The organism is Phyllobacterium sp. UNC302MFCol5.2 (genome assembly GCF_000686005.1).
In the GTDB taxonomy this organism is placed as follows: Bacteria; Pseudomonadota; Alphaproteobacteria; order Rhizobiales; family Rhizobiaceae; genus Phyllobacterium; species Phyllobacterium pellucidum.
Window position 1 is genome coordinate 115,344 of sequence record NZ_JMLL01000017.1, and the last position, 55,201, is coordinate 170,544.

Consider the following 55,201-nt stretch of genomic DNA (forward strand, 5'->3'; position numbering starts at 1 on the left):
CGCGTGCTCGCGAAATCGGCGATGCCTATGGGTTGCCGGTCGATCCCTATGCGCTTGTCGGCGACCTTTCCGTCGGTGAGCGGCAGCGAATCGAGATCATTCGCTGCCTGTTGCAAAACCCTGACCTTATCATTCTGGACGAACCGACATCGGTGCTGACACCACAGGAAGCAGACCTACTTTTCGTGACACTGGAACGGCTTCGCTCTGAAGGAAAATCCATTCTCTATATCAGCCACCGGCTGGAGGAGGTCCGGCGCCTGTGCGATCGGGCAACCGTTCTTCGGAACGGCAAAGTTGTGGGCCAATGCGACCCCCGGGCCGAGACAGCCGCTTCCCTGGCGCGGATGATGGTAGGCAGCGACATCCACGTCATCGAGCGTAGTCCGGTGCAAAAATCTGCTGAACAGAGCCTGCCGCTTGTCGAGGTCAACGGATTGTCGCAGCGGCCGCGCGGCCCCTTTTCGGTTTCGCTGCACGATATCCGCCTTGCCGTCCAGGCTGGCGAAATCCTCGGCATCGCAGGTGTCGCCGGAAACGGGCAGGGCGAATTGTTCGAGGCAATTTCCGGAGAGGTTCTGCAGGAGCGGCCGGACATAATCCGGCTTCGCGGCAAGGATGCTGGCAGAATCGGCATTTCGGCCCGGCGCAAGCTTGGTGCCGCTTTCGTGCCGGAAGAGCGCCTTGGCCATGGTGCTGTGCCAGATATGTCGCTGACCAACAATCTCCTTCTTTCGCGCCATGCGACGGATCGCAAGGTGTTTCTTGCCGGCGGCGCGCTCAAGCTCGTCGCAGAGTCCAGTCTTGCCTCGGCGGCTAAGCGCATCATAGGCCGCATGGACGTCCGCAAAAGCGCAGAAAACCCCGATGCGTCAGCGCTTTCTGGCGGAAACCTGCAGAAGTTCCTGATCGGCCGCGAGCTTGATCGCAACCCTTCGGTGATGATCGTCAACCAGCCGACATGGGGCGTGGACGCTGGCGCGGCCGCGCATATCCGCCAGGCGCTCGTCGACCTTGCCAGGAGCGGTTCGGCCGTGATTGTTATCAGCCAGGACCTCGATGAGCTTTTCGAAATCTCGGACCGCATCGCCGCGATGGTGCATGGCCGGCTTTCTGAATCCGTGCCTATCGAAGCCATGAACCGCGAACGCGTAGGGTTAATGATGGGCGGTGCCGAGCACGCCGCACCCCTGGCGAGTGCAGGGGCAGCATGATGCGGATAGAAATCGTCAGACGCCCGCAACACTCGGCGCTTTTCAGTGCGCTGTCGCCCTTCATCGCCCTGTTTCTCACGGTCATTGCTGGAGCAATTCTTTTCTCGTTGCTCGGCAAGAATCCATTTGCGGCGCTCTATTCCTATTTCGTCGAGCCGCTCACCGAGGTCTGGTCGATCCATGAATTATTGGTGAAAGCTGCGCCGCTTATCCTGATTGCCGTCGGCTTGTCGGTCTGCTTCCTCTCGAACAACTGGAACATCGGCGCCGAAGGTCAGCTGATCGCAGGCGGGATCGCGGGATCGATCCTCCCGGTAATGTTCCCGGATTTTCAAGGCTGGTACGTGCTGCCGTTGATGCTGCTATTCAGCATGGCGGGTGGAATGGCATATGCGACGATCCCGGCCTATCTCAAGGTACGATTCAATACCAACGAGATCCTGACGAGCCTCATGCTCGTCTATGTCGCGCAGCTGTTCCTCGACTGGCTTGTACGCGGTCCGTGGCGCAACCCGCAAGGCTACAACTTTCCCGAGACGGTGCAGTTTAACGACAGCGCTATCCTGCCGGCCATCTGGGCCGATTCCGGCCGAGCGCATTGGGGCTTCATTATTGCGCTGATCGCAGCTGTCGTCGTCTGGTTCATGCTATCACGCACGCTCAACGGCTTTGAGATCAAGGTGCTCGGCCGCAGTTCGCGGGCAGGGCGCTTTGCCGGTTTCAGCGCCGGCCGGCTTACCTTCTTTGCCTTCCTTGTATCCGGTGCGCTTGCCGGCCTCGCCGGCATTGCTGAAGTCTCCGGCGCCGTCGGCCAGTTGCGGACGACGATTACGCCCGGATATGGCTTCACCGCGATTATCGTTGCCTTCCTCGGACGGCTCAATCCGCTCGGCATCGTTGCCGCGGGGTTGGTCCTCGCACTCTCCTATCTTGGGGGCGAGGCGGCGCAGATCTCGCTTGGTATATCGGAAAAGTCAGCCCGCATTTTCCAGGGCATCATCCTTTTCTTCGTGTTGGCCAGCGACACGCTGATCTACTACCGCATAAGGTTCGTAACGCGTCTCGGCGACGCCGTGGCAAAGGGCGCCTGAGATGTCCATGTTCGAAGCCATTCTTCTAACGGTTGCGACTGCGGCGACGCCGCTCCTCATTGCCGCCCTTGGCGAACTCGTCGTCGAACGCTCCGGCGTACTTAACCTCGGCGTCGAAGGCATGATGATCATGGGCGCGGTCTGCGGCTTTGTGGTTGCCCAGACGACCGGATCCGCCTGGCTCGGCATGGGCGCGGCCATTTTGGCGGGCGCCGCCTTTTCCCTGCTCTTCGGGTTTCTTACGCTGACCCTTGTGACCAACCAGGTCGCGACCGGCCTCGCACTGACCCTGCTGGGCCTGGGCGCTTCGGCGATGATCGGCGAAAGCTTTGTCGGCCTGCCTGGGGTCAAGATGGAATCGCTCTATATTGCCGGGCTGACCGATATTCCCTATGTCGGCAAGTTCCTCTTCGGCCAGGATCCGATCTTCTATATCTCAATCCTTTTGACGATCGCCGTCGTCTGGTTCCTGTTCAGGACCCGCGCAGGCCTTACATTGCGTGCTGTCGGCGACAACCACGCCTCGGCGCATGCGCTTGGCGTTCCCGTTGTCCGCATCCGTTACCTGGCGGTTCTCTTCGGCGGCGCCTGTGCGGGGCTCGCCGGCGGCCAGCTGTCGCTGGTTTATGTGCCGCAATGGGTGGAGAACATGACGGCGGGGCGGGGCTGGATCGCGCTTGCGCTCGTTGTCTTTGCGTCGTGGCGGCCATGGCGGATTCTGGCGGGCGCCTATCTTTTTGGCGCGGTGAGCATCGGTCAGTTGCACGCGCAGGCGCTGGGTATCGGAATACCCTCCCAGTTCATGTCGTCGCTGCCTTACCTTGCGACAATCCTCGTGCTCGTGCTGATCTCCAGAAACAAGCGGCTGACGTTGATGAATACCCCGACTTCGCTCGGCAAACCCTTCGTACCGGACCGCTAGGGCGGCCTGAAACGAAACTCGATACGCATTAACAGAGAGGTGAACCTAAATGAAAAAATTGATGATGGCGCTGACTGTCGCCGCCAGCTTTGCATTGGCGGGTGCGGCGCACGCCGAGGACAAACTGAAAGTCGGATTCATCTATATCGGACCCCCCGGTGATTTCGGATGGACCTACCAGCACGACCAGGGCCGCAAGCAGCTGGAAAAGGAACTCGGCGACAAGGTCGAGACGACCTTCCTCGAAAACGTACCCGAAGGTGCGGATGCCGAGCGTGCCATCGAGCGCCTCGCACGCGCCGGCAATCAACTGATCTTCACGACATCGTTCGGCTACATGGATGCGACGAACAAGGTCGCGCAGAAATTCCCCAAGGTGAAATTCGAGCACGCGACCGGCTACAAGACCGCCGAGAATGTCGCTGTTTACAATTCTCGCTTCTATGAGGGGCGATATGTGCAAGGCGTGATCGCCGCGAAGATGTCGAAGACGGGCGTTGCCGGCTATATCGGCTCGTTCCCAATTCCGGAAGTCGTGCAGGGCATCAATTCGTTCATGCTTGGCGCACAGTCGGTCAATCCGAACTTCAAGATCAAGGTGATCTGGGCCAATTCCTGGTTCGATCCGGCCAAGGAGGCTGATGCCGCCAAGGCGCTAGTCGATCAGGGTGTCGACATCATCACCCAGCACACGGATTCGACCGCGCCCATGCAGGTTGCGTCGGAGCGCAAGATCAAGGCGTTTGGCCAGGCATCGGACATGATAAAGTTCGGACCGGAAACACAGCTGACGTCGATCGTCGATAATTGGGGCCCATATTACATCGAGCGCGCCAAGGCAGTCCTCGACGGCACCTGGAAGTCGCACAACGTTTTCGAAGGCATGCATGAGGGCCTCGTCGTCATGGCGCCCTACACCAATATGCCTGACGACGTGAAGAAGCTGGCCGAGGAAACCCAGGCGAAGATCACATCCGGCGAACTGAAGCCGTTCACTGGCCCGATCAAGAAGCAGGACGGCAGCGAATGGCTGAAGGCAGGTGAAACCGCCGACGACAAGTCCATTCTCAGCATGAATTTCTACGTTGCCGGCGTTGACGACCAGCTTCCGAAATGAGCCTTAAACGAAAAAAGAAAAGGGCGCCACTGGCGCCCTTTTTTGTGTCCGGCAAATTCTGGTTCAATCGACGTCGTTGGCCGAAGCAGCATTGAGCTGGCCGTAACGCTCGACGCCAATTGCGTTCAACAGATCGATCTGCGTTTCGAGGAAGTCGACATGACCTTCCTCATCCTTCAGGAGTTCGTCAAAAAGCTCCTTGGAGACATAGTCCCCGAGCTGATCGCAGATTTCGCGCGATTTCTTGTAGGATTTGACCGCATCATATTCGCCGGCAAGATCGGCTTCGAGCACTTCCTTGATGTTCTGGCCAATGCGCAGGGCGCCGATCGATTGTAGGTTGGGATGGCCTTCGAGGAAAATGATGCGCTGGATGATCTTGTCAGCGTGGTGCATTTCCTCGATGGATTCTTCACGCTCTTTCTTGGCCAGCTTGGTGTAACCCCAATCGTCAAGCAGGCGATAGTGAAGCCAATATTGATTCACGGCCCCCAGTTCGAGGAACAAAGCTTCGTTAAGCCGCTCGATGACCTTTATGTCGCCCTTCATGTCGTGAACTCCCGTATTGGTGACGCAATTCCCGAACACGGTCGATGAATGAAACTGCAACAGAATCATCCGAACCATGGCGGAGGTGATATTCTTCCGTCACCTTTATGATGGTTTCAACGACATTTGGGAAGCAGCCACAGCAGCGTCCCCGCTTCTTCATGGCATGGTAAACCTTTGCAGGAACAACGAGTTGCCACGGATCAGCGTCGAGAAGTTCAATGATAGTATTCTCGACTTCCTTCTGGGTAATGATATTGCAATGGCAAACTAGCATTTCGGGTCGACGCCGTATTCTTGAGAAGAAAGGGCCCCGGCCTTCGACACCAAACAGGTATCAAAGCTTAAATAAGCTATTGAAATAAAAGCGTTTTGTACGCAGAGACCTGAAAATACTGTCCCGAAAACGGGGGATACTATCGAACCAGACAATGGTTCCTCCAATCGCAAGGGTTCAAGGCCCAAACATCAAAGGTCATGCGTCACCGTAACGCTTGGTACATAAAACCGGCTATCGTGATAAGTGTCAAATCTATGTGGTGAGATTATGTCATGTTTTCAAGCAGTTAGAATAGTTCTAAACTAGACAAATAACCTAACCAATTCAATCAGGTTAAACCACCAGTGGTCATTTGCACCGCAAATTCCCCGCGAAATCCGGTTATGTGTCAAAACGTCTCATGCGCCTTAATGATAGGCTTCTTCTCTGTCGGAGGTCCGTCACAGCATGCCCCGCGAAACCAAAATCCGGGTCGGGCTCACGTAGAATTGGTCGATCGGGCGCACGACCGGTGCGCTCCCGCGTAAAGACGCAATGCTGGATGAAAAACCGTGCGGCTAGCTTGCCGCCGCCAGCCGCTTCTCGATGATGTCGATACCGAGGAGGGCGCGCACGTCGCGCTTGTCCACGATATCTTCGATCGTATATTGAGCGAGGACTTCGAAGAAAGCGTTGAGCGCCTTGCGCAGCGCGGAATTCAGGCCACAGCTGTCGATCAATGGGCAGTCGGCGCCATCATTGTCGAAGCATTCGGCCATAGAGAAATTCTCTTCGGTCACCCGAACCACGTCGAAGAGGGTGATGTCCTTCGCGGGTTTGCCGAGCTTCACGCCGCCATTGCGGCCGCGTACGGTCTCGATAAAACCATTCTCGACCAGCGGCTGGAGGATTTTGAAAAGAAAGAGTTCTGAGACTGTGTATGCTTGTGCGATCTCGCCGATCCGGCTCAGATTGCCCTCGTTGGCAGCACAATACATGAGAATGCGGATTGCGTAATTCGTCTGTCTTGTCAGGCGCATCGGATTACTTCTCTTTCAACCTGAGCCAGGGACCGGTGCTGAACTATCGCATAAAACCGACAGCTGGCAGCGTCACGGATTCAGGCATGCACTTTGAATCTGAGCCGCAGTTTAGAATTATTCTTGATAAAGTAAACGATAATATGAAGCCCGGTTTCATATTATGCGCGAACCGAGAATCGGGCGCGTTACCGTACGAGTACGACGACCGAGGCCGTGATCAGTGCCGTCGTGACGAGCAGCAACAATCCGTAAAGACGGGGCTTGTCGAACAGGACCGCAAAACCGGCGGACCATGCCACCACCGCGGCGCCCAAGGCATAAAGAAAACCTGCCTTGTGCGCCCAGGCAATATGAACAGCCATAAGGCCACCGATAATCAGGGCGCCAAACACAACCATGATGGCCAGAGCGTACTTCTCAAAATTGTCCATTCAAGGAACCCACTCTCAATACAAGCTCGAGACGGCCCGCTGGCGTCAAAACCGAACGTCCAGGCCGATAGCCAGACCTTCATAGACCGTTCGCACCCTCGAAGGCAATCGGATACGCTGACGGACGCGGAATGCAGCGAACATGTGTGCGATAGGCAACAAAAAAGGCCGGGAATTCCCGACCTTTCCGAACTCGCCTCGATACCAGTGCCAGTACATCCGTGGTCAAAAGCAGAAGCGAATTTCTGGGACTTAGATAGGTAAGCGAATGCCAATATACAAGGGCAAGCCAGCCCGCTTATTTCCAGCAGCCATTGTTCTGGCCGTTGAGATTGTGAGAATCGATATCAATCCCGGCAGCAAAGTCGTTCTTGGCAAGATATACCGCGGTTTCAGGCTTGAGGCGGATCTTGTTCCAGCCGGCGCAACTCGAATTGTGCGCGGGCGGCTGGCTCATCCAGCGCATGGCGCCGCAATTGGTTACCGCGAACGCGCAGGGCAAAAGGAGGGCCAGGCTCAGTTTCTTCATGTTTCGTACTTTCGACGCGTTGTCAGAGCGCGTGCAATCGAGAATGTCCGCGCCCTCATCGCATAATTTGAACGCGGCTGAAATTGGACCTTCGGGTGATGCGCGCGCTTCAACTTAGTCATCATTGCTGGCGTTGAGTTCTTGCGGCCTCAACCCCTCGGCAGCCCGCGCGGTAAGCGATTGTGCCAGGATCAAACGGCGCGATTTGAGAAGCGGTGCGTTCATTGCCTGCAGCTTGGGCATGCGCGGATTGTTCTCGTGCGCCGCAACCGCCGCCTCGTTTGCGTAAAGTTCGTTAACGATCACCCTGTTCGGGATCGGCGTTCCGTCGCGTTCGATCGGCTTGACCACTTCAAATCGCAAGCAACCCGTTTCCTCTTCGAGGGTCCTGCGGGCATGTTCACGCATAATCGCAGTAAATTCCTCTTCGCAGCCCTCATTGGTTTCGAATTCAACGATAATAGTAAGTGCAGTCATAAAATTGATCTCTCCCATGCATTTTGAGGCTAACAGCCGTTATTCAACAAATCCAGACGCAAGGCCAATGGAGCTGCATTAACCAACGGCTTTTCTGACGTCAGCGCCTTCTCGTGACGAAAAACAGGACGCCTCCGAAGATCATGGTCAACAGACCGATATAGAGCCAGCGCGTCTGCCCCACCATGAAGCTCCCGCCGAGGATGCTCAGTCCCTGCAGCGCCCAGATACCTCCCATGATCACAAGGAGAACCGAAACGATCGAAAGGGCGAACTTCATTGCGTTACATTCCTTTTCAAATGCTTAGGGGTGCCAAGTAGAACGACTTCGGAAAAAAAGCAGGAACTTTCCGCTGCCGCAACCCGTTGACCAACGTCCTCGCCGCACCACCACCAGGCATCAGCTAAAGAACTCGCTTGGTCATTGTGCACATTTCCAACCACACGAAACTCCAGTAAAAAGGAATTCCAGATGACAACATATCAGTCGGAGTCCGCGATGGTGAAGGTCATTTTGAACCGCCAGACCTGGGTTCTGGTTGCCGACGGAGAAAAGGCACTTTTTCTGCGCAACAAGAACGATATGAACAATGTTCAGCTTGGCATTATTCACCAGTTGAGCCAGGCCAATCCGGCTACACGCGAGCAGGGCACCGACAAGCCCGGGCGATTTTCCAGCGGACCCGGCCTTGGCCGTGCGGCGGTCGACGACACCGATTGGCATGAAATGGCGAAGAAACGCTTTGCCAAGGAAATCGCTGACACACTCTATGCCCACGCTCACAAGGGTGAGTTTGAGAAACTCGTCATCGTCGCGCCTCCGCTTATGCTCGGAGAGATGCGTCAGGAGTTCCACAAGGAAGTGTCGGACCGGGTGGTGGTCGAAATCCCCAAGACCCTGACGAACCATTCGACGACAGATATTCAGGCCATCGTAGAAGAGAATTAAGTATCTTGTCGTGGGGGGAGAGCGGCAGTGGAAGCAAGGTTTATACGCCTTCAATCCAGCTCTTCCTACACAAGCAAAACCCCTGCCTTGACGGTAGGGGTTTCGCGGGTTGAGGCTTGATTTGGCTCTAGCAAACTGGATTCTGGATAAAAATATCGCGCGTCGTTTCAGTGCGGCTCAGGCTCAAGGCACCGCTACACTCAACTTGTGGAGATGCTACCACAAGTATCGCGAATTTCAAGAAATAGATGCCGATAACGTTATTTCGATGAACGTTTTAGACGCTCTACTTCTTCTTCCAGATGTTTAATTCGTTCTTCCAAGGCATTGATTGCCTTAAAGACAGCAACGCCCATGCCTTTGAAATCACCGCTATGGATCGCGGCTTCGATCGCATGTCTGGCATTTTCAATCGACATCTCTACCTCCACTTGTGCCGGGGACGGTACATGCAGAAAGCCCAATCCTCAAGGGGCATGAGGATTGGGCCATTTTGGCTTGTGGGTTAGCCAAGGGCTGGTTTGGGGGAACCAGTACATTTAAAACGCGAGATCGCGAACTTGGTTCCGGAATTTTCTAAAAAATCTTCTAATCGGTTGCTGCGCTCAAGGGCGGGTAGTCGGTGTAGCCCCGTTCACCGGACGTATAGAAGGTGGATTTGTCTGCTGCACTAAGACCCGCGCTCAGTCGCCACCGTTCCGGCAGATCGGGGTTGGCAATGAAGGCCTCGCCCACGGCAACGAGATCAGCAGCGCCCGACGCCAGCACGTTTTCTGCGTCAGCGCGCCCATAGCCACCGGCAACAATGAGCGTTCCGCCGAATGTATCGCGAATGCCTTTCAATGTCCGCGGCTGGCCAATCGACTGCACTATCGGCTCGACGATGTGAAGGTAGGCCAGTCCGAGCGGATCGAGCAACGCGGCAATCCCGGCGAAATTGCCCACAGGATCGCTGTCGCTCATCCCCTGATAGGTATTTGTCGGGGATAGACGGACGCCAACGCGGGCGGCCGGCCAATGCATCTGGGTTGCAGCGATGATCTCGATGAGGAGGCGAGTCCGGTTACTGACCGAGCCGCCATAACGATCGGTCCGGATATTGCTGCTGTCGCGCAAGAACTGATCGATCAGATAGCCATTGGCGCCATGGATCTCGATACCATCGAAACCCGCTGATCGCGCCCGTCTTGCGGCGGCCGCAAACTCGGCGACGATCGTGCCTATTTCCGGGATTTCGAGCGCGTGCGGTGTGGCGTAAGGCTCGGGACCTGTCGACGTGTAGATAGTCCCGGATGCGGCGAGTGCCGATGGTCCCACCGGTTGCCTGCCGTCAAGCAATTGCGAAGGATGGGCCGTGCGTCCCATATGCGACAATTGGGCGAAGATCTTTCCGCCGGCGCCGTGAACGGCATCAGTCACCAGGCGCCAGCCGGATTCCTGGGCTGAATTGGTGAGCCCCGGCCTCGTCGGAACATCGATTGTGCTGAACGGATCGACTTCGATTGATTCCGAAATGATCAGTCCGGCGCCGGCACGCTGGCGATAATAAAGGGCGTTGAGTTCGCTGGGGATCTTGCCGTGCAGCGCGCGTCGGCGCGTCATCGGAGCCATGACGATGCGGTTCGAGAGGGAAAGGTCGCCGAACGTCATCGGCGCAAACAGGCATGGAGCAGACATTGTCACATCAGGAATGAATTAAAGAGGCAAGGAAAATTCGAACGGATGGTCAGGCCGGCAGCAGGTTGAACAGGATCGCCAGGTGAAAAGCGACTGCTGTTGCAAAAAGCAGGATACCGGGCGCTCGTTCCCGGACAAATCGGCGAGCGGGCCGGGCCAGGGTTGTGCGCTGGGCGAAGTCGATGGAGGCCATGAGGAACCGATTCTCCGTTTGGTCATGTGCCTATCTTGACGCATTGATTACACGATTAACACGATAGAGATTACGATTTGCGGCTGCCCTCCGGTAGGGTTTTGCGCCCCGGCTGTGTTCGGTAGGATTAAATTTCGTCTGAACCCTCCAAGTCAAAAGCGGATATCTCTACCAAGACAGTCGTCTAAAGCGTCTCACTAGATTGGATTTCTCCAAACTGTCGGGATAGGCAAAACAAAATCGCCAAATGGTTGTATCGGGCGCAAAGCAAAAGCTGGCTGCCCGGGTGCCTGGTGTGGTGCAATTGCGGCACGACCTTCATTCGCGATCCGCGACCAACCTATGATGAGGAAAGTATGTCCGTATTTTATTCGGGAGCGGGCGCGGCCCGCCGCGAGCTTTCCGTTGAACCAGACCTGTTCAAGGATTCCATGCGGCATCTCGCCGGTGCCGTGAGCGTCGTTACCGTCGGTCGCGGCGACGACCGAACCGGATTTACCGCAACATCGGTTTCATCGCTGGCGGTCGATCCCGCTTCGGTGATCGTCAGTCTCAATCGCGATTCGTCCTCCTGGCCGGTGCTGCAGCGCCACGGCACGTTTTGCGTGAACGTTCTAGCCCACGACCAACGCCACGTGGCCGAGAGTTTCTCCGGGCGCGGCGGGCGAAAGGGGATCGACCGCTACAAGGATGCCGAATGGCTGGAACTTTCGACGGGCACCTTGGCGCTCGCTCATGCCCTGACCGTGCTTGATTGCGAACTCGATGACGCGATCGAACGGCATTCGCATGGCATTTTGATCGGCAGGGTAAGAGCAATCACACTGCGCGCAAATGCCGAGCCGCTGCTCTACTGGCATGGCGCTTATCGTCAGATCGCGCCGCAGTCCCGGAAATGAGAGGCGTCACGTAACGATTGCGGTTATCGAACAGCCGATGAGCGCGACCGAGACAAAAAGAATAAGCCCGTAAAGGCGCGGCTGGTCGAAGATTACAGCAAAGCCAAGGAAGAAGGCGGAGCAGCCCGAAGCTAGTGCGAACAGGAAGGCCGGCTTATCGCCGGTCGCAATCGCGAACGCCATCAGGCCGGCTACGATCAACGCCCCGAAGACGATAAAGATCCAGGTTGCGAAGGTTTCGTAGCGGTCCATCTTCGGTGCTCCAGCATTCAACGGCATTCTGATCATTCCAATTACAACGAAACATGCTGTGTCAGTCAAATCAATCGATGGAGGCCAAAACGTGACCCATATGCTTTGGCGTTGCCCAATTGCGCCATATTTGTCACAGCGCGGCGCGAACTGAAACCTGCGGTTGTAGAGCATGCTGGTGAAATATAGGTTGCGTCTGGAGCATTCTTCCAAGGAGCCAGCATAGCAGTCAAGCTATGCCAGCTACTATTGTCAGGTGAGGGGAAGCATGAAGTTTCATGGTGTACGCACACGACTTCTCTGGCCCTCCATTATCTCACTTCCCACCATTCTATTATCGGGCCAATCGGCCCAAGCGGCTTGTGTCCTCGTCCCAAATCCCGGCAACAATACTTATACGTGCGACAGCGGTGTCGGCGGACCGCTGATCGATACGGGCGGCAACAACACCCTCATCATGCCGGCTCGCGGAACGGGGTTTATCAACGGTCCGGTCGTATTCGGCGCGGGCGCGGATTCGGTCTTCATCGAATCCGGCACCATACAGGGCAACCTCGACACCGGTGCAGGCAATGACACCGTCGAATTGAGGGGAGGCTTCGTCAACGGAACGATAACCCAGGGCGCCGGCGTCGATACGTTCAAAATGACCGGGGGCACAGTCCAGCGCGTCGAGCAAGGCAGCGAACTCGATACGGCAGTCGTCTCTGGCGGACGAATCATCGGGCAGTTTTTTGCCGGTGACTTTTTTACGATGACCGGAGGTCAGATCGGGGAGGTCAATCTCGAACAGGCCAACAATGAAATGCGCATGTCGGGGGGCACGATCGACCGGTTTGTGATCGCCGCGCAAGGGCGCGACCTTTTGATATTGTCAGGCGGTTCGATTGGTACCTTCGTAGACCTCGGCATTGGTGATAATCGCGTCTTTGTCTCGGGTGGATCGATCGGCAGCACGTTGACGACCGGGACGGGAAACGACCAGTTCACCTGGACCACAGCAGGCACGATCGGCGGTGCCATAAGCCTCGGCGGCGGCAATGACACTGGAACCCTGCAAAACCTGACTGACGCTGTGCTTTCCTCAACGCCGTTGCTGAACGGCGGTGCTGGCACCGATACGCTGACATTCGCTAGCACGACCGCGACCACATCCGCTCGCTATGTGAACTGGGAAAACGTGGCTCTAACTGCGGGCTCGGTATTCACGCTCGACAGCACGTTCATTCTTGGCGATAGCGGCACGGGCACCGGCAGTTTCTCGATAGATGACAGCAGTACGCTCCTTGCCGGTAACGGCGTCAATGCAGCGATCGCGCCTTTCGATGGTGTCCGGCCAGTTTCGCTCACCAATGCCGGCGTCATCGATCTCACCAATGGCACCAGCGGAGCAACGGATACCTTCACTGTCATCGGCAATTATACCGGCGGCGGCGGCGCCATTCGCCTGCAGACGGTCCTCGGGGACGACGCTTCGCCCGCGGACAAACTTGTCATTTCGGGCGGCGCAGCAAGCGGGACGACAGGGCTCGCCGTCACCAACCTCGATGGTCCGGGGGCGGCAACCCGGCAGGATGGTATCCTCGTCGTGCAGGCGATCAACGGTGCGACCACGGCCGGCACGGCGTTCGGCCTAAGCAATGCGGTGGCAGCCGGCGCCTTTGAATATGCGCTCTTTAGAGGTGGCGTTTCGGCAGGTTCGGATGAAAACTGGTACCTGCGCTCGGCGCTCATTCCCGGATCGGAACCACCGGCGCCGCCGATCGATCCCGATCCCGCCGTCGAAGAACCGGGAGAGGAAATCATCCTGCCGCCGGCACCGGGAGTTGAACCGCCCACGCCTGGCGCAACGCCCATCGTTGCCGATGATCCAACCGAGGCCATCCCGCTCTATCGTATCGAGGTTCCGACCTATTCGGTCGTCCCGCCGGCAGTGCGGGAAACCGCGCTCGCCACGCTCGGAACTTTCCACGAACGGCGCGGCGAACAGAGTATCGCTACGTCGAATTCGAATTTTTCCGCAGGTTGGGGCAGGGCTTTTGGCCAATCGACCGATCAAAGTTGGAACGGTACTGTCAATCCATCTGTCGACGGACATCTTTACGGTATTCAAGCCGGCCTCGATATCCTCGGCCATGAAAGCAATGGCGGACACTATGACATGGCCGGACTGTTCTTCGGCTATTCCAACTTCGATGCCGACATAAAGGGCGAAGCCGTCGGCTGGAAAAATCTCCAGGTCGGTTCGATGAATGTCGATACCACCAGCTTTGGCGGCTATTGGACTCATATTGGCCCGTCCGGCTGGTATGTCGACGCCGTGCTGATGGGCTCGTGGTTCAACGGGGATTCTACGTCGTCGCGCGATATTGGCGTTGATATCGACGGAACGGGCATCACGGCCTCGCTTGAGGGCGGCTATCCATTCGCGCTCACGCAGAGCTGGAATATCGAGCCGGAAGCGCAACTGATCTGGCAGCATTTGTCGCTCGACGATCAGTCCGATGCCTTTTCCGATGTATCGTTCGAAACCGACGATGGGTATATCGGCCGCGTCGGGTTCCGCCTGCAGGGCAAATACGAGACGGCCTCCGGCCTGTTTCAGCCCTATTTGAAGGCCAATCTCTGGCACAACTTCAGCGGGACAGATTCTGTTCTGTTCGGCGCGGATGCGATCAACACCGAGCTCGAATCAACGTCGCTCGAACTTGGCGCTGGCGTAACCCACGATTTCACCAAGAATGTCAGCGCCTTCGCTGTGGCCGATTACACTTTCGACGTCGATGGGCCACATCAAGAGATTGTCGAGGGCAATATCGGCCTGCGGGTAAAGTGGTAAGCCATTTCCGGCTTATCTAGGGTAGTGCTATTTCGCAAGGCCCTCTGAATAATAGCGCCGGCTCGCGTGTTCAAAGACATGTGGGAGGAACGGCCGACCGCCGCAAGGCGTTATAGCAGGTGACCCATCCCGCGCGTCAACTGCCTCAATTCCGATCAGAATTTGGCGCATTGTTTGAACAGAGGCGAGCGGCTTGGTTCGCCAAGAAAACGGGCTCTGCCGACATTCTGCCGGCAACCCTGAAGAGGGAGTACATAAAATGCGGACTATACTCGTAGCAATGGGAATACTTGCAGCCACGAGCCTGTCTGTCTTCGCTGCAGAACCGGTGAAGATGATGGATACAAAGATGGGGAAGGTTATGACGACCCCCAAGGGCATGACGCTTTATACGTTCGACAAGGATGCAAAGGGCAAATCCAACTGTGATGCGAAATGCCTGAAGAACTGGCCGGCTTTCCATGCCGATAGCGGCGCAAAGGCGGAAGGCGAGTGGTCGCTCGTCAAGGACGCCGACGGCAAGGAAATGTGGGCCTATGATGGCAAGCCGCTTTACATGTTTGCCAAGGACAAGAAGGCCGGCGATATGAGCGGCGAAGGCGTCGGCGGTGTTTGGCACGTCGCCAAATAAGATCAAATTCTTTGCAAATGAGAAAGGCGGCTCTGACGGGCCGCCTTTTGCTTTTCATGCTGTGATTGCAAGTGCATGGTAAACATGCTGATCTTCAACCTGGAGTATTGTTACGACAATCAGGAGGACAATCATGCACTTCAAGTCGTTGATCTACTCTCTTGCAGTTCTTTTCGCTCTTGCCACCAGTGTTTTCGCCGCGGAACGGTGGGAACAGCTTCCCGAGCCGCAACCGATGCCGAAGGCAGACAAGAGCGGCAAGGCCCCGGTAAACGGTATCGAGATGTATTATGCCGTTTACGGCAAGGGACCGCCCGTCCTGCTTATCCATGGTGGCCTCGGCTATGCCGATATCTGGGGTGCGCAAGTGGCCGATCTTTCCAAGGACCACATGGTCATCGTTGCTGAAAGCCGCGGACATGGGCGCTCGACGCGCACCGCCGATCCCTATAGCTACGATCTCATGGCTTCCGACTACGTCGCCCTTCTGGATTATCTCAAGGTCGACAAGGCGGCGATCGTCGGCTGGAGCGACGGCGGTATCATCGGTATCGATATCGCCATGAAGCATCCCGAGAAGCTGACGAAGGTCTTTGCCCAGGCGGCAAATACGAAGGTCGACGGTGTGAAGCCGGACGTCATGCAGAACAAAACGTTTGCCGGCTACATAGATCACGCGGGGCAGGTCTATAAGAAGATTTCGCCGACTCCGGACCAGTACGACGCCTTTGTCGAGCAGATTAGCGGAATGTGGGCGAGCCAGCCGAACTGGACCGACGACGATCTGAAAAAGATCAATACGCCCATTGCCATCGTGCTTGGCGATCATGACGAGGCGATCACCCGCGAGCATACCGATTACATGGCCAAGACCATACCTGGCGCGAAGCTGATCATTCTCGACAATGCCAGCCACTTCGCCATGGTGCAGGATCCGGAAGGCTACAACAAGGCCGTCCGCGATTTCATCGACAATTGATCAAGCGGTCTTCTGATCTTCGACCCCAAGCTCATCCGCCATTTGTCGGCGGATGAGGAATTTCTGGATCTTGCCGGTCACCGTTAGCGGAAACGCTTCAACGAAACGGACGTAGCGCGGCACCTTGTAATGCGCGATCTGTCCTTGGCAGAACATGCGGATTTCCTCCTCGGTTCCCGTCTCGCCGGCCTTCAGGACAATCCAGGCACATAGTTCCTCGCCGTATTTCAGGTCGGGAACACCGACGACGGTCACGTCCTTCACCTTTACGTGGCGGAAAAGGAATTCCTCGACCTCGCGAGGATAGATATTCTCGCCGCCACGAACCACCATGTCCTTCTGACGGCCGACTATGTTGCCGTAGCCTTCTTCGTCAATGGTCGCGAGATCGCCGGTGTGCATCCAGCCATCCGCATCAATGGCTTCAGCGGTTTTCTCCGCATCGTCCCAATAACCGATCATCACCGAGTAGCCCCGGGTGCAGAGCTCGCCAGGGGTGCCGCGCGGCACGGTGTGGCCGTCCGTGTCGATTACCTTGCATTCGAGATGCGGCTGGACACGCCCGATGGTCGAAACGCGGCGCGACACCGGGTCTTCGGCCGAACTCTGAAAGCTGACCGGGCTCGTTTCGGTCATGCCGTAGGCGATGGTGACGTCGCGCATGTGCATGCGCTCGATTACCTGTTTCATGATCTCGATCGGGCAGGGCGAACCTGCCATGCAACCGGTGCGCAAGGAGGAGAGGTCGAATTTGTCGAATTCCGGATGGCCGAGTTCGGCGATGAACATCGTCGGCACGCCGTAAAGCGCGGTGCAGCGCTCTGTCTCGACCGCCTGCAGCACGGCGAGCGCATCGAACCCGTCGGAAGGGTAGACCATGGTTGCGCCATGCGCGACGCAGCCAAGATTGGCCATGACCATGCCGAAGCAGTGATAAAGCGGTACCGGTATGCAGAGGCGGTCACCGGGCTGGAGACCGACGCTGCGGCCGACAAAGAACCCGTTGTTGAGAATATTGCGGTGGGAAAGCGTTGCGCCCTTTGGCAGACCTGTGGTTCCACTGGTGAACTGGATATTGACTGCGTCCTTCGGACTGATGGCCCTGTGCCGACGCTCCAGTTCGACGTGGTGTTCTCTTTCTGCAAATGCGGGCACGGCGTCGAATGCAAGCCAACCCGGACGCTTTCCTTCACCAATACTGATCACGTGCCGCAGATGGGGCAACTTTTTTGAAACGATCGCATGTCCCGCACGAATTTCAGGTGCAAGCGTTTCCACCATTTCCGCATATTCGCTGGACTTGAAACGCTCGGGGGCGACAAGCGCCTTGACGCCGACTTTGTTCAGCGTGAATTCGAGTTCCGACAGGCGGTAGGCGGGATTGACGTTGACGAGGATCAAGCCGGCTCGGGCGGCGGCAAACTGCGTCACGGTCCATTCGGCGCGGTTGGGAGACCAGATGCCAATTCGTTCGCCAGGCTCCATGCCAAGGGCGATCAGCCCAGCCGCAAATGCGTCCGCCCTTGCCTTGAGCTCACGATATGTCAAGCGAACGCCCTGATGTACGGCAACGAGAGCATCGACATCCCCCCAGCGCTCTGTAGCATCATCGAGCGCCTGCGATATGGTCTTGTCGAGAAGCGGCGGCTCGTTTGGGCCGCGCACGTGGCTTAAACGTGAATCGTCGCCCGTAAAGGCTGCAGCCGGGCTCATGACGTTTCCTCCCAGGGTCAACGGCACAGACCCGGTAGACTAGCCGAAAGCCGAGAAAATACCCACGCTGATTTTCGCTCAGGCGCTGATGGCGGTGCGTAGCTTTTCGGCAAGCCCGCTCAACTGATCGACAGGGTTGCGACCGACGAGCATGTAGCCATGGGCGGCATCGGCCCAGTAAACCACATTCATGCCGTAGCGCTTTTCGACCTGCGGCGCGAAGGCGCCGCGTGAAGACTTGACGATGCACAGTGCAAGCGGTCCGTGCTCCGGATCGAGAAAAGCAAGCTGACCAAGCGGCCTGCCGTCATATTGCAGAAGCTGCGCGCGCTTGAGCGGTATATCGGGAAGCGTCAAAGCGGAGGCAGGCAATTGAAGGCCGAGCCTGTCGCTTATCAACTGCAATTGCACTGTCTGCACGCCCGGATCGTTTGCGAGATCCGCCAGCGTATCGGCGGTATAGAGACTGAGGTATTCGGCGACGACCGAACGCCATTCCGAACCGTCTGCTTCCTCGTGATCGTCCTTGATCCGCAGATAGGCGCGATCGATCGCGACGCCGACAAAAACAGATGCAACTGCTGCAGCGAGCAAACCGCGGCGTGTCCAGTTTTGGCCCCTTGGCTCGGCGGCGTTGGGTAAGGGCAGGCGCGCAAGTATCGCTTCCAGATCGGAAGCAGGTGCGTTTTCCAACAGCGGAACGAACGCGTCGTAGAATGGCATCTCGCTGCGCGAAAGGAATTCATAGCGCGCAGCCACCTCAGGATCGCTCTCGACCAGGGCTCCGATACGCCGCCGTTCCTCGCCAGTAAGTTCGCCATCGAGGAAAGCAACCAATAGTTCGTCGGAGGGCATTTCAGGGTGCTTGTGTTCGCTCATCAACTGCCCCCTTTCGTCCGTCTGGCAACCGCGTCCTCGTCCATGTTCTCGGCAAGTTTCGCCCGAGCAGCAGCAAGGCGGCTCATGACCGTGCCAATCGGAACATCCAGCACATCTGCGACTTCGCGGTAGGAGAGGCCCTCGACATAGGCAAGAAACACGGCCGTTCTTTGCGCTTCGGGCAGGGCGTTGACCTTGCGCAAAACCTGATTGGCCATAACATGGGTTTCGGTATCCTGTTCACCGTCGAATGTCAGCGTCAGGTCTGCATCAACGAAGCCGTTGCCCATACGAATGCGGCGCGAGCGCACTTCGTTCAGCCAAATTGAATGCAGGATAGAAAACAACCAGCGGTCGAGGCGCGTGCCGCTGGTAAACTGGTTCGCCCGCTCAAGGGCACGCACGCATGTTGCCTGGACGAGATCGTCGGCCACGTCGCGCTGACGTGACAGCACGATCCCATAGCGCCAGAGCCGAGCGAGGTGCTGGCTCAAACTCGCCCTGATTTCGTGTTCGCTCGCGATGATTGCCTCCGCGCCAACTCGTTCTTTGCGAACGTCGGGCAGCGATGATGCGCCCGTGTCCGGGCGACTATAAGCATAAAGTTGAAGATGAGCGACAGGCACTTTGTGCTCCTTTGGTGAACCCGGCATGCCGCTCATGCTGTTTTCCTAAAGCCGCGCGTGATCGGGGTCAGATTTTAGAGGGCTTTTCGATTGCCTCGTGCAGGTCGCGATATTCTTCGCAACTTGTCCCGCAGATCGATTTGATCGTCGTCAACTGTTCCTTGGCGAGGTCGATCTGGCCCTTGATGACATAGGCTTCGCCGAGATATTCGCGAACTTTCGCGTATTTCGGATCGAGCGCGACCGACTTTTTGTACCAGGAGATGCCCTCATCGGTGCGGCCGAGCTTGCGTGTCGCATAGCCTCGATAGTTAAGCGCCTCCTTGGTGTTAGGATCCTTCAATGTATCGAGCATGTCGAGCGCTTCCTGGTAGCGGCCGGCCTTGGCCAGCGTATAGGCATATTCGGTGCGATCTTCGTCCGGAACATTGCTGGTGGTCTTATCGACGCATTTCTTCGACTTCTTTTCGTAAACCTTGCCCTTGGGACAGGTCGGCGTCGTTGCTGCATCGTCGCTGCCTCCGCCTCCCGCGGCGAGGCTTGCGCCAGGAAGCATCGCGATCGCAAGTCCGGCGCCAAGCAGGGCGGCAGGCACCTGCCGGTAGAGTATGTTGAAGATGTTGCTCATGAGATCAGTCTCCGCTGGAAGGGAACGTGCGACCTAAAGAACACTTTGAGAGGTGGTTTATTCGAAGCGCCCACGCAGTATTCGGCGAAACGCCGCTTTGCAATTCAATTTCAGAACCGCTCCGCTCGCGGGAATCGCTTGCTCCATTCGCGGCGAATTTTGATCGGATATACGTTCCGGGCGTTGTCGCGACCTTATAGATTAAGGAAAATCACAAGCTGCTCAACCTCACGAAAACACATGAACTGCAGAACGGCTGAACCCATGACCTCCGATATTGCCAGCGCCCCGCTCGTGCAATCATTGCTCGCAGGACTCGACATGCGTTCAAGCAAAGCGCGTGAGCAGGAGCGCGCACCGCGAAAAGGCGTATCTGCCGTCGAGCGTGCGAGCAAACATGTCGAAGCGGCAAGACGCGCTGCCGACGCGAGCCTGGAGCGGGCCAAGGCGGCACCCCGACCGCACGAGATCACCAATCCCGTCTTTGTCGCCTTGTTCGACGCGCATCAGCAGGACAGGGAAGCGCTCTTTGCCGCCATGCGCGCGCTCGACGCGGCACGGACAGCAGAGTCCGCCGACGATCTGGTTTGAGCGGCGGTGCTCTGCGCACGATTTTGTTACCGAAGCCTGGAGCGGATTTCAAAAAACCCTATGGCCTTTGCAGCCGCGCGCTAATATATCAATTCCGTTCCTGCGAGCCCCAGCGCGTCTTCCCAGCCGTTGAGCCGTCGCGGCGCAATCGGTCCCAATCGAAAGAGCTGTCTCAAAAATGTCGGATCAGACTTGTCATGTTGCTGCGACCTCTCAAGGCGCGCATCAGAGACCGGCGCCGAACTTCCGTATCATTGCGATGATCATTGCCAGTGCCATGTTCATGGAGCAACTCGATGCTACGGTGCTTGCAACGGCGCTGCCGACAATGGCGCGTGATTTCGGCGTCAGCGCGCCGGCGATGAGCATCGCGCTCACATCTTATCTTTTGAGCCTTGCCATTTTCATACCGGCGAGTGGCCGGGTTGCCGACCGGTTCGGATCCCGCACCGTTTTCCGCACGGCCATCGGCGTATTCATCCTGGGTTCTGTCCTTTGCGCCTTCGCGCCGAACCTCACTTTCCTCGTCTTTGCGAGACTGGTGCAGGGCCTTGGGGGCGCCATGATGATGCCGGTGGGCCGTCTGGTACTGATGCGCAGCGTCGAGCGCAAGAATCTCGTCCAGGCCATGTCGTGGTTGCTGGTACCGGCACTGATCGGCCCGATCCTCGGTCCGCCTGTTGGCGGCTTGATCGTGACCTACCTCGACTGGCGCTGGATTTTCTACATCAATGTCCCGATTGGCATACTGGGCTTCATCCTCGTCAGCCTGTTCATAGAGGACTTCAAGGGCGAAGCGCGGGCGCCCTTTGACTGGACGGGCCTGGTCCTTTCCGGCATATCGCTTGGCTCCCTGCTTTTCGGCTTCGAAATGGCAAGCCGCAGCGGCGAGGCCGGCCTTGCGGCGTCGCTGGTCGCAGTCGGCGCAATGGCCGGCATTGCCTATCTGCGTCATGCGCGGCGGCACCCGTCGCCCATTCTCGATTTTTCGTTGATGCGCATTCCAAGCTTCAGCGCCTCGGTGGTCGCGGGATCGCTGACCCGTATCACGCAGGGCGCGCAGCCGTTCCTGCTGCCGCTGATGTTGCAGCTTGGCTTCAACCTCTCCGCCGCATCGGCCGGCGCGATCGTCATCGCGACGGCACTCGGGTCGATGACGATGAAGGCGGTTGCACCAAAGATCCTGAGGCGGTTCGGCTTCCGCAACAGCCTCATAGTCAACGGCATAATCTCGACATTCGGCTATGCGCTGTGCGCGGCGTTCCGACCGGATTGGCCGCTGCCGCTGATCTTCGTCATTCTCTATTTCTGCGGCTTCTTCATGTCGTTTCAGTTCACGGCTTATAATACGGTCGCCTATGACGAGATCGGACGCGATCAGATGAGTTCGGCGACCAGTTTCTATACGACGTTCCAGCAGTTGATGCTGTCGCTGGGGATTTGTGTCGGCGCGCTTGCGCTGCACGGATCAATGCTTGCGCGCGACCACGATGTGCCGGAACTCGGCGACTTCTCGGTCGCTTTCATCATCGTCACGGCGATCTCCATCACCGCAACGGTCTGGAACATGCGGTTCTCAAATTCCGCGGGCGCCGATATCAGCGGGCATCAGGTAAAGACAACGCCGCGAAAGGCGTGATCTTCCGTCGTGATCATCCATCGATGGTGAGAGAAATGACGCTGTTGTGATGGGTCTTGCAGACGAAGGGCGTGTTGCCGTTGGCCTTGCCCTGGATCGTCATCCACATGCCCTTGCCGAAATTGGTGGTGACCGCGGAAGCAGCGGGCGGTGTGAGCCCCTTTTTCTGGAGCGCTGCGCTGCAGGCGGCAATTGATCGCGGCTTGTTGGCCGATTCACCCGGCATCGGTGCGCTGACGATGAAGGCGCAAACCGGGACGATAAAGATGAGATGGCTTTTCACGATTCCCTCCCCAAAGAATGTGATCAGTAGGGGAGCTTACGCTTATTGCGGGTGGACAACCATCCAGCCAAAATCTCTAGCTCGAATGAATGGGTCTTCTGGACGGGAGTGCAGATACCTCAGCTGCTCAGGCCGCTTCAGCCACCTGCACCAGACGGTACAGCTCGCGTTCGAGCGTCGCAATATCGGCAGCGTGTTGCGTGCGCCCGCCATGGTGGAGCAGGAAGACCGCGCCGCTTTTCTCAATGCAGCAAAGACCGTCAGCATAGACATAGCCTTCACCGTCGCACAGGCCTACAGCGAAAAGATCGTCGCAATAGTCCCGCGATTCTACGAACTCTTCGAAGCTCAGTTTCATTCCGGTCATCCTTCAAGACGCCAATGTCAGTGATCGGATTTTGAGCCGATTCGCCTGAAATGCCTAGAAGGCGACGCGTTTGACCCCAATATTTGCGCTTGCAGGGGCCGAAGTCGCTAGATGTGGAGCAAGCCCAGCGTTACGCCGAGGCTGACGCCGATTGTGAATACGGTGAAACAATTGAAAGCTGTCAGGCGCATGAGGTTTTTCCCCCGTCATTATTATTCGATCACCAATCATCCAACAGATCGGCCATGCTGACAATCGCCCTAAAAGGATGAAGCGGTGCGCGATGTGCCGCGTCGGGCTTCACGCCACGTCGGTTCGCCTGTAGTGGGCTGATTTGCAACCAAGACAGGGATGGGTATGGGGAAGCCCTGGCAACCCATCGAGATCATTGGGCCATTCTCTCAGGACGACAAGATCCGCGTGGGCTCGGGTACCGAAAGCTCCGCTATTTGTCCTTGCAGGATTTTTTCGACCTCGATTGCGATGCGCGCGGGATCGCTCAAGGTCACGGCCCGGAAGCGTCCGTTCTCGGCGTTGGCATCATCCGGCTGATCGATGGTCTCGACGATCGCGGAACCCAACCGCTCAGGATCGTGCTCGGCGATCAGGTACCCGTAGCGCCTGTCGGTAATCACTTCGCCGAGACCGCCGTGCATCACGGACGATACCACCGGGATGCCGTAGGTCATCGCCTCGACCGGCGTATTGCCGAAGGCATCCCAATCGGAATTGAACAGCAGGACATCCAGGCTGAGATAGAAGTCGCGCATATCCGCAATCCAGCCGAGCCAATGGATACGGTCGGCGATACCGAGTTCCTGCGCCAGAGCCTGCAGCTTCTCATTTTCGGGACCAGAACCCGCGATGGCGAAACGCACGTCGGGCCGCTTTACGGCAACGACCGCGGCGGTTCGCAAGAACACGTCAAACCGCTTGCGATCGATAAGCCAGCCGGCATTGCCGACGATTTTGGCTTGTGGCGGCAACCCGTACCGTCGCCGTGCGGCCGCCTTATCCTCCGCAGAAGCCTTTTCCGGCACCGCCAGCGGATTGCGGATCGTGCGGGTTATGGATTTGACAGAAGGGACGATGGTTTCAGCCTCGAGCCGTACAAAATCCGACGGGTAACTGATTGCATCGAAGCGGCGCTTTGCCAAACCATAGAAAAGCTTCCACTGCCAATCGGGACGCACCGAATGGTGGAAATGCATGGCGAGCAGGCGGCGACCGCGCGCAATGCCGCCCAGCGTCAGCATTGCCAGGAGATTGCTCCCCGTCATCATCAGGGCATCTGCCCGCTCGCCCCGCAGGATCCGGTAAAGCGTGGGCAGGCTGCGCCAACCCAGGGCGCCCCGATACTCCATCCCGACCGCCTCGATGCCTGACTTGTCCAAATGCTCCTTGAGGGCACCGAGCGGATTGAGCGATATGACTTTAATCTCGTGGCCGCGATCCTGAAGGCATTGCATCAGCCGCAGCGAGGCCTGCTCCATGCCACCGAGTTCAGTGCACTGAATGATATTGAGAATGCGCATATCCTTGCCTCGATCGGACGGCGCCCACATTGCGAGCACTATTTGTTAGAGGCGATGATCTTATTCCTCGGCAACAAATGAAAGTTATCCATCCGGATGAACTCCGCGAACCGTTCACTGGTTGTATAAAATAAGCAATCCGATGCGTAATCCTAATTGGGTACGGGACAGAATCGAAGAACAGGCGCCTAATATCGCCCAAAGCCGCAAAGGCAAAAGGGGGGCGAAGTCACTATGGTGCCAATTTCTGTTGCGCTGGTCGATGACCATCCGCTCATGCTTGCAGGCGTCGTCAATCTCTTCGAAACCAACTCAGAATTTTCGGTTGTGGCCAAGGGCGCGTCGGCCGATGACGCACTCCAGATCAGCCGGCAATTGCGTCCCGATGTCATGGTTCTCGACCTTTACATGCCGGGCAATGTCTTTGAAGTCATCAGCGAGATAGGCGCAAATCCGGGAGGCACCAAGGTTGTGGCGTTCACTGCGATGACTGGCAGCGACTATGCTGTGCGCGCGCTGCACGCCGGTGCAAAGGGCTACGTTCTCAAGGGCAGCAGCGCCGATGAGCTCATTGAGGGCGTGCGTGCCGCCCATTCGGGCGAAACCTACATTACGCCGGCTTTCGCAATCAAAGTCATCGAAGCACTGCGCATCGCCTCCCTGCGCAAGAGGGCTGCGGGACCGATCAAGCTCAGCATCCGTGAAGAACAGATCGTAAGCCTTCTGCTCCGGGGCCGTACCAATCGTGAGATCGCGATCGGGCTCGGCATAGGCGAAAAGACGGTCAAGAACTATATGACGATCCTCATGCAGAAGCTGCATGCGCGAAACCGTCTTGAAGTGCTGATCGCCGCGCAGAAACTAGAGGTCGCCAGCCGCGACGAGCGCGAATCCGTTTCGCGTCATTAGTCGAAGCGATTCCAATGCCTAGGCGCTGTTGCTTTCCAGGGGAACGGCGACAATAAGGCTGGTGCCTGCACCCGGTTCATGCACGATCCGCACCGTGCCGCCAAATGCCTCCACCCGGTTGCGAATGCCCTGAAGTCCGAGTGGATGCCGTCGCCCGGCTGAAGCAATTGGCTGGTCGGGGCTGGGGCCCTTGTCGCTAACAGTGACGGTGATGACGCTGCCATCGGCGCTCACTTCTACCCGCTGTCCGCGGGCTCCAGCATGGCGATAGGCGTTGTTGAGCCCCTCCTGCACGACCCGGTAAAGACATATTTTCAGCGGATGCGCGACCTTTTCCGGCAGATTCTCGTAATGTGCCGCGACAATTGACCCTGTCGCGTATTCGTGGCGTTGCGCTGCGAGCTTGAGCGCTGCTTCGATGGACAGGTTTTCAAGTTCCGGCAGCACGAGACCCGTCGAGAGCTCGCGCAGTTCACTGAGTACCTGGCTCGCAAGCCGCGACGGGTCGAGCTCATCCCGCTGGTTGCCTGCGCCCGACGTTTGCCCGAGGCGCAGGATCAGCAGGCTTAAGACCTGGACGGGACCATCATGCAGATCCGAACCGATACGATTGAGCAGAGTTTCGTTGGACTTTGATGCATCCATGCGCGCCTTGTCGGCGGTTCTGCGCAGTGCACGGTTCTGATCGGCAAGCGCTTGCGCGTTCTCCAACTGCGATTTCAAGGTTTCACGCTGCGTATTGATAATGCCGCTGGCGCGCCGCACGATCAGGTAAAGCAGGGCCATGATCGTCAAGGTCGTCGCCCCGACCAGTGCCCATGTGCTTCGCTGGACGCGCGATCGCTGGGCAATGAAATCCTCCGCTTCCTCGTATAGCTCTCCAACCGCGATCACATCATGGTTGCCGGGTCGGTAGATAGGTGCGTAGATTTCGATCAGCGGACGCGCCGTTTGCTCGTTGGCGATACCCTGATCGTCATGGTGCTCTTCGAGTTGAGCGACGACGGTTCCGGCGAACGCCCGTTCAATGTCCTCGGATGGCAGCCGTTTTCCCATAAGTGACTTGTCTGTGGTGTAGACAACAGTTCCGTCCTTGTCCCAGATTCTGAAGCCTTCCACTCGCTTCGCAAGATCCGTGCCGATTAGAAGGTCATCGAGTTCCTTCTGCTTTTCCGGAACGACCAGCGGCCTGCCATTTTCCTCGTCGACATGGCGGGCAAGGAATCCTTCCATGTAAAGGGCCCCCGATTCTGCCCGGCTCCGCAACTGGTTGGCCGCAATCTGGGAACTCAGCCATTCTCCAAGGATCGCCATGGATCCCAAGAGGATGAGCGCGGCTACGACGAGGAATTGCGATTTTAGATCAAGGCGTTGCCAGTACCGTACGAGCTTGCCGATACCGAACCGCCCACCCTCGTGGTTGAGGTCATAGGTCATGTTGGCGATAAGGCCAAAAGTCCCGAAACTCTCTTGACCAAGGTTTTTGTAATTGACCGGACCTTCCGAACTACCAAGTTCGCTCCCCCCACCACATCATCCGACTATCGAAACTCGTGTCGACGTTTTTGGTGAGTTTGTCCCGGAGATCCGGGTCTGGTCAAGAAAAACAAGTCGCGGGAGGGGGATGGCGCCTGCCTAAGTGCAGTCGCGGCAACAAAACACCGCGCATGAAAGCGGTCCAGGATGGCAATTATGTAACCTACATTCGTTCGGATCAGGTCTATTATCTTGCCGACGTCATCGTTCCGGCAGATGAACTGGAAAAGCTCGGTGACGGGAAGCTTCTGCCCGGCATGCCGGTCGAGGTCTTCGTTTCGACAGAAGAGCGCACGGCGCTGTCATTTCTTGCCAAGCCGCTCGCCGATCAGTTCAGCCGCGCGTTCAAGGGACAGTGATGTTTCTTGTTTTCAAGCAAGGTGTTAACGGCGTGTATTGAGGTTTGAACTTCGCTTGGTAGCGATCAATTCTGTCCTGCCCATGACGCATGCCGGGGTATTCCGCCGCCGTCTTGTGGATTGCTCGTGACACACCCGCTCAACGCCAATGCGAGGAACGCAACAATATAAAGTCGCATCGCTGCCTCCTGAAGTTTTGGATGATACGAGAATAAGCTCAAAAATCAGGAATGGTATGCGATCGCCTTCACCTTTGCTTGAGCGGAGGGTGATCTGGTTGAGGCCGCTACCCTTAAAGCTTGAGAGCGACGGAGTGGGATAGGCGATCGGCTCCAGCATTGCTCCGTGCGAGCCGACACGCGTATCGGTGGATTATATCGTTAAATAAATGGCTTAGATCGGATGCTATGGCGGAAGAGGTGAGATTCGAACTCACGGTACGGTTCCCCGCACGACGGTTTTCAAGACCGTTGCCTTAAACCACTCGGCCACTCTTCCAGCCTCAGCACAGCGAGCGAAACTATATAAAATTCGCCTCGAAGCATCGACGCGGCTTTTATAGCTCTTCGCATTGCCGCGTCAACGGTTGCGCCGCATCTTTTGCCGTGGACTTGTCCTACAGCGTGCCTTCAAAGTAGAGGAAGCGCAACGGTAACATAGTGGGAAGCCGCAGATGTCAGAACTCAAGATCCGCACCAGGGCCGTTGGGGCCACGGCAGTGCTCAAGGGCAAGGAACTGCCGGTTGTAACGTCCGAGACAGGCGGCGAAATCAACATCGTCACTTCTGTCTCGCAGCCGGGGTTCAATCCCCTTGATCTGCTTTACGCGTCACTCTCGGCATGCATCGCGCTCAGCGCGCGGATTGCGGCAAACAAGCTCGGTGTCTCGGAAAAGCTTGCGGGAGTGCGTGTCCATGTAACGGGCGAAAAGGCGCATGAGGAGCCATCCCGCGTTGCGTCGTTTAACATCGACATAGAGATTGATGGCGATCTCGACCCCGGCACGCGTCGCCAGATCGTCGGAAAAGCCGAGGAAATCTGCACTGTTTCCAACACGCTGCGTGGCGACGCGCAATTCGTAACGACCCTTCGCGACTGATCTTCAAGAGGCCGCGCTATCGCCGGCTGCGGCGTAGCGCGCAAGCTCGGGATCGAGATCCACATTGACGACATTGGTGAAAATGGTCGTCGCAATCATGATCCCCACAAAGGCGACGAGGTTGACGAGCGTGGCTTCATCATAGCTGGCAGCGAGCTTGTTCCACAATTCGTCCGCTACGGCATTGGAATTTACGACAATGGCCCTTCCGAAATCGATCAGCGCTTCTTCGCGGGCCGTCGGCACCACGGCTTCCAGTTCCAGTCCGGACTCGATCAAGGCCCGGCGAAAAAAGGTGGCGGGAACGCGCGCCTGGCTCGCTTCGGAAATCGCCAGCGACAGGAGCCATATTTCCCGGTCGCTCAAGGCCGGCCGCAGCAAATCGCGCAACGTGAACCACTCGGCATAAATGCGGTGGGCGACCGGAGAATGCAGCATTATGCGCTTCATGTTGGTCATCCGCCCGCGTAATTGCAGCTCACGGTCGTGTTCGGCGCGTGTTTCGGGGGAAGCGGCGGCATAGTCGATTGCAGATATGCGACTCATGGAAATATCCATATTTTTGATAGGCTTGCCGCACTATAGGGCCTGTTAAGGGCCTATCAACCTATCAGTGGCAATTTCATATTGGTGCATCCCGGATGGGCGTCGGGGTTTGCGTCAACGTTCTGATCTGCTATCGATACATTACCATTCCTGGGGACGGTCCGCGCGGCCGATGGTCAACATTGTCAAAAGCCAAAGCTTTTCAAGTTGTGGGGGTTGTTGCCGTGGGCGCTCTGATGACCGCCTGTGCTTCCCCTAAAGTGACAGTCGCACGCAAGCAGCACCCCAAGGAATATTTCGCCGAATCCGCCTATGGCGTGAAGGCGAGCCCGCGGGTCGTAACCGATCTGCGCCACATTCCGCGCGGCGGCGGCCGCAATCTTGTCGGCCAGCCCTACAAGGTTGCCGGCAAGTGGTACTATCCCAAGGAAGAGCCAGGCTATCGGCGCCAGGGCAAGGCGTCCTGGTACGGCTCTGCGTTTCATGGCCGCCTGACCGCCAATGGCGAAATTTACGACACGTCCCGGCTGACGGCGGCGCACCCGACAATGCCGCTGCCCAGCTATGCGCGCGTCACCAACCTTTCCAATGGCAGTTCTGTCATCGTCCGCGTCAATGATCGCGGACCCTATCATTCCGACCGCCTCATCGATCTTTCGCAGAAGGCCGCGATGGTGCTGGACTACCACGACACAGGCACCGCTAGCGTCAAGGTCGAATATGTTGGCCGTGCACCGCTCGAAGGCAATGATGACAGCTTCCTCATGGCTTCATATCACGCGCCTGGCGTCGATCCTTACGGCCAGCCGGCATCCGGAGTGATGATCGCCATGAACGGCGGCACGCCGACGCGGCGCGCGCCGATGCCGATACCCGGCATGCAGCCGCAACAGCCCGCCGGCATCCAGGTGGCCAGCCTTGGCAATCAGGCATTTTCGCTTGAGCAACAGGCGGCGCGGATCGACGGGGGCCAGCCGCAGCCTGTGCCGATGGCGGCAGCCATGAACTTCAGTATCGATATCGACCCGGTCTTGCCCTTGGTTGGGCCCTATATCGACGACAAGCCGACGATCCTTATCGGCTCGCTGAAGGGCGGCAAGGCGGGATCGCCATTCGTCAGTTCCTATGCCAGTGAGCGTATTGAAACCGCCAATGCGCCGATCGAGGCGACTACAGGCATTCTCTCCTCGTCGGCGATTTCCTCTTCATGGAAGAGCATGAACGGGGCGGTCGTCAGCAGATCATCCGGCGAATATGTCGAGATCGGCCTGTTTGCCAGCAAGAGCGCGGCCGGACGGATGGTCGCGGCCCTTTCGGCGTTCGGCAAAGTCGAGATGACCGAAGTCGCCAGCCCTGAAGGGCGCAGGATAGAGCTCATTGCCCGTGCCGATTCCGGAAAGAATACCGACCGGTTGCTCAAGGCCGCCTGGGCGGCCGGGGCAGGCGATGCATTTGTCGTTCGCGATGACGGGAACTGATTGCCGACGCCTTGTCGTCGCGTTGAAAGCGCCCATCCGTTCTATTGTCCTTGGCATTGCAGTGGTAATGGTCGCAGGCTTCGCTGCCGATGCGCAGGAGCAGCTATTTGACACCAAGGCCAAGCAGGCGTTGATGGTCGAAGACCAGACCGGTACGGTGCTCTATTCCAAAATGCCGGAGACTCTCATCGAGCCTGCAGCGCTCGCCAAACTGATGACGATGGAAGTCGTATTCCATGAGTTGCAGGCCGGGAGGATCAACCTTTCGACGCAGTATACGGTCAGCGAACACGCCTGGCGCACGGGTGGTGCACCATCGGGTGGGTCAACCATGTTCGCCAAGCTCAAATCGGCGGTCAGCGTCGGCGATCTCATACAGGGCGTTATCGTTCAGTCGGCCAATGATGGCTGCATTATCCTTGCCGAAGGCATTGCCGGCTCGGAGGAAAAATTCGCCGAAATGATGAATGCGCGGGCGAAGGAACTGGGGCTCAACAGCTCCACCTTCGTCAACTCCACGGGATTGCCGGATCTGAAGCAGCGCGTTTCGCTGACTGACCTCGTCGCGCTTGCCCGCCATATAAAGCGCAGCTATCCCGAATTCTATCACACCTATGCGCAGGACAATTTTACCTGGAACAATATCTTCCAGCGCAATCGCAACCCGCTGCTCCGCCTTGATATTGGTGCGGACGGCATGGGCACCGGCTACACCGAACAGTCGGGATACGGCATTGTCGGCGCCACGGAGCACGGCGGCCGGCGTTATGTCGTTGCCTTGAGCGGGCTTGCCAGCGACAAGGAGCGGGCCGAAGAGGCAAAGCGCATCTTCGAGTGGGCCTATCAGGCGTTCGAGGAAATCGATATCTTTGCTGCGGGCGAAACGATCGGGGAAGCGAGTGTCTTTGGCGGCACGAAGTCCAGCGTACCGCTGAAAGCAACCGAAAAAATCAGCCTGCTGGTTCCTGTTGCTAATCGCGACCGGCTGAAGGCGCATGTTGTCTACAAGGGACCGCTTGTGGCGCCCATAAAGGCGGGGGAAGAGGCGGGCGTGTTGCGCATCTGGATTGGCGACGAGCTTGTCCAGGAAACGCCCGTGTTCACGGCCGAGGCCGTGGAGACCGGCGATCTGAAGAAGCGCAGCATTGATGCGATGCTGGAGCTGACCACGGGCTGGACGAGGCAACTCAAGTTCTGAACACGCCTCGACCTTTTAATTTGCGGGCGCTAGAACCATCTTTAAAATGACTCTGCATCGAAAGACGGCGGCGGCGTGCAAGGACTATTCATTACATTCGAAGGCGGCGAGGGCGCTGGCAAATCAACGCAGATTGCGCGGCTGGCCGAACATCTGCGCGCAGGCGGCGATGACGTACTGGCGACGCGCGAGCCCGGCGGCTCACCCGGCGCCGAGGCACTGCGTCACGTCATCTTGAGCGGTGCGGCGGAGCCATTCGGGCCCGCGATGGAAGCGCTGCTTTTCGCTGCGGCCCGCAATGATCATGTGGAGCAGGTCATGCGTCCGGCGCTCCGGTCGGGCCGGATGGTGCTCTGCGACCGCTATATCGATTCGAGCCGGGTCTATCAGGGTGTGACGGGCGACCTCGACCCTGATCTCATGCACGCCATCGAGAAGGTGGCAATCAACGGGCTGGTGCCAGATCTTACGATCATTCTCGACCTGCCGGCGGAGGTCGGTCTCCAGCGCGCCAACGCGCGACGCGGCGAGGGCACCGCCGACCGCTTCGAGAAGGAAACGGTCGAAATGCATGCCAAGCGGCGCGATGCCTATCTCGCAATTGCCGATGCCGAACCCGAGCGCTGCAAGGTGATCGCCGGCGACCGGCCGGCAGGCGAGATTGCCCGCCAGATCGCCGAGCTTGTCGACGACCTCAAGGCAAGCCGGGGCATGAAAGCTGTCCGGACTGCCGAGGTGGCACGATGACCGACGCGATCCTCGACGTTCCGGCTACCCATGACACAATAGACGGTGTCCCGTCACCCTCTGCCAATTCTGCCCTGTTCGGACACGAGGTGATTAGATCGTTTCTGGCGCAGGCCTATCAATCCGGCCATATGCACCATGCTCTTCTCCTGGAGGGACCGCAGGGGGTCGGCAAGGCAACGCTTGCCTTCCATCTCGCCGGGCACATGCTCAGCAATCCGCAAGCTCACGCTGCGCCGCCGGCACTTGCCGAGCCGGATTTCACGGTTGCGCCTTACCGGCAGATTGCGAGCGGCACGCACCTTGCGCTCTTGCACATCACGCGGCCGGTCGATGCCAAGACGGGCAAGTTCAAGACCGGCATCACCATCGACGAGATCAGAAGGGTCACGCATTTCCTCAACCGGACATCGCATGACGGTTCCTGGCGCATTGTCATCGTCGATCCCGCAGATGACATGAACCGCAATGCCGCCAATGCCTTGTTGAAGACGCTGGAAGAGCCGCCGCAGCGAACACTCTTCGTTCTGATATCGCATTCATCCGGCCGTCTGCTGCCGACGATCCGATCGCGCTGCCAGTCGCTACGGTTTGAGCCGCTGGAGCGGAACGATCTGATATCGGCGCTAAGCGCAATTAAGCTCGATTCCGCGCAAGCCGGCGATGTCGAGACGCTCGTTGAGCAAGCCTATGGCAGCGTGCGCAAGGCGGCGTTGCTTCTGGCGTTCGGCGGCCTTGAAATTGCGGAGGCCGTGGAAGGCGTTCTCGCCAAGGCCGTATTCGATGTGCCGAAGGCGCATGCGCTGGCCTCGGCGCTATCGGCCCGCGAAGCTGAAATCCAGTACGATCTCTTTCTGGAAGGTCTCTTCGACCGGATCGCGCTCAAGGCACGTCTGGCGGCAGAGCAGGGCGATACCGCAAGGGCAAGCAGGTGGTCCAACCTCTGGAACGAGATGCAGAACGAGGCGAGGGACGCCGCTGCCTACAATCTCGACCGCAAGCAGACTGTGCTGATCTTCCTCGAGCGAATGCATCGCGCTCTTGCAGACGCCAGATAGGGCTTTGGTGGTCTGGCAATCGCGCCGGACATGAGTTATGTCAAAGCCTCCCAAGCTTCCGATACAAAGACGAAATCAGGTCAGCATGAGCCGCGAAAAATTCTATATAACCACTGCCATTTCCTACCCGAACGGGAGCCCGCATATCGGCCATGCCTATGAGCTGATTGCGACGGACGCGATTGCCCGTTTCAATCGCCACGATGGCAAGGATGTTCTCTTCCTCAGTGGCACCGACGAACATGGCATCAAAATGTTGCAGACGGCACGCAAGGAGGGGATTTCCCCGCGCGAACTCGCTGACAGAAATGCTAAGCTTTTCCGTGACATGGGAACGCTTCTCAATGCTTCCTATGATGACTTTATTCGCACCACAGAGGAGCGGCACTACGCTTCATCGCAGGCGATCTGGAAGAAGATGGTAGAGGCGGGGGACATCTACAAGGATTCTTATGCTGGCTGGTATTCCGTGCGCGACGAAGCCTATTATCAGGAAGAAGAGACGGAAGTGCGTGCGGACGATGTGCGCTATGGCCCGCAGGGAACGCCTGTCGAGTGGCTGGAGGAAGAGAGTTATTTCTTCCGCCTGTCCGCCTATCAGGATCGCCTGCTTCAGCTTTATGCCGACAATCCTGGTTTTATCGGACCGGAGGAACGCCGCAACGAGGTGATTTCCTTCGTCAAGTCGGGATTGAAGGACCTGTCGGTCTCGCGCACCACCTTCGATTGGGGAATCCCGGTTCCTGGCGACGAAAAGCACGTCATGTATGTGTGGGTTGATGCACTCACCAACTACATTACTGCGGCCGGCTACCCCGACACGAATGCCGAGCGCTGGCGCTATTGGCCGGCAGACGTTCACGTCATCGGCAAGGACATCATTCGTTTCCACGCCGTCTACTGGCCGGCGTTTCTGCTTTCTGCCGGAATCGAGCTGCCGAAACGGGTCTATGGACACGGCTTCGTCTTCAACCGCGGCGAGAAGATGTCGAAATCGGTCGGCAATGTCATCGATCCGATCTCGCTCGTCGAACATTATGGGCTCGACCAGTTGCGCTATTTCCTCCTGCGCGAGATCCCGTTCGGGCAGGACGGCAATTACAGCCATGAGGCCATCGTCAACCGGACCAATGCCGACCTTGCCAACGATCTCGGCAATCTCGCGCAGCGTTCGCTGTCGATGATCGCGAAGAATTGCGGCGCCAAGGTGCCGCAGCCCGGGGCGTTCAACGATGCGGATCAGGCGATCCTCAACCAGGCGTTGACAGCCCTCGACACGGCGCGAAAGGCAGTGTCTACGCAGGCGCTGCATCTCGCGCTTGGCGCAATCTTCGCTGTCGTGGCCGAGGCAAACCGCTACTTCGCCGGGCAGGAGCCATGGGCGCTCAAGAAGACCGATCCGGCGCGCATGGAAACAGTTCTCTATGTGACAGCCGAAGTCATCCGCCGCGTCGGCATTCTCTGTCTGCCGTTTATTCCAGGGTCCGCAGCCAAGTTGCTCGACATCCTGGCGATCCCGTCCGACAAGCGCAACTTCGCCGATCTGACTGGCGGCGAGCTCGTTGCGGGAGCTGACTTGCCGGCACCGCAGCCGATCTTTCCGCGCTACGTCGAAGCCGATAAAGAAGCCTGAGCGGACAGCGAATGACGATGCTTGTCGACAGTCACTGCCATCTCGACTTTGCCGATTTCGAGGAAGAACGGGATGCCATCGTCCAGCGGGCGCTTGATCACGGTATCAAGCGTCTGGTGACGATCGGCACGCGTGTCCGGCGCTTCGACACGATCCTTGCCATCGCCGAACGCTATGACAGTGTCTACGCTTCGGTTGGCACGCATCCGAACAACGCGCATGAGGAAGTCGACGTAACAGCCGACGAGCTGATCCGTCTGGCAGAGCATCCTAAGGTGGTGGCGATCGGCGAAGCGGGGCTCGACTACCATTATGACTACGCGCCACCGCAAACGCAGGCGCAGGGGCTGCGCACGCACATTCAAGCGGCGCGCGTCACACAGCTTCCACTGGTCATCCACGCGCGCAACGCCGATGACAATATGATTTCGATCCTCAAGGAAGAATCGGGGAAGGGGACCTTCCCTTTCATCCTGCACTGCTTTTCCTCTGGCGCAGAACTCGCCAAGGTCGGCGTCGATCTCGGCGGATATGTTTCCTTCTCAGGCATACTTACCTTCAAGAATTCGCCCGAGATACGTGACATAGCCCGTAATGTCCCGCGTGATCGCCTGCTGGTTGAGACCGACGCTCCCTATCTTGCGCCAGTGCCGCATCGCGGCAAGCGCAACGAGCCGAGTTTCGTCCGCCACACGGCAGCCGTCCTTGCTGAGACAATCGGCGTCAGCGAGGAAGAGATCGCCCGCCTGACGACTGAAAACGTGTTCCGGCTTTTCACCAAGATGCCAAGGCCCGCCGATGCCTGACCGCTTGCGCTTCACGATTCTCGGCTGCGGCTCTTCGCCGGGCGTGCCGCGCATCAATGGCGACTGGGGCAAATGCGATCCGGGCAATCCGAAGAACCGTCGCCGCCGCGCCTCAATTCTGGTCGAGCGCATTGCCGAAAATGGCGGTGTCACCACCGTTATCATCGACACCGGCCCGGATTTCCGCTCGCAGATGATCGATTTCGGTTCGGGCAAACTCGACGCCGTCGTCTATACACACCCTCACGCCGACCATATTCACGGGCTTGACGACCTGCGCACCTTTGTCATCGATCGCCGCGATCTCTTCGATATCTATGCGGATGCGCCAACCCTGAAGAGGCTCTATGACGCCTTCGGATATTGCTTCAAGACACCCGAAGGATCGAGCTATCCGCCGATATTGCGACCGCACGAGATTATCCATGACGAGAGTTTCGCGATCGAAGGTGCGGGCGGAGCGATACGCTTCCTGCCATTGCCGCAGATCCATGGAGACATTGTTTCGCTCGGCTTTCGCGTTGCCGATATTGCCTATTGCTCCGACGTGAGCGCCTTTCCTGCGGCGACGGCCTCTGCCTTGGCTGGCCTCGATACACTGGTGATCGACGCGCTGCAGTACCGGACGCATCCAAGCCATTTTTCTTTAGAAGAATCAATTGAATGGATTGATAAGCTCAAGCCGCGTCGAGCAATCCTGACCCACATGCATGTGCCGCTCGACTACGAGACGGTCATGCGCGAAACGCCCGATCATGTCGAACCCGCGTTCGATGGACTGACATTCGAGGTCAACCTATGAGCAAGAGCGTCGAACGTGTTCGCCAGGCAGCCCACGCCGCCGGCTTCGATATCGAGATTCGCGAGATGCCGGATTCGACCCATACGGCCGAAGACGCGGCTGTGCAATGCGGCGTGACCGTCGGCCAGATCGTCAAGTCGCTGATCTTTCAAGGCGCTGAGACCGCGAAGCTATATCTGTTTCTGGTGTCCGGTCCGCGGCAACTCGATCTCGGCAAGGCCGCGCGTTTGACGGGCGAAGCATTGCACCGTGCCGACCCGAAGCACGTGCGCAAGGAAACCGGCTTTGCTATTGGCGGCGTTGCACCCATCGGCCATCTCATCGACATTGCGGCTTATGCCGACGAGCATTTGATGCAGTACGATGTTGTCTGGGCGGCGGCAGGCGGTACCAATTTTGTGTTTCCCAGCGAACCCAAGGCTTTGGTAAGGGCTGCAAAGGCCCAAATTACGGATATTGCCGGCTGACTATATCTATATGTTAGTTCCATAATCTATCTTATGTGACTTTTGTATTGGGATTGTGGGTTCAGGTTTGAAGTGCGACACGTACCGAACCCTCCTCGTTTTCACGAGGATGCAATGCCCCGCAAGTCAAGGCATATGAAGTCCGGAGAAAAGTACTGAAGATGAAAAGCGACGAGCGTGAACTCCAATCTGCCAAAAAGTTCGATAGCTCGCGAGCGGACGAATATGAAACCCAGAGCCGGATAGCCCTGGCTGGCTATGAGGCGTGCCATGAACTTGCCGCTTGCATGTTGGCTGCTGCACTCGGACCTGGAGGCAACCGTCGCATCCTCATCGTTGGCGTGGGTGGCACTGCTCAGGAAGTAACCGCAGTTTCCAGAATTGAACCCACCTGGCGCTTCGTTGGCATTGACCCTTCGGAACCGATGCTTGCCCGCGCTGCACAGCGCCTTGAGGAGCAAGGCCTAAGCGAAAGAGCCGAACTGCATCTGGGCACATTGGACGGACTCTCGACAGATGCAACGTTTGATGCCGCCATGATGCTCGGGGTGCTGCATCACCTGCCCGGTGATGACGCAAAGAACGCGATACTCAAGGATATCGCAAATCGGATCGCGCCGGGTGCGCCTCTCATCCTTGCGTGCAACCGCTATGTTTATGCCAAGAAACCGCACTTGCTTGCTGCGTGGGGAGAACGCTGGCGGATGCATGGTGCGACCAGCGAGGACGTCAAGGTAAAGCTTGGCAAGATCCTGCAAGGCGCCGACCCACCTGCATCTGAAGATGAGGTGTTCAGCCTGCTTGCTAATGCGGGTTTTGAACGACCGGAAGGATTCTTTTCAAGCTTGTTTTGGGGTGCGTGGATCGCTTGGCGAAAAGCGCTTTAGAATGTGGTCGTCACCTACGAAATCACCTGTTGCGGCCCCGCTCCCATTGCGACGTGGCCCACAAGGTGTCCTTATCCAGATGTTGTGGACAAATTTCGCTTGCGATCCAATCCGTCATGTTCGGCAGCACTGACGTGGCCTATGCTCTATCCATGAAACCATCACGCGATATCTCCCGTCTCCTCGATATCATGCAGGCCCTGCGCACGCCTGTCACCGGCTGCCCATGGGATCTTGAACAGGATTTCAAATCCATCGCGCCTTATACACTCGAAGAAGCCTTCGAGGTGATCGATGCTATCGAACGCGACGATATCGACGATCTGCGCGAAGAACTGGGCGATCTCCTGCTTCAGGTTGTCTTTCATGCCCGCATGGCCGAGGAAATGCAGGCATTTGATTTCGGCGACGTGGTTCAGGCGATCACGCACAAGATGATCCGGCGGCATCCGCATGTGTTCGGCGAGGAAGCGGCGCGTGGCGCCGGCATGGCCAAGGGCATGTGGGACAAGATAAAGGCCGAGGAAAAGGCGGAGCGGCGCGAGCGCCGCGCGGCCCTCAATCTTAGCCTTGCCGAAAAGGAGGGTTTTCTCGACGATATTCCGCACGGCTTCCCCGCGCTGATGCGTGCGCTGAAGCTGCAGCAGCGCGCCGCCAAGGTCGGTTTTGACTGGTCGGAAGCGGCGCCCATCCTTGACAAGATCGAAGAGGAAATCGGCGAGCTGAAGCAAGCGATCGCCAGCGGCGAGCATAAGGATACCGAGGAGGAATACGGCGATCTTCTCTTTGCCATCGTCAATCTCGGCCGCCATCTCAAACTCGAGCCGGAGAGCGCGTTGCGCGGGACGAACGAGAAGTTTCGCAAGCGCTTTCACTACATTGAGCGCAAGCTCGCCGAACAGGATCAATCGCTTGGCGCGGCTACGCTCGAAGAGATGGAAGCGCTATGGCAGCAGGCGAAGAGCGAAAAGTAAGCGCCCTACCGCGCATTGAGGCCAAGCTTTTCCTCGAGCATCTGGTTTGAGGCTACCGTCATGTCCATGGTCAGCGCGATCGATCCGTCGTCGAGGTCCTTGCGCTTTACATTGCTGGAATGCTGGTAAATCCAGTCCATCAAGCGCAACTGGTCATGCTTGAGCGTGACTCTGACCCGGGAAAGTGTCCCGGAGATGCGGCCCTCGATCTCATGTAGCAGGGCGTCCACGCCCTCGCCTGTGATCGCCGAAATCGGGATCGGATGCTCGCTTCCGGAAACCGCGGCGCTCTGGCGCAATGCCGTCTCGCGGCCAGCCTCATCAAGCAGATCGATCTTGTTCCAGACCTCGATGATACGCTTGGAGTCGCCGCGTTCAATGCCAAGACTTTCCATGATCGCATGAACGTCTTCGGCCTGAGCGGCCGTGTTGGGGTCGGAGATATCGCGCACATGCAGGATAAGGTCCGCCTCCACCACCTCTTCGAGCGTGGCACGGAAGGCGGCTACCAGATGTGTCGGCAGGTTCGAGATGAAACCCACCGTATCGGAAAGGATGATCGTCTCGCCGTGCTCGAGGCGGATGCGGCGCAGCGTCGGGTCGAGCGTGGCGAACAGCATGTCCTCAGCTACCACGCCTGCTCCCGTGAGCCGGTTGAACAAGGTCGATTTGCCGGCATTGGTATAGCCGACGAGCGCCACGACCGGATGCGGCACCTTCTTGCGTTTGGCACGGTGCAACGTGCGCGTGCGGACAACCGTTTCGAGTTCACGCTTGATGCGCAGGATCTTTTCCTGCAAGGCACGCCTGTCGGCCTCGATCTGGGTTTCACCGGGACCACCGAGAAAGCCGCCGCCACCGCGCTGGCGTTCAAGGTGGGTCCAGCTGCGCACGAGCCGGCCCTTCTGGTAGGTCAGATGCGCAAGTTCGACCTGCAGCGCGCCTTCCTTCGTCTGCGCTCGGCGCCCGAAGATTTCGAGGATGAGCCCGGTCCGGTCGAGGACCTTGGCATTCCATGCCTTTTCGAGATTGCGCTGCTGTACGGGCGTCAAAGGATGATCGACGATCACGAGCTCCGCATGGGACGCTTCCACGATCTCGCCGATCGATTCCACCCTGCCCGTTCCAAGCAAGGTCGCCGGTCGGGGGTTGGGAACCTGGACGATATCGGAATGGACGATGTCGAGGTCGATGGCGCGCGCCAGTCCCGCCGCCTCTTCGAGACGGGCTTCGTCGCTGCGCTGGAACTCATGCTGGAAACTGCTGCGATTGCCCGCATCCTTGCCGCCATCGGCAAAGCGCTGCGGAAGGATCGGCACGATCACGATAGCGCGCGTCAGTTCCCTGGCCGTCTCACCGTTGTCGGTAATCGGGCTGGACTTCTTTGCGTTACGCCGGGTTTCTTTGGTCAAATTGGTTTCAGTCGCTCTCTTCAACTTCGAACATTTGCACGGGCTGGCTCGGCATTATAGTCGAGATCGCATGTTTGTAGACGAGCTGCGAATGGCCGTCACGGCGTAAAAGCACGCAGAAGTTGTCAAAAGAAGTGACAATGCCGGTCAGTTTTACACCATTGATGAGGAAAATTGTCAGAGAAATCTTTTGTTTTCTGACTGAATTCAGAAAAAGATCCTGAAGATTCTGCGATCGTTCAGCCATTGTTCTTGTCCTTTTATGCGATCAGCAAAGCGTCTCATACAACATTCGGCAGCAGGAGTGGAAATGAATCGACTCCTACGGGAGGTGAAAAAGTGCGTCTGTTAGTCCCCTCACTCTCCGGTTAACAGGCTGGCGTTCTTTCCGCAACGTCAAAAAACGCTTCCCGTAAGGAAAGTGTAGTCTCTCCAGGATGGCCATTTGCCACCGATTCGCCGTCAATCGCAACGATTGGCATGATTACAGTGGTCGCAGCCGTCATGAAAACCTCCTTGGCTTTCTTGGCTTCGTCCACTGAAAACCCCCGCTCCTCGATCTTCAGCCCCAGCTTTTTCGCCACATCAAAGATGGTCGTGCGGGTAATGCCGCGTAAGATGCCATTTTCGGCCGGCCGGGTCACGAGCGTACCGTCCTTGGTCACAATCCAGGCATTGGTCGCCGCGCCCTCCTTGACGGTGCCGTCGGGATCGATGAACCAGGCTTCCTGTGCACCCTCCTCCTTCGCCTGTTGGCGCGCAAGCACGTTGGGCAATAGACCGATCGACTTGATGTCCACGCGCTCCCAGCGATTTTCGGGCACGGTTATCACCTTGATTCCCTTGGCCGCTCGCGCCGCCGAGGCTTTCGGATCGGTGCGCTTTGCGGTGACGACGATGGACGAAGGCGTGCCCACAGCGGGAAACACATGATCGCGCCTGGCGACGCCGCGCGTGACCTGGAGGTAGACGAGCCCGTTATAAACGCGGTTGCGCCTTACCACCTCCTTGATCACGACGATGAGCGCCTTGCGGTCCATCGGCCAGGCGATGCGCAGTTCCGAGAGCGAACGATTGAGGCGATCGAGATGGCGGGTCATGTCCATGATATTGCCGCGCGCAATCTCGCACACTTCATAGACGCCGTCAGCGAACTGATAACCGCGGTCCTCGATATGAATTCCCGCTTCCGAATGCTGGACATACTGGCCGTTGACATAGGCAATGCGTGACATCTGCTTGCAACCTCAACCGAACGTGCCGAAGACGATGCGCATCGGATTGGGCAGGTCGACCCGCTTGCCGGTATCGGAAAGCGCACCCGTCGCAACATCGCGCTTGAAGATGGCAATGCCGCCGCCCTTCTGGTTGGCGACAAGCATAAACGCACCGCTCGGATCGATCGTAAAGTTGCGCGGGCCGATACCCTGCGACGGCGTCCAACCGATCAGCGACAACTCGCCGGAAGGTGCAACGGCATAACTGACGATGCTGTTGTGGCCGCGATTGGATCCGTACAGGAACTTGCCATCGCTGCTGATCGCAATTTCCGCACAGGTGTTCGTATCGGTAAAATCGTCCGGGAGGCTGGGCAGCGTCTGAAGGATCGAAAGCTCGCCATCGGTTGGATCGTAGTCCAAAGCGCTGACGGTGCAGTTCAGCTCGTTGATCACGTATGCAACCTTGCCGTTTGGATGAAACGTCAGATGGCGCGGGCCCGCACCGTCCAGAAACTGAACGAACGGCGCCGACGCGAGTGTCATCGCCTCACCTTGCTTCGGCAGATTGTAAGCGACGATCCGATCGAGGCCGAGATCGCAGACGAAGAGGTAGCGGTTGTCAGGACTTGCCACGGCACAATGGCCATGCTGGCGCTTGTCGGTGGCAATGATGGCGTGCTTGCCCTCGTGTGCCGCGGCGGCAAAGGCCGGCTCCAGCCCACCGTCTTCCCGTAGGGCGAAGGCCGCGACCGCATTGCCGGGTTGCTCGCCAAGATCGGCCACGGTGTAGTTGGAGGCAAAGATGGTCTCCCCCTGCTGATCAAAGCCAAGATGGCACGTCGTGTTGCCGAGCGTCGGCTGCATGTTGATGTAGGAAAGTGCTCCCGTCTCAGGGTCGATATCGAAGGCGACGGCCATGTTCTCGTTCCAGGCGGGGATCTCGACGGCGGCGTAGAGACGCTTGCGCTTCTCGTCGATGGCGAGATAGCCCGGATTGTCGATGGCGAGATATTCGCTGGCGAGGGTCAGTTCTCCAGTCGCGCTGTCAAAGCGATAGACGCTGATCCCGGTGCCCTGGCCGTTGCGATTTTGCGTTCCGACGAATGCGAATGTGTTTGGCATGGATGGTCTCACGAAGTGGGGGCTGTCAGATGGAGGATTTCTCCATCGTCGGGGATGATGAGTCTATGCTTATCAACCGACCGGCTGTTCGCATAGGCCCGAAGCTCTTCCCGCGATGTCGTCGCGTGGTCGAGCGCTTCCATGTGAACGGCAATGACCCTGGTATGGGGAGCCGCGATTTCGCACACGTCGCTGGTTTGTTCAGCATCCATGACGATGAATACGTCGTCCCATTTGGCGCCGCAGGAATGGGTGATGATGATATCTGGCTCAGCCGTCTCGATGGTCTCGCGCACCGGGGGATAGAGAATCGTATCGCCCGCCCAATAGATTGACGGCTCGCCCTCGCCCTCGATGGTAAAGCCCATCACTTTTCCCATCTTTTCGAGAACCGGACCCGATCCGTGGTTCCCCTCGCGGCGTTTCACGTAAATGCCGTCGATGGTCAGGTCATCATAGAGCGGTGTGACGTCGAGAAACCCGAACGACTTGATCGTGTCCTCGTCACCCGGCTGGCAAATAAGCGGCAGGTGCTTCGGTACGCGGTCCTGTGCGACCTTGTCGAAATGGTCGGCATGAAGATGCGACACGAGGACAAAATCGACACCTTCCAAAATCTCGTCCGTCGATGCCGGCAGTTCGACCATCGGATTTGGAGAGCGCCCGGTGAATGACGGCCTGCTGTGCTTTGGTCCAAAATCCGGATCGATCAATATGACCGAGCCGGCATAGTCGAGCTTGAGCGTGGCATTGCGAAAGAGCTGAAGTTTCATGATATCTGCCTTTCTGGGGGTCAGAAGAATTCGAGGCTGACGCGGAACATCTGTTCGACCTGTTTGACCGTCTCTGCCGTGGCAAAGAGAACGACGCGGTCACGCGGCTTGATCCGGGTACTGCTCTGCGGCTTGATGAGTTCACCGTTACGATAGATCGCGCCGATGCGTAGTCCGTCAGGCAGATCAAGTTCGCCAAGCGTCGCGCCAACCAGCGGCGACGTTTCAAGCGCTTCAGCTTCGATGATCTCGGCTTTGCCATTTTCGATGCTGTGCACTGCACGAATGCGGCCGCGCCGTACATGCTGGAGCACGCGGGAGATCGTGACGCTGCGCGGGCTGATTTGCGCGTCGATCCCAAGCGATTTCGCAATGTCGAGATAGTCGGGATTGTTGATGAGCACGAGGTTGGATTTGCACCCGAGACGCTTGGCCATGACACTGGCCAGCATGTTGACCTGGTCGTCATTCGTCAGCGCAACGATCAGATCCGCATCCTCGATTTCGGCCTCGCGCAATAGCTTCTGATCGAGGGCACTGCCGTGGAGGACGAGGGAGCGATGCAGATCATCTGCGATCGAATTGGCCCGGCGGAGGCTTGATTCGATAACCTTGACCTTCGTCCGTGGCTGGCGTTCCTCAATGGTCTGGGCCACGTAAAGGCCGATATTGCCGCCGCCCGCGATGACAATCCGCGTCGCTTCAGGCTCCTCATGGCCGAACAGGGCCAGCGTGCGCGTAATCTGCGCTGAAGGTGTCGCGACATAGGCGACATCGCCGGGCATCAATTGGTCGCTTGAATGCGCTACCGCCAGCTTGCCATCGTGGACCACTGCCATCACCGTGGCATTGAGATCGGGAAACATGCTGGTCAACTGCGCCAGCTGGGTATGGACGACCGGGCAATCCTCCAGGCATTCGATGGCCAGCACCGCGACCTTGTCATCGCAGAGGCGGACGACGTCGGTGACGCCCGGCAGCGCGATACGGCGCAGGACCATTTCCCCGACTTCGAGTTCAGGCGAAATGATGACGTCGATCGGCATGTATTCGCGTGAGAAAAGGTCCTGGTAGTGCGACTGCAGATAGGATTGAGCGCGGATACGCGCGATCTTGGTGGGGACGTTGAAGAGCGCATGGGCGACTTCGCAGGCGACGATGTTGACTTCATCAAACAGCGTTACCGCGATGATCATGTCGGCCTGATCCGCCCCGGCCTTTTCAAGCATGTCGGGATGCGCGCCATGCCCAACGAACCCGCGAACGTCGAGTGTGTCACCGACAATCTCGATGAGATCGGATGACATATCAATGACAGATACGTCATTGCCCTCGGCCGCTAGCCTCTCGGCAATGCCGTAGCCTACCTGTCCAGCGCCGCAGATGATGACGCGCATTTTGCGATTAGACCCCGAGGGATTTCAGCTTCCGGTGCAGTGCTGAGCGTTCCATACCAACGAACTCGGCGGTGCGCGAGATGTTTCCGCCAAAACGGTTGATCTGGGCGACGAGGTATTCCTTCTCGAAGCGTTCCCGCGCTTCGCGCAGCGGCAACGCCATGATGTGCTGATCGGACTCGGTCGGCGCCTTGGGCAAGGTATCGCCAATCTCCGCCGGCAAGAGATCCGCAGTGATCACCGCTTCCGGATCGTCGCCCCGGGCAAGGATGATCAGGCGCTCGATGTTATTGCGCAACTGGCGAATATTGCCGGGCCAGGAGTGCGACTGCAGCACCGCCATGGCGTCGGGGCCGATCTTGCGGGGCTTGATGCCGGCCTGGTCGGCGATCTGGGTCATGAAGAACTCGACGAGAGCCGGGATATCGTCGCGCCTGTCTGCAAGCGGCGGCACGATGACGGGAACAACGGCGAGACGATGGAACAGATCTTCGCGGAAACGCCCCTCGGCAATCATCGCCTCGAGGTTTTGGGCGGTGGATGAGATGATGCGGACATCGACCTTTATCCGCTTCGTGCCCCCTACCCGTTCGAACTGCTGATCGACAAGGACGCGCAGGATTTTGTTCTGCGTTTCGCGCGGCATGTCGGCGATTTCGTTGAGGTAGAGGATGCCGCCGTGGGCCTCTTCCAACGCGCCGACCTTGCGCTCGCCGCCATCGGATTCCGTCCCGAAAAGCTCGATTTCCATTCGCTCCGGGGTGATCGTCGCAGCATTGAGATTGACGAATGGTCCCTTGGACCGGATGGACAGCGCGTGTATCGCGCGTGCCGTCAATTCCTTGCCCGCGCCCGATGGACCCGTGATCATGATGCGACTGTTTGTCGGTGCGACACGCTCGATGGTCTGGCGCAAATGATTCATCGGCAGCGACGAGCCGAGCAGTTCGAAGCTCTCACTGGACCGCTTGCGCAGATCCGAAACTTCGCGCCGCAGCTTTGAGGTTTCGAGCGCCCGCTCGGCGACGAGGATCAGCCGGTCCGCCTTGAAAGGTTTCTCGATGAAGTCATAGGCGCCGCGACGGATCGCAGATACGGCGGTTTCGATATTGCCGTGCCCTGAAATCATCACCACCGGGATCTCTGGGTGGCGCTGCTTGATCTCGTCGAGCAGTGCGAGGCCGTCGAGACGGCTTCCCTGCATCCAGATATCCAGGAAGATCAGACGCGGAATTCGGTCGTCGATGGCAGTCAAGGCACTATCGGCGTCGGAGGCTACACGGGTTTCGTAGCCCTCGTCGCCAAGTATCCCTGCAACTAGTTCGCGGATGTCGATCTCATCATCGACGACAAGGATGTCAGATGCCATCTCAATTCACCTGCTTATTATTTGCGGCCTCGGTCGAAGCCTTTGCGGTAGGAAAAATCATTCGGATCATGGCGCCTCGCCCGGCGTAGAAATCGTCCGGCGCGTCATGCAGTTCGATCTGGCCACCGTGGTCCTCGACAATCTTCTTGACGATCGCAAGACCAAGCCCGGTCCCCTTCTGCCGAGTGGTCATATAGGGCTCGAGCAGGCGCTGGCGATGCTCGCGCGGGAGGCCTTTGCCATTGTCGAGGATCTCGACGATCAGTTGCTGGTCCTGACGTTTGGCACGTATCAGAATATGACCATCAGTTATGCCATCTTTTATTGCAGAATCAATGGATTCGGCAGCGTTCTTGATAACATTTCCGAAGGCCTGCCCAAGCAGCCGCCCGTCGAACTGACCGGACAGCGGCTCATCGCCGAAATGACGTTCGAAGCGAACATCACTGCGGCTGACCTCAACGAGAAAGGAGGCTTCACGCAAGGCTTCGCGCAGATCCATCGTCTTGATCTCCGGCTTCGGCATGCGGGCGAATGACGAGAATTCATCGACCATACGGCCGATATCGCCAACCTGGCGGATGATCGTTTCCGTGCATTGATCGAAGACTTCGCGGTCCTCTGTGATGACCTTGCCGAACCGGCGGCGCAGGCGTTCGGCCGATAGCTGAATGGGCGTCAGCGGGTTCTTGATTTCATGGGCGATGCGCCGGGCGACATCGGCCCAGGCCGAAGAACGCTGTGCCTCTACGAGATCGGTGATGTCATCGACGGTGACGACATAGGAGTGCTCGAGCGCTTCCGCGTCTTCCAGGGTAATCTGCACGTTGAACGTGCGGGCACTGCCGCGCCGCGACATGCTGACCTGTTCCCTGTAAACCGAGCGTCCGGTGGCATGCGCAACCTCGAAGACAAGGCCGATTTCGGGGACGAGCGCGGTAAGGTTCTTCCCAACCGTATCGACGGCGTCGAGTTCGAACATCGCCTCGGCGGATCTGTTGACAATGCCGATGACGCCATCGCCGTTGACGCTGATCACGCCCGCCGTCACGCCTGACAGCACAGCCTCGGAAAAGCGCCGGCGTTCGTCGATCTGATCCTTGGCCGTGACGAGTTCGCTGCGCTGAGTATTCAACTGCTCGACCATTGTATTGAAGGTTTGCGACAAGGAACCCACGTCGCCATCGGAGCGGCGTACCGGCACCGAAACATCGAGATTGCCTGTCGCGACGTTATCCGCCGCGCCAATCAGCAAACGGATCGGCCGTACAAGGCGATCGGCAACCGCAATACCCGTCCAGATCGCGGACAGGAGCAGCGTCAGCGTCAGGCCGAAATAGAGAAGCGCAAACAGAATCTGCGTTGTGATGCCCTTGCCGTCGTTCTTCTGTGCATCCTCGGCCCGCTGCTCCATGAGGCGGCTGGAACTCAAAATATCGGCATCGACGGGCCTTACCGCATAAAGGAAAAGGCCCGGAATTTCCCGCAGCTTGATGACGGCGCTCAGGAGATTGGTCTGTTCCGGCGGAATGAGAACGGGTTTGCCGTCGGCGGCGGTGTCGAGCACCGATCTGGCCACCGCAGGAATAGTCACCTCGGTCTTGATATCGGCACGGACCGCGATATCGCCGTTTGGCCGAATAAGCGCGGCGCCGATCAAGCCGCGCCCAAGCGCCTGCTGCGTCATCAGCCGGGTAAATCCGGTGCGGTCGAGGTTATAGAGCGTACGCATCCCGTCGAGGTCGTTCACCATTTCCAGCGTCGTACCCTGCAAATTGCGAGCACTTTCCTGGATATACGAGTTGGCGAGGCTTATGGATGAATTGACAATCGTCGTGGTTCGCATTTCAAACCAGCGGTCGAGGCCAAGATCGAGCGTGACGGACGCAACGATGGCAACGATCATGGCCGGCACGGCCGCCACCAGCGAAAAGAGCACCACCAGCCGCACATGCAGTCGGGAGGCAGCCTTTCCGCGGCTGCGCGCCTGGGCAATGCGGTAGATTTCACGGCCGATCAGGATCATCAATGCCAGAATCAAAACGGCATTGATGCTGGTGAGCAGCAGCGTGACCTCGCTGTTCGGATGAATCGGCGTCATATCGGTCAGGATCAGGAAGGTAACACCGGTGGTCAGCAGGGCCAAAATGACGGTTGCAATACCTGCATGCGAGTAAAACCGCTGGTTGCTGCCACTACGTGCAACTCCAGTCCCCGACGTCTGAAACAGATTGACCGAATTCGATAAGAGCATTGTTATGTGATTCCAACCACGTGGCAGTCATGCAACACATTGTGGCGGAAATGCAACGCTCTCCCGCGACATCGTGCAAAGTTTCGGATTGAAATCAGGTTTCCACAGGCTCAAATATGTTGTCGTCAGACACCAAAGTCAGAATTGGAAACTCGCGAAATCCCTCGGCCAAGGAGTAGTTGGCGCTCAGTTTGGTCTGAATCCCGGTCATCAAGTGCCGGAGGGTCACGCCACGTAATTGCGCTGGAAGCGCCAGCGACGTCTGCTCCCAGTCCGATAGCGGTAGGAATGGACTGCTGAACTGTTTCAGCATGGCAAAACACAGTCGCGGAACCGCAACGATTAGATATTGCCCTTCAAATTCCCGATAGAACGCGACGACGTGGTCCGCCAGATCGCCGTTTACATGCAGTGGGATATACTGGCCACGCAAGAACAGGTCGGCTCGTTGCTGGCGCAGCTGCAAATAGGCTTGCACCAAACGCAGCTTCACCGCGCCCGAATGCCAGTCTTCGAGCAGGACATTCAGTTGCGTCTGGCTGGCGTTGGCCAATGCCTTTCTCAGTTCACCGAAGTCGACAGGGTGCGAGCCGAATTGACCGGTGGGCGAAATGTCCCAGGTTTCGGAGCCAACGCGTATGACCGGAACACCCGGTACGGTAAGTTTCAAGACGGTTTGCGAAAGGGCGTTCAGCGCACCGGCAAGCCAGAACGGCCTTACCGTTTCGACAAAATCTCCCAGGAATTCCTCGTCGGCGAAAAGACGGTCGATATAGTGTGTTACAGCCTTGCCGTAGGGCTTGTCAGTGCCCGTCCAGAGGGACAACCAATCGGATTCGCGAATAGCGCTCGACATGAACTCCACGAGCTCATCGCGAACCAAGGCGAGACCAGCCTTGTCGTGCACGAGCAAGGAGGCAGGCCAGATGGCGGCAAGCGTTTGATAAAGCAGCCACTCAGCCTTGGCGTCCGGGACAACGGCATTCTCAATCGTGACGAGGTTGCCGGCCTGGCTCTGTCGCCAGCACTCGACGGCGGACGCCCACCGTTCAGGTGCTTCGGAGAGCGCGAGAAGCCTCATTCGTGCATCCTCACCGAACTTGGTGGCATAGCTGTAAGAGGTCGCCAGCATGCCAGAAGGCTCGGTCCTCGCCTTTTCATGCATGGAGTGATGAAAGGACCCGACGGGATCGGGTTTGACGTTTGATTTCAGGATAAGCTCATCAAGGGCGATGGGCCCCCGCGTATATTGGTAGGACTTCTCCAATGAACTCGCCGTCACCGCTGCCGCCAACTGCTGAAAGCGTCCGGAAAATGTCTCGGCGATCGCGGCGTTCACGGTTTTTTCCGGCGATTGCATGACCCCCAGCACAAAGCTCAAAACGTCGTTCTCTTCAGGGGTCTGGCCCTCTCTTTTCGAGACCTGGGCAGCAGTGGAACGCAGCGTCCGCGCATAGAACGGTGATATAGTTCCATTCTTGGAATATGCGCGAAAGACCGGGAGCGCCGTTGCAAGGTCGACAACGGCCCGGCTAAGCATCGTCGGCTCGCTTGGCGGCTGCAATTCCGTCAAAAGTTGCACCAGCTGGGCGAGATCATCGGCAAAGGCCGCGTGCAGAATGTTTGCTTTGACGTGGTTATGGTCGCCAGCAAATTCAGTTGTTGGATCAAGGTCCGACCAATGGCGTTGCAAAATCGACAGGCCTTGCGGGTCGATCAACAGATCTGTCACCGTCCCGATAAATTCATAGCCTGCCGTACCATTTACCTGCCATTCCGAGATGGCGCTTTCGCCCTTGAGAACTATCTTGTCGGCAATAAGGAACGCATCTTCACCAGCCCGTTGACGCAAAAGCCTCGTATAGAACTCCGGGTCAGCCAACATATCGATGTCGTTCACCCTGAAACCCCTCACCTGAGTCCTTTGCAGCAATGAAAGCGGTTCACGGTGAAAATCTTCGAACACATCAGGTTGCTCGTGGCGCAATCCAACCGTCAGGCTCGAATTGCCTGCGTTGCGCGCAGCTGGTGCTTCGTTTTCCACCAACCGCCAATTTTGCAAATCCAAGATCGCATCGCGCCACCCCGCGTCACCGGCAACATTGTTAAGATGCGCAGCCAGCTCGATAAGCGCGGCTGTGTCGGCCTCCTTGAGAATACGGGCGATTTCTCTGTGAAACTTAGTGGCTGCTTCGGGGGTGGCTTGGTCCGCCACCCCCATCAGCTCGGCCGCCAGTGCGGTTTCATTGCGATCGAGCACGGCGGCGTAAGAAGACGGTTCGAAGGGGTAAAAGACGCCTCCATAGCCAATGCCGATACTTGCAAGGCGCCGATTGAAGCAAATTGTGAGAAGGCGGGCCTCAATCTCCTCACCCATCGGCCGTTCAAGGACTGGCAACAGGACCGGTCCAGCCCAGTCTATGTCAAAATAGCCGGCATAGGTCGCCCTGCTTCCCCATTCGAGGACATCGAACCACCATGAGTTTTCGGACGACGCCGGCATCCGGCTGGGGTTGAGATCGATGATCAGAGCCAAGCCGGCCTCGGCGAGGCGGGAATTCAGTTTGGCAAACCCACTCTCTGCACCCAATTCCACATCCAGAACCGCAGGGCTGACGGTCGCCAGACCATGCTCACCGACCTGCACGCTTTGGAATGGCGAGGACATGCTGAGGGCATCCACTCCCAGGTCGCTCATATAGCCGGCCGCATCCGCAGCGTGCCTGAAGGTCGTCCCGTGGCGAAGTTGGATCCGATATGCTGATTTGGGTGTGTACATGCTTTCGCTCGACAGCTCTCGCAGATCAATGCCGGCTGTTGCTCATGGTCCCCATGCCGGGCTCTTTGCGCCACTTCGCGTGTGACGAAAGTTGCGCGCGTTGAACATTGGGCTCGACGGACCGCAGCGCCGCAACGTAGCGGCGCTGCCAAAGATCGGCATTGTTGGTCGAAATCTGATTGAGGAGGTTGCGATGACGGGCCTTGCGCTCATCCATAGGCATCGTCGCCGCCTTCTTGATGGCTTGCGCAACCTCGTTAACATCATATGGGTTGACGATGAGCGCATCGCCAAGCTCTTCGGCGGCGCCCGCAAACCGCGACAGAATGAGGATACCGGGATCCTCATCGTCCTGGGCGGCGATGTATTCCTTGGCGACGAGGTTCATGCCGTCGCGAAGCGGCGTGATAAGCCCGATCAGGCTACAGCGGAACAGGAGCGCCAGCCGCTCCCGTGATATGCTCTGATTGATATATTGGATTGGAGCCCAATTAATATCGGCGTGCTTGCCGTTCACCGCCCCGGAAAGCTGTTCGAGTTCTCCGCGGATGTCGGAATAAGCAGTGACGTCCTCGCGAGAGGGTGAGGCCACCTGCAAATATTCGGCATGTCCGCGATATTCCGGGGATGTATCGAGAAACTTTCGAAACGCCTTCATGCGCTGCGGCAGTCCTTTGGAATAATCGAGGCGATCGGCCGAAATGACCTGGAAGCGTTTGAGCAGACTACGCCGCTTCCGCTCTAGCTGGATCTCCTCGTCTGTTTCCTGCGCCATGGCAGCAAACTGATCGACGTCTATGCCGATCGGAAAGTGACCGATCTTGATTGTCCGGTCGTGCCACCTGATCCTGTCGGGGCTAAGGAACTTGACGTCCGAATTGCCTTTCAGATAGCGGCAGAAATTGTCTGCATCGTTCTGTGTCTGAAACCCGATCAAGTCGAACTGCAGCAGGCATTCACGCAGCCATTGGTGGCGTGGGATCGCTGAAAAAATATCCGAGGGGGGAAAGGGAATGTGCAAGAAGAAGCCAATCTTATGATTGCAACCCTTGGCGCGAAGTTCGGAAGCCAGAGGAATAAGATGGTAGTCATGCACCCAAACAAGATCGTCGTCGCGCAGATGGGGATGGAGAATGTCGGCAAACTTGCCGTTCACCCGGGCATAGGAGCGCGCAAACTCGGTTCGGTAATCCATGAGGTCGAGCCGATAGTGGAATGTTGGCCACAGTACCTTGTTGGCAAAGCCGAGATAGTAGTTGTTATGTTCCTCTTTTGTCAGAGGCATGGTCAGGGACGCGACATTATCATAGGTCTCGACCCGCGCATCCATTGAACGGGACTTGTCGACGATATCGCCGTTCCAGCCCATCCACATCCCGCCGCTGCTTTTCAGCGCATCGACAATTCCGACTGCAAGCCCCCCGCTCAGTGTTTTGCCTCCCAGATCGGCTGTCCGATTTGAGACAACAACAAGGCGTTCCATATCAATACCCCAGTTTCATGAGAGTAGGGCTAACTTCTCGACCCACGATTGGTTCCCGAAATATTTCGCAATGGAACGATCCGGGAACTAATCGGTTTGGTGAGAACAGCCAAAAATTCGAATGAAATGCTTCAGCGAAGGAACGGGTAATGTACGATGTCAGCGAGGTGCTCCCGGCAAAAATCGGCTCGTGGGCACTCTTCCTTGATGTCGATGGAACGTTGATCGACATTGCTGCGACGCCCGATAGTGTCGAGGTACCTCCTTCTCTTCCGCATGAAATCAGCCAGTTGGCGGCCCGGCTAGGCGGAGCATTGGCGCTGGTCAGCGGCCGCTCAATCGCATCAATTGACGCGCTGTTTACACCTTGCAGGTTTGCAGCGGCAGGATTGCACGGCGCTGAACTCAGAAGCACGCTCGACGGGTCCGTAGAGCGGACTCCCGTCAATGATGCCGATCTGGACGATGCGCGCCGGGAACTCGACGACCTCGTGCGGACGTGGCCAGGTATCATTATCGAAGATAAGGGGATCAGCCTCGCTGTCCATTACAGGCAGGCGGAAGCGGCGCATGGCGAAGTTGACCAGCGGGTTTCCGATCTTCTGACCGAGCTTGGCCCGAACTGGGTCCGGCAGGACGGAAAGATGGTTGTCGAAATTCGCCCGAGCGGCACGAGCAAGGGCGAAGCACTCATACGGCTGATGGCACACCCACCGTTTCAGGGTCGACTGCCCATTGCGATTGGCGATGACATCACCGATGAGGCGATGTTTGGCTATGTCAATGAGGTCGGCGGACGTTCGGTCAAGGTGGGAACGGGGGATAGCAAGGCCCAGTTCACCGTCGATACACCCGACTCCGTACGCAAATGGATTGCCAAAGTTTCAGCTTCAGTTTGAGCGCTTGATTTGAAATTCCCGGCGGATCGATGTGCGCCGGGAATTGGATGTCGCAGGCCTATTGCGGCGGTTGCTTTTAGAGGCGCAGTTGGTTGCCAGCCACTCAGTCGTAAAAAGCCTCAACAATCTTCCTTTTGCCGAGCAGGAAGGCGTCGGCCACGTGCCGCAGCGGCGATAGATCGACATCCGATTGCCCAGCCTTGATGATTTCGGCAAAGCGGCGGTAGAGCTGCGCATATTCCTGTTCAGGCTCGGCGAATGTGAGTTCGCCATTGATGGAAAGCTTCGCGCCGCCTTCCGAGAGCACCATTGTGCCAGCCTCGGTCTCGGCGACGATGTCCCACGTCTGCTTTCCGGTCTGCCGCCAGTCGAAAACCGCGTGGATCGGCAGATTGTCCGCGTCCTTGAACTGCAGGTCGGCAGCGATGGGTGCGTCGCAATTCTCAGGAAATTCAAGCGTAGAGCTGGTCAGAAATGCCGCGCGTGGGAGAATATGGGTCACGATCGACAGCGCATTGATTCCGGGGTCGAAAACGCCAAGTCCGCCCGCCTGCCAGATCCATGCCTGGTTGGGGTGCCAATGGCGCACGTCCTCTTTCCAGTTTACCTGAACGCTGGTGATCCTGGTTGCAGCAAGAAATGCCTTGGCCGCTTCTACGGCCGGAGCATAGCGCGAATGCCAGCTTGCAAATAAAGACAGGCGCTTCGCCGCAGCCGTGGCTTCAAGGTCTGCAACTTCCGAGAGAGTGGCGCCAGGCGGCTTTTCAAGGAACACATGCTTTCCTGCCGCGAGTGCCTTGTGCGCAGCCTCGTAGCGAAATTGCGGTGGCATGCACAGCGATACGGCGTCGATCGTCGGCACCGCGTCGAGCATGGCGTCGATCGTCTTATAGGCGTCGATACCCTCAACGGTGCCGTTGCGGCTTGCCGTGGCAACGAGCTTGAAATCGGGATTCCTGGCGATTGATGGAAGATGTTGGTCGTTGACGATCTTGCCAACGCCTACGATGGCGAGATTGATGGCGGACATGGTTTTCACTCGCGTTGGGGCATTCTGTTCTTCTCGGAAATCGAAGCTTCTCACTGCTTCGGTTTCCACCGTCATGGACCTTTTTTCATATAGGCTTGTCAATCCAAAACACGAATTGCGCAGGCAGGCCTCGGCGTGTCCGATTTGAAAAATTTCCATGCGTGTTTCGCAAACGCCAACTCAACGTGTAGTCTTGTATCGCTAGCAATGTTCAAACTCACCGGAGGAAGACATGCCTTATGTTGACGGTTTCCTGGTCGCAGTGCCTAAGGACAGAATCGAAGAATACAAGGAACTGGCCCGTAAAGCGGGCGATGTCTGGATGGAATATGGCGCGCTTTCCTATGTTGAATGCTTGGCCGACGATGTCCCTTACGGGGAACTTACCTCCTTCCCGCGTGCCGTTCAGGCCAAAGATGATGAAACGGTCGTATTTTCTTGGATTACCTATGAATCCCGCGAAAAGCGGGATGAGATCAATGCCAAGGTCATGGAGGACCCGCGCCTCAAGGGCGACATGGACAACATGCCTTTCGACGGCAAGCGCATGATCTACGGCGGCTTCGAATCATTTATGGAGCTTTGATCTTCGCCTTGAACGAGATGTGGCGCGTGGGGCCCTCGCCCCACGTTTCGAGGAAATGCCAGGGCA

At 57.7% G+C, this 55,201-nt stretch carries 57 protein-coding genes and 1 tRNA gene (1 of these 58 running past the window's edge); 26 read left to right on the forward strand and 32 right to left on the reverse strand.

Annotated elements, in window-relative coordinates:
* The 4 genes in view from BR48_RS0121825 to BR48_RS0121840 are tightly spaced (at most 49 nt apart) and all read left to right on the forward strand, a layout consistent with a single transcriptional unit that may run on beyond the window.
* Positions 1–1,214 carry the 3' portion of an ABC transporter ATP-binding protein gene (locus BR48_RS0121825; RefSeq protein WP_027233254.1) on the forward strand. Its footprint begins 370 nt before the window's first position, so 1,214 of the gene's 1,584 nt are visible here — the last part of the coding sequence; its start codon lies off the left edge, out of view; it ends in the stop codon at positions 1,212–1,214.
* Positions 1,214–2,305 carry an ABC transporter permease gene (locus tag BR48_RS25240; RefSeq protein WP_036815303.1) on the forward strand — a complete coding sequence of 364 codons (1,092 nt, stop codon included), beginning with the start codon at positions 1,214–1,216 and terminating at the stop codon, positions 2,303–2,305. Before BR48_RS0121825 ends, BR48_RS25240 begins: the two co-directional genes overlap by 1 nt.
* Before the next feature lies 1 nt (position 2,306).
* Entirely contained in the window at positions 2,307–3,227 is a 921-nt protein-coding gene (locus tag BR48_RS0121835; RefSeq protein WP_027233255.1) for an ABC transporter permease, read from the forward strand.
* A gap of 49 nt (positions 3,228–3,276) precedes the next feature.
* On the forward strand, positions 3,277–4,344 hold the full coding sequence (locus BR48_RS0121840; protein WP_027233256.1) for a BMP family ABC transporter substrate-binding protein: 1,068 nt from the start codon (positions 3,277–3,279) through the stop codon (positions 4,342–4,344).
* A gap of 63 nt (positions 4,345–4,407) precedes the next feature.
* Here BR48_RS0121840 and bfr read toward each other — a convergent pair whose 3' ends face one another.
* From bfr to BR48_RS0121875, 7 genes are all read right to left on the reverse strand, one after another.
* Complete coding sequence (bfr, locus tag BR48_RS0121845; RefSeq protein WP_027233257.1) at positions 4,408–4,893, reverse strand: bacterioferritin; 486 nt, start codon at positions 4,891–4,893, stop codon at positions 4,408–4,410.
* Positions 4,859–5,170, reverse strand: a complete 312-nt coding sequence (locus BR48_RS26505) for a (2Fe-2S)-binding protein (protein WP_081815984.1) — start codon at positions 5,168–5,170, stop codon at positions 4,859–4,861. The genes bfr and BR48_RS26505 overlap by 35 nt, the downstream gene beginning before the upstream one ends.
* A 560-nt stretch (positions 5,171–5,730) precedes the next feature.
* Positions 5,731–6,192, reverse strand: a complete 462-nt coding sequence (gene rirA / locus BR48_RS0121855; RefSeq protein ID WP_027233259.1) for an iron-responsive transcriptional regulator RirA — start codon at positions 6,190–6,192, stop codon at positions 5,731–5,733.
* A gap of 188 nt (positions 6,193–6,380) precedes the next feature.
* Positions 6,381–6,626 (reverse strand): hypothetical protein, encoded by a 246-nt coding sequence (locus BR48_RS0121860; RefSeq protein WP_027233260.1) that lies wholly within the window; start codon positions 6,624–6,626, stop codon positions 6,381–6,383.
* 298 nt (positions 6,627–6,924) lie between these two features.
* A complete protein-coding gene (locus BR48_RS25245) occupies positions 6,925–7,155 on the reverse strand; it encodes a hypothetical protein (protein ID WP_036815271.1) in 231 nt (76 codons plus the stop codon).
* Between the two features lie 114 nt (positions 7,156–7,269).
* Complete coding sequence (locus BR48_RS25610; protein ID WP_027233261.1) at positions 7,270–7,632, reverse strand: antibiotic biosynthesis monooxygenase; 363 nt, start codon at positions 7,630–7,632, stop codon at positions 7,270–7,272.
* Between the two features lie 100 nt (positions 7,633–7,732).
* Positions 7,733–7,912 (reverse strand): hypothetical protein, encoded by a 180-nt coding sequence (locus BR48_RS0121875; RefSeq protein ID WP_027233262.1) that lies wholly within the window; start codon positions 7,910–7,912, stop codon positions 7,733–7,735.
* 192 nt (positions 7,913–8,104) lie between these two features.
* Between BR48_RS0121875 and BR48_RS0121880 the strand changes: the two genes are divergently transcribed.
* A complete protein-coding gene (locus BR48_RS0121880) occupies positions 8,105–8,581 on the forward strand; it encodes a host attachment family protein (protein ID WP_228018319.1) in 477 nt (158 codons plus the stop codon).
* A gap of 260 nt (positions 8,582–8,841) precedes the next feature.
* On the opposite strand, the gene BR48_RS26385 is transcribed toward BR48_RS0121880, so the two are convergent.
* The 3 genes from BR48_RS26385 to BR48_RS26390 all read right to left on the reverse strand — a co-directional run bounded on the left by BR48_RS26385 (position 8,842) and on the right by BR48_RS26390 (position 10,451).
* A complete protein-coding gene (locus BR48_RS26385) occupies positions 8,842–9,000 on the reverse strand; it encodes a hypothetical protein (protein ID WP_153667455.1) in 159 nt (52 codons plus the stop codon).
* A gap of 169 nt (positions 9,001–9,169) precedes the next feature.
* Positions 9,170–10,258, reverse strand: coding sequence for an alkene reductase (locus BR48_RS0121890; protein ID WP_027233264.1), 1,089 nt, complete (start codon positions 10,256–10,258; stop codon positions 9,170–9,172).
* A 49-nt stretch (positions 10,259–10,307) separates the two neighbouring features.
* Positions 10,308–10,451 carry a hypothetical protein gene (locus BR48_RS26390; RefSeq protein ID WP_155810951.1) on the reverse strand — a complete coding sequence of 48 codons (144 nt, stop codon included), beginning with the start codon at positions 10,449–10,451 and terminating at the stop codon, positions 10,308–10,310.
* A gap of 431 nt (positions 10,452–10,882) precedes the next feature.
* Here BR48_RS26390 and BR48_RS0121900 point away from each other — a divergent pair, with 431 nt between their 5' ends.
* Complete coding sequence (locus tag BR48_RS0121900) at positions 10,883–11,350, forward strand: flavin reductase family protein (RefSeq protein WP_245273684.1); 468 nt, start codon at positions 10,883–10,885, stop codon at positions 11,348–11,350.
* A 6-nt stretch (positions 11,351–11,356) separates the two neighbouring features.
* On the opposite strand, the gene BR48_RS0121905 is transcribed toward BR48_RS0121900, so the two are convergent.
* Entirely contained in the window at positions 11,357–11,602 is a 246-nt protein-coding gene (locus tag BR48_RS0121905) for a hypothetical protein (protein WP_027233266.1), read from the reverse strand.
* Positions 11,603–11,870: 268 nt separating this feature from the next.
* Between BR48_RS0121905 and BR48_RS0121910 the strand changes: the two genes are divergently transcribed.
* The 3 genes from BR48_RS0121910 to BR48_RS0121920 all read left to right on the forward strand — a co-directional run bounded on the left by BR48_RS0121910 (position 11,871) and on the right by BR48_RS0121920 (position 16,051).
* On the forward strand, positions 11,871–14,441 hold the full coding sequence (locus BR48_RS0121910; protein WP_027233267.1) for an autotransporter outer membrane beta-barrel domain-containing protein: 2,571 nt from the start codon (positions 11,871–11,873) through the stop codon (positions 14,439–14,441).
* A gap of 259 nt (positions 14,442–14,700) precedes the next feature.
* The gene (locus tag BR48_RS0121915) at positions 14,701–15,072 is read left to right on the forward strand and encodes a hypothetical protein (protein WP_027233268.1); all 372 of its coding nucleotides are present in this window, start codon (positions 14,701–14,703) and stop codon (positions 15,070–15,072) included.
* Positions 15,073–15,205: 133 nt separating this feature from the next.
* Positions 15,206–16,051: an alpha/beta hydrolase gene (locus BR48_RS0121920; RefSeq protein ID WP_027233269.1), complete on the forward strand. Its 846-nt coding sequence runs from the start codon at positions 15,206–15,208 to the stop codon at positions 16,049–16,051.
* On the opposite strand, the gene BR48_RS0121925 is transcribed toward BR48_RS0121920, so the two are convergent.
* The 4 genes from BR48_RS0121925 to BR48_RS0121940 form a co-directional block, all read right to left on the reverse strand.
* Positions 16,052–17,764, reverse strand: coding sequence for an AMP-binding protein (locus BR48_RS0121925; protein ID WP_051615378.1), 1,713 nt, complete (start codon positions 17,762–17,764; stop codon positions 16,052–16,054). It abuts the gene before it with no gap.
* Between the two features lie 78 nt (positions 17,765–17,842).
* Positions 17,843–18,643, reverse strand: a complete 801-nt coding sequence (locus BR48_RS0121930) for a hypothetical protein (protein WP_051615379.1) — start codon at positions 18,641–18,643, stop codon at positions 17,843–17,845.
* Positions 18,643–19,296 carry an RNA polymerase sigma factor gene (locus BR48_RS25255; protein WP_051615397.1) on the reverse strand — a complete coding sequence of 218 codons (654 nt, stop codon included), beginning with the start codon at positions 19,294–19,296 and terminating at the stop codon, positions 18,643–18,645. Before BR48_RS25255 ends, BR48_RS0121930 begins: the two co-directional genes overlap by 1 nt.
* Before the next feature lie 40 nt (positions 19,297–19,336).
* Positions 19,337–19,825, reverse strand: a complete 489-nt coding sequence (locus BR48_RS0121940; RefSeq protein WP_139217680.1) for a tetratricopeptide repeat protein — start codon at positions 19,823–19,825, stop codon at positions 19,337–19,339.
* Between the two features lie 393 nt (positions 19,826–20,218).
* On the opposite strand from BR48_RS0121940, the gene BR48_RS25615 reads away from it, so the two are divergent.
* On the forward strand, positions 20,219–20,488 hold the full coding sequence (locus tag BR48_RS25615; RefSeq protein WP_155810952.1) for a hypothetical protein: 270 nt from the start codon (positions 20,219–20,221) through the stop codon (positions 20,486–20,488).
* A gap of 178 nt (positions 20,489–20,666) precedes the next feature.
* A complete protein-coding gene (locus tag BR48_RS0121950) occupies positions 20,667–22,127 on the forward strand; it encodes a DHA2 family efflux MFS transporter permease subunit (protein ID WP_027233273.1) in 1,461 nt (486 codons plus the stop codon).
* A 13-nt stretch (positions 22,128–22,140) separates the two neighbouring features.
* Here BR48_RS0121950 and BR48_RS0121955 read toward each other — a convergent pair whose 3' ends face one another.
* From BR48_RS0121955 to BR48_RS0121970, 3 genes are all read right to left on the reverse strand, one after another.
* Positions 22,141–22,410: a hypothetical protein gene (locus BR48_RS0121955; RefSeq protein WP_027233274.1), complete on the reverse strand. Its 270-nt coding sequence runs from the start codon at positions 22,408–22,410 to the stop codon at positions 22,141–22,143.
* Positions 22,411–22,537: 127 nt separating this feature from the next.
* On the reverse strand, positions 22,538–22,768 hold the full coding sequence (locus BR48_RS0121960) for a hypothetical protein (RefSeq protein WP_027233275.1): 231 nt from the start codon (positions 22,766–22,768) through the stop codon (positions 22,538–22,540).
* Between the two features lie 410 nt (positions 22,769–23,178).
* Positions 23,179–24,312 (reverse strand): glycosyltransferase, encoded by a 1,134-nt coding sequence (locus tag BR48_RS0121970; protein WP_197030382.1) that lies wholly within the window; start codon positions 24,310–24,312, stop codon positions 23,179–23,181.
* Positions 24,313–24,546: 234 nt separating this feature from the next.
* On the opposite strand from BR48_RS0121970, the gene BR48_RS0121975 reads away from it, so the two are divergent.
* Positions 24,547–25,221, forward strand: coding sequence for a response regulator transcription factor (locus BR48_RS0121975; RefSeq protein ID WP_027233277.1), 675 nt, complete (start codon positions 24,547–24,549; stop codon positions 25,219–25,221).
* A gap of 18 nt (positions 25,222–25,239) precedes the next feature.
* Here the strand turns inward: BR48_RS0121975 and BR48_RS0121980 are convergent, their stop codons facing one another.
* Positions 25,240–26,658 (reverse strand): ATP-binding protein, encoded by a 1,419-nt coding sequence (locus BR48_RS0121980; protein ID WP_027233278.1) that lies wholly within the window; start codon positions 26,656–26,658, stop codon positions 25,240–25,242.
* A 230-nt stretch (positions 26,659–26,888) separates the two neighbouring features.
* Between BR48_RS0121980 and BR48_RS0121985 the strand changes: the two genes are divergently transcribed.
* Positions 26,889–27,116, forward strand: coding sequence for an efflux RND transporter periplasmic adaptor subunit (locus BR48_RS0121985; RefSeq protein WP_027233279.1), 228 nt, complete (start codon positions 26,889–26,891; stop codon positions 27,114–27,116).
* A 408-nt stretch (positions 27,117–27,524) separates the two neighbouring features.
* Here the strand turns inward: BR48_RS0121985 and BR48_RS0121990 are convergent.
* Positions 27,525–27,614 (reverse strand) — tRNA-Ser (locus tag BR48_RS0121990).
* A 175-nt stretch (positions 27,615–27,789) separates the two neighbouring features.
* Between BR48_RS0121990 and BR48_RS0121995 the strand changes: the two genes are divergently transcribed.
* Entirely contained in the window at positions 27,790–28,215 is a 426-nt protein-coding gene (locus tag BR48_RS0121995) for an OsmC family protein (protein WP_027233280.1), read from the forward strand.
* Between the two features lie 3 nt (positions 28,216–28,218).
* On the opposite strand, the gene BR48_RS0122000 is transcribed toward BR48_RS0121995, so the two are convergent.
* On the reverse strand, positions 28,219–28,761 hold the full coding sequence (locus tag BR48_RS0122000) for a hypothetical protein (RefSeq protein ID WP_027233281.1): 543 nt from the start codon (positions 28,759–28,761) through the stop codon (positions 28,219–28,221).
* A 236-nt stretch (positions 28,762–28,997) separates the two neighbouring features.
* Between BR48_RS0122000 and BR48_RS26815 the strand changes: the two genes are divergently transcribed.
* The 10 genes from BR48_RS26815 (at position 28,998) to mazG (ending at position 38,811) form a co-directional block, all read left to right on the forward strand.
* Positions 28,998–30,239: a septal ring lytic transglycosylase RlpA family protein gene (locus BR48_RS26815; RefSeq protein ID WP_051615400.1), complete on the forward strand. Its 1,242-nt coding sequence runs from the start codon at positions 28,998–29,000 to the stop codon at positions 30,237–30,239.
* A 67-nt stretch (positions 30,240–30,306) separates the two neighbouring features.
* Positions 30,307–31,437, forward strand: coding sequence for a D-alanyl-D-alanine carboxypeptidase family protein (locus tag BR48_RS0122010; protein WP_036815277.1), 1,131 nt, complete (start codon positions 30,307–30,309; stop codon positions 31,435–31,437).
* 75 nt (positions 31,438–31,512) lie between these two features.
* Positions 31,513–32,184, forward strand: a complete 672-nt coding sequence (gene tmk, locus BR48_RS0122015; RefSeq protein WP_027233284.1) for a dTMP kinase — start codon at positions 31,513–31,515, stop codon at positions 32,182–32,184.
* Positions 32,181–33,242 carry a DNA polymerase III subunit delta' gene (locus BR48_RS0122020; RefSeq protein ID WP_027233285.1) on the forward strand — a complete coding sequence of 354 codons (1,062 nt, stop codon included), beginning with the start codon at positions 32,181–32,183 and terminating at the stop codon, positions 33,240–33,242. Before tmk ends, BR48_RS0122020 begins: the two co-directional genes overlap by 4 nt.
* Positions 33,243–33,327: 85 nt before the next feature.
* Entirely contained in the window at positions 33,328–34,875 is a 1,548-nt protein-coding gene (metG, locus tag BR48_RS0122025) for a methionine--tRNA ligase (RefSeq protein ID WP_027233286.1), read from the forward strand.
* Positions 34,876–34,892: 17 nt separating this feature from the next.
* Complete coding sequence (locus BR48_RS0122030) at positions 34,893–35,681, forward strand: TatD family hydrolase (protein ID WP_027233287.1); 789 nt, start codon at positions 34,893–34,895, stop codon at positions 35,679–35,681.
* A complete protein-coding gene (locus BR48_RS0122035; protein WP_027233288.1) occupies positions 35,674–36,483 on the forward strand; it encodes an MBL fold metallo-hydrolase in 810 nt (269 codons plus the stop codon). The genes BR48_RS0122030 and BR48_RS0122035 overlap by 8 nt, the downstream gene beginning before the upstream one ends.
* Positions 36,480–36,950, forward strand: coding sequence for a YbaK/EbsC family protein (locus BR48_RS0122040; RefSeq protein WP_027233289.1), 471 nt, complete (start codon positions 36,480–36,482; stop codon positions 36,948–36,950). Before BR48_RS0122035 ends, BR48_RS0122040 begins: the two co-directional genes overlap by 4 nt.
* A 161-nt stretch (positions 36,951–37,111) precedes the next feature.
* Positions 37,112–37,837 (forward strand): class I SAM-dependent methyltransferase, encoded by a 726-nt coding sequence (locus BR48_RS0122045; protein WP_027233290.1) that lies wholly within the window; start codon positions 37,112–37,114, stop codon positions 37,835–37,837.
* 152 nt (positions 37,838–37,989) lie between these two features.
* Positions 37,990–38,811 (forward strand): nucleoside triphosphate pyrophosphohydrolase, encoded by an 822-nt coding sequence (mazG, locus tag BR48_RS0122050; protein WP_027233291.1) that lies wholly within the window; start codon positions 37,990–37,992, stop codon positions 38,809–38,811.
* A gap of 5 nt (positions 38,812–38,816) precedes the next feature.
* On the opposite strand, the gene hflX is transcribed toward mazG, so the two are convergent.
* The 10 genes from hflX to BR48_RS25270 all read right to left on the reverse strand — a co-directional run bounded on the left by hflX (position 38,817) and on the right by BR48_RS25270 (position 52,620).
* The gene (gene hflX, locus BR48_RS0122055) at positions 38,817–40,181 is read right to left on the reverse strand and encodes a GTPase HflX (protein ID WP_027233292.1); all 1,365 of its coding nucleotides are present in this window, start codon (positions 40,179–40,181) and stop codon (positions 38,817–38,819) included.
* A 49-nt stretch (positions 40,182–40,230) separates the two neighbouring features.
* Positions 40,231–40,470, reverse strand: coding sequence for an RNA chaperone Hfq (gene hfq, locus BR48_RS0122060; protein WP_008129219.1), 240 nt, complete (start codon positions 40,468–40,470; stop codon positions 40,231–40,233).
* Between the two features lie 121 nt (positions 40,471–40,591).
* The gene (locus tag BR48_RS0122065; protein ID WP_027233293.1) at positions 40,592–41,458 is read right to left on the reverse strand and encodes a D-amino-acid transaminase; all 867 of its coding nucleotides are present in this window, start codon (positions 41,456–41,458) and stop codon (positions 40,592–40,594) included.
* Between the two features lie 12 nt (positions 41,459–41,470).
* Positions 41,471–42,565, reverse strand: a complete 1,095-nt coding sequence (locus BR48_RS25265; protein ID WP_051615381.1) for a lactonase family protein — start codon at positions 42,563–42,565, stop codon at positions 41,471–41,473.
* 8 nt (positions 42,566–42,573) lie between these two features.
* Positions 42,574–43,338 carry an MBL fold metallo-hydrolase gene (locus tag BR48_RS0122075; protein WP_027233294.1) on the reverse strand — a complete coding sequence of 255 codons (765 nt, stop codon included), beginning with the start codon at positions 43,336–43,338 and terminating at the stop codon, positions 42,574–42,576.
* Between the two features lie 20 nt (positions 43,339–43,358).
* On the reverse strand, positions 43,359–44,735 hold the full coding sequence (gene trkA, locus BR48_RS0122080; protein ID WP_027233295.1) for a Trk system potassium transporter TrkA: 1,377 nt from the start codon (positions 44,733–44,735) through the stop codon (positions 43,359–43,361).
* A 7-nt stretch (positions 44,736–44,742) separates the two neighbouring features.
* The gene (locus BR48_RS0122085) at positions 44,743–46,104 is read right to left on the reverse strand and encodes a sigma-54 dependent transcriptional regulator (RefSeq protein WP_027233296.1); all 1,362 of its coding nucleotides are present in this window, start codon (positions 46,102–46,104) and stop codon (positions 44,743–44,745) included.
* A gap of 1 nt (position 46,105) precedes the next feature.
* The gene (locus tag BR48_RS0122090; RefSeq protein WP_027233297.1) at positions 46,106–48,358 is read right to left on the reverse strand and encodes a PAS domain-containing sensor histidine kinase; all 2,253 of its coding nucleotides are present in this window, start codon (positions 48,356–48,358) and stop codon (positions 46,106–46,108) included.
* A gap of 94 nt (positions 48,359–48,452) precedes the next feature.
* Positions 48,453–51,137 (reverse strand): malto-oligosyltrehalose synthase, encoded by a 2,685-nt coding sequence (gene treY / locus BR48_RS0122095; RefSeq protein WP_027233298.1) that lies wholly within the window; start codon positions 51,135–51,137, stop codon positions 48,453–48,455.
* A 25-nt stretch (positions 51,138–51,162) separates the two neighbouring features.
* Positions 51,163–52,620 carry a trehalose-6-phosphate synthase gene (locus BR48_RS25270; protein WP_051615382.1) on the reverse strand — a complete coding sequence of 486 codons (1,458 nt, stop codon included), beginning with the start codon at positions 52,618–52,620 and terminating at the stop codon, positions 51,163–51,165.
* 149 nt (positions 52,621–52,769) lie between these two features.
* Between BR48_RS25270 and otsB the strand changes: the two genes are divergently transcribed.
* Positions 52,770–53,519: a trehalose-phosphatase gene (gene otsB, locus BR48_RS25275; RefSeq protein WP_051615383.1), complete on the forward strand. Its 750-nt coding sequence runs from the start codon at positions 52,770–52,772 to the stop codon at positions 53,517–53,519.
* 103 nt (positions 53,520–53,622) lie between these two features.
* Here the strand turns inward: otsB and BR48_RS0122110 are convergent, their stop codons facing one another.
* Complete coding sequence (locus tag BR48_RS0122110; protein ID WP_027233299.1) at positions 53,623–54,549, reverse strand: Gfo/Idh/MocA family oxidoreductase; 927 nt, start codon at positions 54,547–54,549, stop codon at positions 53,623–53,625.
* Positions 54,550–54,781: 232 nt separating this feature from the next.
* Here BR48_RS0122110 and BR48_RS0122115 point away from each other — a divergent pair, with 232 nt between their 5' ends.
* Complete coding sequence (locus BR48_RS0122115) at positions 54,782–55,135, forward strand: DUF1428 family protein (RefSeq protein ID WP_027233300.1); 354 nt, start codon at positions 54,782–54,784, stop codon at positions 55,133–55,135.
* Positions 55,136–55,201 lie beyond the last annotated feature (66 nt).

What these genes read in the sequence shown, in the direction of transcription:
- BR48_RS25240 (WP_036815303.1), top strand. Translation starts at nt 1,214, where the DNA reads ATGCGGATAGAAATCGTCAGACGCCCGCAACACTCGGCGCTTTTCAGT.
- BR48_RS0121835 (WP_027233255.1), top strand. Translation starts at nt 2,307, where the DNA reads ATGTCCATGTTCGAAGCCATTCTTCTAACGGTTGCGACTGCGGCGACG.
- BR48_RS0121840 (WP_027233256.1), top strand. Translation starts at nt 3,277, where the DNA reads ATGAAAAAATTGATGATGGCGCTGACTGTCGCCGCCAGCTTTGCATTG.
- bfr (WP_027233257.1), bottom strand. Translation starts at nt 4,893, where the DNA reads ATGAAGGGCGACATAAAGGTCATCGAGCGGCTTAACGAAGCTTTGTTC.
- BR48_RS26505 (WP_081815984.1), bottom strand. Translation starts at nt 5,170, where the DNA reads ATGCTAGTTTGCCATTGCAATATCATTACCCAGAAGGAAGTCGAGAAT.
- rirA (WP_027233259.1), bottom strand. Translation starts at nt 6,192, where the DNA reads ATGCGCCTGACAAGACAGACGAATTACGCAATCCGCATTCTCATGTAT.
- BR48_RS0121860 (WP_027233260.1), bottom strand. Translation starts at nt 6,626, where the DNA reads ATGGACAATTTTGAGAAGTACGCTCTGGCCATCATGGTTGTGTTTGGC.
- BR48_RS25245 (WP_036815271.1), bottom strand. Translation starts at nt 7,155, where the DNA reads ATGAAGAAACTGAGCCTGGCCCTCCTTTTGCCCTGCGCGTTCGCGGTA.
- BR48_RS25610 (WP_027233261.1), bottom strand. Translation starts at nt 7,632, where the DNA reads ATGACTGCACTTACTATTATCGTTGAATTCGAAACCAATGAGGGCTGC.
- BR48_RS0121875 (WP_027233262.1), bottom strand. Translation starts at nt 7,912, where the DNA reads ATGAAGTTCGCCCTTTCGATCGTTTCGGTTCTCCTTGTGATCATGGGA.
- BR48_RS0121880 (WP_228018319.1), top strand. Translation starts at nt 8,105, where the DNA reads ATGACAACATATCAGTCGGAGTCCGCGATGGTGAAGGTCATTTTGAAC.
- BR48_RS26385 (WP_153667455.1), bottom strand. Translation starts at nt 9,000, where the DNA reads ATGTCGATTGAAAATGCCAGACATGCGATCGAAGCCGCGATCCATAGC.
- BR48_RS0121890 (WP_027233264.1), bottom strand. Translation starts at nt 10,258, where the DNA reads ATGTCTGCTCCATGCCTGTTTGCGCCGATGACGTTCGGCGACCTTTCC.
- BR48_RS26390 (WP_155810951.1), bottom strand. Translation starts at nt 10,451, where the DNA reads ATGGCCTCCATCGACTTCGCCCAGCGCACAACCCTGGCCCGGCCCGCT.
- BR48_RS0121900 (WP_245273684.1), top strand. Translation starts at nt 10,883, where the DNA reads ATGCGGCATCTCGCCGGTGCCGTGAGCGTCGTTACCGTCGGTCGCGGC.
- BR48_RS0121905 (WP_027233266.1), bottom strand. Translation starts at nt 11,602, where the DNA reads ATGGACCGCTACGAAACCTTCGCAACCTGGATCTTTATCGTCTTCGGG.
- BR48_RS0121910 (WP_027233267.1), top strand. Translation starts at nt 11,871, where the DNA reads ATGAAGTTTCATGGTGTACGCACACGACTTCTCTGGCCCTCCATTATC.
- BR48_RS0121915 (WP_027233268.1), top strand. Translation starts at nt 14,701, where the DNA reads ATGCGGACTATACTCGTAGCAATGGGAATACTTGCAGCCACGAGCCTG.
- BR48_RS0121920 (WP_027233269.1), top strand. Translation starts at nt 15,206, where the DNA reads ATGCACTTCAAGTCGTTGATCTACTCTCTTGCAGTTCTTTTCGCTCTT.
- BR48_RS0121925 (WP_051615378.1), bottom strand. Translation starts at nt 17,764, where the DNA reads ATGAGCCCGGCTGCAGCCTTTACGGGCGACGATTCACGTTTAAGCCAC.
- BR48_RS0121930 (WP_051615379.1), bottom strand. Translation starts at nt 18,643, where the DNA reads ATGAGCGAACACAAGCACCCTGAAATGCCCTCCGACGAACTATTGGTT.
- BR48_RS25255 (WP_051615397.1), bottom strand. Translation starts at nt 19,296, where the DNA reads ATGCCGGGTTCACCAAAGGAGCACAAAGTGCCTGTCGCTCATCTTCAA.
- BR48_RS0121940 (WP_139217680.1), bottom strand. Translation starts at nt 19,825, where the DNA reads ATGCTTCCTGGCGCAAGCCTCGCCGCGGGAGGCGGAGGCAGCGACGAT.
- BR48_RS25615 (WP_155810952.1), top strand. Translation starts at nt 20,219, where the DNA reads ATGCGTTCAAGCAAAGCGCGTGAGCAGGAGCGCGCACCGCGAAAAGGC.
- BR48_RS0121950 (WP_027233273.1), top strand. Translation starts at nt 20,667, where the DNA reads ATGTCGGATCAGACTTGTCATGTTGCTGCGACCTCTCAAGGCGCGCAT.
- BR48_RS0121960 (WP_027233275.1), bottom strand. Translation starts at nt 22,768, where the DNA reads ATGAAACTGAGCTTCGAAGAGTTCGTAGAATCGCGGGACTATTGCGAC.
- BR48_RS0121970 (WP_197030382.1), bottom strand. Translation starts at nt 24,312, where the DNA reads ATGCGCATTCTCAATATCATTCAGTGCACTGAACTCGGTGGCATGGAG.
- BR48_RS0121975 (WP_027233277.1), top strand. Translation starts at nt 24,547, where the DNA reads ATGGTGCCAATTTCTGTTGCGCTGGTCGATGACCATCCGCTCATGCTT.
- BR48_RS0121980 (WP_027233278.1), bottom strand. Translation starts at nt 26,658, where the DNA reads ATGACCTATGACCTCAACCACGAGGGTGGGCGGTTCGGTATCGGCAAG.
- BR48_RS0121985 (WP_027233279.1), top strand. Translation starts at nt 26,889, where the DNA reads ATGAAAGCGGTCCAGGATGGCAATTATGTAACCTACATTCGTTCGGAT.
- BR48_RS0121995 (WP_027233280.1), top strand. Translation starts at nt 27,790, where the DNA reads ATGTCAGAACTCAAGATCCGCACCAGGGCCGTTGGGGCCACGGCAGTG.
- BR48_RS0122000 (WP_027233281.1), bottom strand. Translation starts at nt 28,761, where the DNA reads ATGAGTCGCATATCTGCAATCGACTATGCCGCCGCTTCCCCCGAAACA.
- BR48_RS26815 (WP_051615400.1), top strand. Translation starts at nt 28,998, where the DNA reads ATGACCGCCTGTGCTTCCCCTAAAGTGACAGTCGCACGCAAGCAGCAC.
- BR48_RS0122010 (WP_036815277.1), top strand. Translation starts at nt 30,307, where the DNA reads ATGGTCGCAGGCTTCGCTGCCGATGCGCAGGAGCAGCTATTTGACACC.
- BR48_RS0122020 (WP_027233285.1), top strand. Translation starts at nt 32,181, where the DNA reads ATGACCGACGCGATCCTCGACGTTCCGGCTACCCATGACACAATAGAC.
- metG (WP_027233286.1), top strand. Translation starts at nt 33,328, where the DNA reads ATGAGCCGCGAAAAATTCTATATAACCACTGCCATTTCCTACCCGAAC.
- BR48_RS0122030 (WP_027233287.1), top strand. Translation starts at nt 34,893, where the DNA reads ATGCTTGTCGACAGTCACTGCCATCTCGACTTTGCCGATTTCGAGGAA.
- BR48_RS0122035 (WP_027233288.1), top strand. Translation starts at nt 35,674, where the DNA reads ATGCCTGACCGCTTGCGCTTCACGATTCTCGGCTGCGGCTCTTCGCCG.
- BR48_RS0122040 (WP_027233289.1), top strand. Translation starts at nt 36,480, where the DNA reads ATGAGCAAGAGCGTCGAACGTGTTCGCCAGGCAGCCCACGCCGCCGGC.
- BR48_RS0122045 (WP_027233290.1), top strand. Translation starts at nt 37,112, where the DNA reads ATGAAAAGCGACGAGCGTGAACTCCAATCTGCCAAAAAGTTCGATAGC.
- mazG (WP_027233291.1), top strand. Translation starts at nt 37,990, where the DNA reads ATGAAACCATCACGCGATATCTCCCGTCTCCTCGATATCATGCAGGCC.
- hfq (WP_008129219.1), bottom strand. Translation starts at nt 40,470, where the DNA reads ATGGCTGAACGATCGCAGAATCTTCAGGATCTTTTTCTGAATTCAGTC.
- BR48_RS0122065 (WP_027233293.1), bottom strand. Translation starts at nt 41,458, where the DNA reads ATGTCACGCATTGCCTATGTCAACGGCCAGTATGTCCAGCATTCGGAA.
- BR48_RS25265 (WP_051615381.1), bottom strand. Translation starts at nt 42,565, where the DNA reads ATGCCAAACACATTCGCATTCGTCGGAACGCAAAATCGCAACGGCCAG.
- BR48_RS0122075 (WP_027233294.1), bottom strand. Translation starts at nt 43,338, where the DNA reads ATGAAACTTCAGCTCTTTCGCAATGCCACGCTCAAGCTCGACTATGCC.
- trkA (WP_027233295.1), bottom strand. Translation starts at nt 44,735, where the DNA reads ATGCGCGTCATCATCTGCGGCGCTGGACAGGTAGGCTACGGCATTGCC.
- BR48_RS0122085 (WP_027233296.1), bottom strand. Translation starts at nt 46,104, where the DNA reads ATGGCATCTGACATCCTTGTCGTCGATGATGAGATCGACATCCGCGAA.
- BR48_RS0122090 (WP_027233297.1), bottom strand. Translation starts at nt 48,358, where the DNA reads ATGCTCTTATCGAATTCGGTCAATCTGTTTCAGACGTCGGGGACTGGA.
- treY (WP_027233298.1), bottom strand. Translation starts at nt 51,137, where the DNA reads ATGTACACACCCAAATCAGCATATCGGATCCAACTTCGCCACGGGACG.
- BR48_RS25270 (WP_051615382.1), bottom strand. Translation starts at nt 52,620, where the DNA reads ATGGAACGCCTTGTTGTTGTCTCAAATCGGACAGCCGATCTGGGAGGC.
- otsB (WP_051615383.1), top strand. Translation starts at nt 52,770, where the DNA reads ATGTACGATGTCAGCGAGGTGCTCCCGGCAAAAATCGGCTCGTGGGCA.
- BR48_RS0122110 (WP_027233299.1), bottom strand. Translation starts at nt 54,549, where the DNA reads ATGTCCGCCATCAATCTCGCCATCGTAGGCGTTGGCAAGATCGTCAAC.
- BR48_RS0122115 (WP_027233300.1), top strand. Translation starts at nt 54,782, where the DNA reads ATGCCTTATGTTGACGGTTTCCTGGTCGCAGTGCCTAAGGACAGAATC.